This is a genomic window from Mucilaginibacter ximonensis, from assembly GCF_042686265.1.
GTDB classification, from domain to species: Bacteria; Bacteroidota; Bacteroidia; order Sphingobacteriales; family Sphingobacteriaceae; genus Mucilaginibacter; species Mucilaginibacter ximonensis.
Genome location: NZ_JBHUPD010000002.1, coordinates 1,326,446 through 1,384,116, shown reverse-complemented (window position 1 = coordinate 1,384,116; position 57,671 = coordinate 1,326,446). Strand labels below are relative to the sequence as shown.

The window sequence follows — 57,671 nt, the reverse complement described above, 5'->3', positions numbered from 1 at the left end:
GTTTCAATAAAGCATCGGCTGTCGCCGGATTTTTGTGCAGGTAGTTGTCTAGCTCCTTCTTGACAAAATCGTTAATGAAACCCCGTACTGACGGCCCGTCAGGACCAATATTTAATGAGCCCAGCTTAGTTTTAGTCTGTGACTCAAACACCGGCTCCTGTACCTTTATTGAAATGGCCGACACAATTGAGGCGCGAATATCCGACGCCTCAAACTCTTTTTTATAAAATTCTCTAATGGTTTTTACCACAGCCTCGCGTAAGGCAGCCTGGTGGGTACCGCCCTGAGTAGTATTTTGTCCGTTTACGAAAGAATAATACTCCTCGCCATATTGCTGACCGTGAGTCATGGCTATTTCTATATCCTCACCTTTCAGGTGGATAATGGGATAGCGAATGGTCTCAGCATCTGTATTTTTGGTAAGCAGATCATAGAGGCCGCGCTCTGAAAAATATTTCTGATTATTGAAGTTAATGGTTAGCCCGGAGTTCAGATAGACATAATTCCAGACCATGCTTTCCACAAACTCCGGTATAAAACGGTAATGCCTGAAAATGCTGTCATCCGGCGTAAAGTTTATAGCAGTACCGTTACGCTGTGTGGTATCCTTTTCAGGTTCCTCACGTACCAGTTCGCCTTTGGTAAACTCGGCTATTTTAGTACGCCCGTCGCGATACGATTGCACGATGAATGCCGTCGATAAGGCATTAACGGCTTTGGTACCAACACCGTTCAAACCCACTGATTTCTGGAAGGCTTTGCTGTCATATTTACCACCGGTGTTTATTTTGGATACACAATCAATTACTTTCCCTAATGGTATACCACGACCATAGTCACGAACCGCTACTTTATGGTCGCTTATGTTTATCTCAATGGTTTTGCCTGAACCCATGACAAACTCATCGATGGAGTTATCAACAATCTCTTTCAGTAAAACATAAATACCATCATCATACGCCGAGCCGTCACCCAGCTTGCCGATATACATACCAGGGCGCAGGCGTATGTGCTCCTTCCAGTCTAACGACCGTATACTGTCTTCACTATAATTTACCGGTTCTGCCATTTTTGAATTAAAATAATATGGATCGGGCACTATTAATGCCCTAATTGCAAAAATAAAGGATGATGGGCAAGTTTTATGGAAAAACTGTCAACATGTTAACACTGGTATTTTTAGAGCCAAGAATCAAGAGACAAGAAATAAGATGGTTTTTTCAGGTTAATCTTAAGACTAACCTTTTCAAATCTTGATTCTTGGCTCTTGTCTCTTGGTTCTTCCAATCACTATCCCTTAAACTTAAGGCAAGTACTGGCCAGTTGCATGTTTTTGAAAAATTCAGGCCCCTTATCATTGGTGAAAGCAATTGCTAAAACGGTACCACTACCATTTTTTTGAAGTACGGTAACAAAGGCATATTTGTAATGCTTGGTTACCGGGCTGTCATCAATACTTACCAGGTAAATACACCCTTCGTCGGCATTATATCGGTCGAGAATATATTGCGGCAGTTTTCGTTTTGAAAATATTTTTTCTGAGGTGAGTGTGCCTATCTGATCTTGTGCTACGCTTAAAAAAAGAGAATCGGGATTACCTGTTTTGATATTTTTATCGGCCAGTAGTTTTTCGTTCTCTTTCTGTGTATTTACCCTAAACCAGATCTCAAAATCGGCATCGGGCAAAATCATGGCATAATCAAACTGATAGCTATCAGTATTGGGGGCCTTTATTTCTTTAAACCCCTCAGGAAAATTAAAAGAAACGTCAATCTGCGCCAATGAAGCGGTAAAGTTTTTTAATTGCGATGTATAGCCCGTAGCCGTTCGGTTAGTTTGTGCCGATGCCGGCGCCGCAAAAAGCAGCGTTAAAACAATCCAAAAACAATTAATCTTAAAACCGGTAGCGTTCATAGGTAAAAAACTCAAAAACGACGTTTTTTAGCTCCATATTATTCCTTTTTTAAAAATATTAAAAAATTTAATATGAATCTAATATCTAAATAGTTAGATGCGATATTTATTATAATAATATTATTATTTATTATCTAACTGATATTCAATTATTTTTTTCTGCGGATCAAACGGCGCGAGCTCATTTAAACCCATTGCCTGAATGGCGGCGTCAATCAATTTAAATTCGTCAGTAACATAGGTAATTCCCTGCTTCAGCAAAAAATAGCGACCGGCATCGATCATAGCTTTCAAGGGGATCATGCCAATCAATTCGCTGCCTGTAACTTCACACCCATGTTCTGTCGCTTTGGCACAAACTTCGTCAAACACCTCATGGATAGGCGTAGCCGAAATATTGGTCAAATTCATAGATACCTGGGCTTTCCCATACTCCGGGATATACCAACCAATCGCTTTTACGTATTTCAGGCTTCCGGGGATACGTTCTTTTCCGTTTTTTTCAATAATTATTTTTCCCGTTTCGCGTACGTCCTGAGCTATCTCATTCGCTATGTGAGCAGATGCGGTGTTTAGGTTAATGTTATAAGCAATTAAAAAATCGCGCGCGCCAATAACTGTTGCTCCGCGTTTGGCGTCCATCTCAGCAGGGCCAAAATCAGGTTTCCAATTTGGCAGCTTTATTTTCTTAAAAAAGCCTTCATACTCGCCCGCCCGGATGGCTGCCAGATTGCTGCGCTTTTTATCAGGTTGCGAATTTTCATATAAATAAACAGGTATTTGTAACTCCTCGCCCACACGTTGCGCCAGCCTGTTGGCGTATACGGTTACTTCATCAAGCGTAATATTACTTACAGGTATAAGCGGGCAAACGTCAGTAGCTCCCATTCGGGGATGTGTGCCGTTTTGAGCGCTCATATCAATGAGCTCGCCGGCGGTTTTGATGGCAAGAAAGGCAGCCTCAATTACAGCCTCAGGCTGGCCGGCAAAGGTTACTACCGTACGGTTGGCATCGCGACCGGGATCAACGTTTAGTAATTTAACTCCTTCTACCGAACCTATGGCGCCGGTAATGCTTTGAATAATTTCCTGGTTGGTACCCTCGCTAAAATTAGGTACACACTCTATAATCTGATCCATGATGCAAAGCGGCAATTTAAATATTATTTGTAGCCGGCAAGAAGGGTGTTTGTAACTTCTTTATTGGAATTAAGCCCTGAAATTTTCTTCGACTTACAGCTATATGAAATATTTTTTTCAGAAAAATTTTGAAATCCGGTTTATTGATCTACATTTGTAGTGTACTATTTAACTAATACACCTAAACATGATTGAAATCACTCACTTATCATTCGGTTACGGCAAGCATAAATTGTTTGACAACTTGAATCTTTCGTTAAAGCCCGGGCGTATTTACGGGCTGTTGGGCATGAATGGCGCCGGCAAATCTTCCCTCTTAAAAAACATAGCAGGGTTGGCTGCACCATGGTCAGGCACCTGTATTGTAAATAACGAAGTGGCGTCAAAGCGTAATCCTTCATTTTTGCAGGATTTGTTTTTTGTTCCGGAGGATATTTACCTGCCCCCAATCACCGCTAAACAATTTGCGAGAAGCACCGGGCATTTTTACCCTAAGTTTGACAACCTGCAGTTCGAAAAGCTATTAACAGATTTTGATATCCCTTGCGACAGGGAGTTAACAAAATTATCACTGGGCCAGCAAAAAAAGGCTTACATAGCTTTTGCCTTAGCAACTAATACGGCTTTAATGATTATGGACGAGCCTACCAACGGTTTGGACATCCCCTCAAAAGCACAATTCAGAAAACTGGTAGCGTCGGCATTAACCGACGAGCGGTGCCTTATAATCTCGACTCATCAGGTGCGCGATCTGGATAACCTGATCGATACGGTTTTGGTATTACACAACAACCACATCATACTTGACCAGACACTTGATCAGATCAGCGAGAAGCTAAACTTTGGCATTATCCCGGCCGACAGTACCGGGTACATTTATGCCGAACAAAACATCAGCGGCCTTAATGCCATCACTCAAAACACAGATAGCAGTTACACCAAAGTAGATATGGAGCTGCTGTTTAATGCTATAATCAATAACAACCCAAACCTTATCACTTTATTAAACCAAACCGGCCATGAACAACACATTTAATCTAACCCGCTTTGGCTGGTACTTTAAAAAGCACACTATCGACCACGGCCGCACATACCTGATATCATTGGCAGTAGCCATAGGTATTGTTTTTGTAGGCCTGGGCCTAACTGGGCTTATAGGTACTGGATGGCTGAGCCAGGGCTACCAATACGGCATGTATTTGTTTCTGATATGGCTGGGCGGCAGCATATTTACAAGTACCATTTTTTCTGATCTGGGCGACAGGAAAAAAGCCACCTTGCCTTTAACCTTGCCGGTTTCGGCATTGGAGCGTTTTTTGGTAGCCTGGTTATATACCTGCCCAATTTTTCTGCTAGTTGCCACTTGCTGCTTTTTTGGTGTAGACGCCCTGGTACTGAGCATGAGCCACTCAAGAATCATCCAGAACCCCAATAAAATGCTTGATCTGCTAAGCATCGAAACGCCCGGAGCTTTCGCGCTTGTTATGTTTGCTGTATTTCAAATTGTTTGCTTTTGGGGGGCTATTTACTTTAATAGCCTGCACTTTATAAAAACAGCTTTTGTTTTCTTTATTGTTTTTCTGGGAGCCAGCCTCATCAATAAAATTGTCATGTGGTTAATAAGTGGCGGTAGTTTTTCATCAAATTCTTTGTTTTTTCAAAGTGATATTTATGTAAACGGCAATAGCTACGGTTTAACATTAGGCTCTGGCCCTTACATCGTCAACTGGGCAATTTTTGGATTAATCATCGTTTTATTACTAACGAGTACTTTTTATAAGCTCAAAGAAAAACAGGTTTAGCCATGAATTTTAAAGATAAAGAGGCGATATACCTGCAAATAGCCGACTACGTGAGTGAGCATATCACCCTGGGTAAGTGGCTGCCCGAAGCCAAGATACCCTCGGTGCGCGAACTGGCGACTGAGCTGCAGGTAAACCCTAACACCGTAATGCGCACCTATGAATATCTGCAGCAAAAAGAGATTGTATTTAACAAGCGCGGACTGGGTTTATTTGTAGCTGCCGATGCCATACCGCACATAAAAGCTATAAGACGCGAGCGCTTTTTGCAGCAGGAACTACCCGGCTTTTTAAACAGCCTGTACCTGCTGGACATTGAGCCGGAGCAGATATTGAAATACTACGAAAACTTCAAAAAAACTAAAGACGTTCAAAATGAAAACAAGCAATAAATTTCTCGTAGCCATATTAGTACTGGCCATTATATCAATGGTATCGTTTGATATGGCACTGCGCGCAGAATACAAAAAAGGCGATTATAAAAGTCCGCATTATGGCGATGTACTTATACCTGTAGAAGATTTTGATGTTATTGAAGACTACACATCATATAAAACTTTTACAGACATTACCTCAGGCAGCAAGTTCGAAATATGGGTTGACAAATCGGCACAAAACGACTTGATTTTTACCGTTAAAAACCACATTTTAAAAATCAATTTCAAAAAAAGCAACAGCGATGACAGGAATCAAGCCTACGGAATCCACATCAGATGCCCACGATTAAATGAGCTCACAAGGGCGATTAGTCCGGGCGATAAAGTTATCTATGAATCCGGGTCTTTAACGATGGGCATTTTCAATCAGGATTCTGTGCGTTTAGAAAACAGCGCGCCGGGTATTATTAACCTTACGCCTGTTGATGTTAAAAAGATTAAGATGATTATGTGGGACGGCTTGTTAAACATTGGAGGTAACGGCAATGCAGACACCGCTGATTTTGACATTCGTAATGGCAGCCGCCTGGATATTGGAAAAATAAAAATGCGTAAAGTTAACTACAAACTTGATGATAGTTCTCAGGTAACACTATCTGGCGCTGTTTGGCATCAAATACGCTAGCTTAACCCATAACTTCAATCCTAAACCTTCACCTCAATGCCTCCTCAGCACGAGGAGGCATTTTTTTCTAAAATCCGTAACGAAGGCAGAAATATTACGTCTTATATGCGTTTTTCGATGAATTGTTAAAATTCGTTAAGAAATGTTAAAACGCTTGTCCTACTAAAAACCTAGTTATACCTTAGATCTACTTTTAAAAACCTTATCCCTGATGAAAATCACTATCTGGCTGATGGCATTTTTTACGTTCATTAGCTTTATCAGCCGCGCACAAAGCACTTACAGCGTTAAAGGGTACGCCGTTGATACGGCCGAAAAACAACCGCTTCACAACGCCACTGTAATGGTACTCAACGCTAAAGATTCAACCTTGCAAAAATTTACCCGCGCTAAAGCAGACGGTTCATTTAATCTGGACAACCTTAATGCCGGTAAGTTCATCCTGCTGATGTCCTATCCCGGTTATGCAGATTATTCTGAAGGCTTTACACTGGATGAGAAAAACCCGCAGCATGATTTTGACCGGGTAAGCATGACCCTGGCATCGCGACTATTGCATGACGTAATTATTAAAGGCGAGGTAAGAGCAATTAAAATAAAAGGCGACACCACCGAATTTAACGCCAGGGCCTATGTTATACAGCCTAATGACAAGGTAGAAGACCTGATTAAACAATTTCCGGGCATACAGGTGGATAAGGATGGCAAGATCACCGCTCAGGGACAAAAAGTTGGCAAAGTATTACTGGACGGCGAAGAGTTTTTTGGCGACGACCCTACGCTGGTTACCAAAAACATTCGTGCTGATATGGTTGACAAAGTACAGTTGTACGACAAAAAAAGCGATCAGGCTACCTTTACCGGCGTAGACGATGACAAGGCTGTAAAAACCCTGAACATTAAATTAAAAGACGGCAAAAAGGCGGGCTACTTTGGTAAAGCAATAGCGGGCCAGGGTACGGATAAATATTACTCGGGCCAGCTGATGTATAATAAATTTCAGAATAAGGAAAAGATTTCTGTTTACGGCATTGGTTCAAACAACGGCACTACCGGCCTTAACTGGGACGACGCACAGAAGTATGGTGATGACAACAATATAGAAATGATGGACGGCGGCGGCTTTTATTTTTCTTACGGTGGCGACGACCTTTATTATAGCGGGCGCGGTTTACCTAAAGCTACCACGGGCGGTGTGCATTATGATAACAAATGGGACAAAGACAAATACTCGGTAAATACCAATTACAAAGTCGGCGAGCTGGCTATTGACGGAAACCAAAGCACCATTACGCAAAACAACTTGCCCGACAGGGTGATCAATAGCAAAAGCAGTCAGACAGATCACAGATCTAACTTTCGTGAAAAGCTGGATGCTAAACTTGAAATTGCGCTGGACACAACAGCCAATTTAAAGATTAACGCCACCGGAACTTACAAAAACAACAAAAGTAGCCTACTTAGTGCCGATACCAGCCGGCGCGGAGATAATACGCTGCTTAACTTAAACAACACAAGCAACATTGGCAGTAACGATGACCATAAGCTTGAGGCTAATATTTTCTTCACCAAAAAATTAAAGAAAAAAGGACGTACGCTATCTGTGTATGCCGGCGGTTCATCAGAGGATATTGAGGGCTCAAGCTTCCTGAAATCAAACCTGGAATATTTTAATGACGCCGGTGTTTTAAGCAATACCCAGTTAACTGATCAGCACAAAACATCATCCAATAAAAACAACCTGTTTAACTCAAACTTTACCTATACCGAGCCCATTATAAAAGGGCTGACCATTGTAGTTAATTATGGCTTTGATGTAAACCGTTCAAGCTCAGACCAACGGGCCTATAGTAAGGCCACGCCCGGCGGGCCGTATAACGTCCTGGTTGATTCATTGAGTAACTTTTTCAAACTAAACCAGATTTCACATCAGGCCGGCGCCATATTTAACTACAACAAAGGCAAAACTATGGTTAACATTGGCACAAAGGCTGCAGACGTATCTTTTGACCAGCTAAATATCTATACCGGTAATGACCTGAAACGTCAGTTTATTAACTGGATGCCACAGGCTAGCTTTGTATATAAATTTTCGCAGCAGCGCTCGTTAAGAGCAGGCTACAATGGTAATACTACGCAGCCCAGCATCAGCCAGATACAACCGGTAAAAGATAATACAAATCCGCTGTATGTTATTTTGGGTAATACCGGTTTGACACCCTCGTTTAGTAACAATTTTAACCTGTCATACAACACCTACCAGATAATAGGGGGCGAAGAATTTTACATCTCGGGCAGATATAGCTTCACTACAAACCCCATAGTAAACAATACCTCGACCGATGCCGTCGGTAAAACCACCGTGCAATACTTTAATCTGGGCGGGAAATCGCCACATAATTTTAGCACCTATTTAAATTATAGCCGTAAGGTGAAAAACTTTAATGTAGGTATATACGGCGACATATACGGCAGTACCAGTTACAACATGGTTACCAACGCCGTTACCGCGGTGACCCAGTTAAACACTACCCAAAACAATAACTACAGCGGGGGCTTACGTATAAGCAGGTATAAAGAGAATAAATACGACTTCTATATATCTGCCGGGCCAAGCTACAGTATTAATCAAAGCTCACTGCAAAACGCTTTTAACAGTAACGGCCGCGGCTTCACTGCACAGAGCTGGGGCTCTGTATACCTGCCGCACAACTTCCAGATCGGAGAAGATGGTCAATATGATTATACAGCCAAAACCGCCGCCCTGCCACAAGGGTTTAGCCGGGTTTTATTGAATGCTTATGTAACCAAAGCCTTTTTTAAAGAAAAAAGTTTAAAAATAACTGGCCGTGTTAACGACATCCTTAACCAGAACCAAAACTTTAACCGTAATGCCAACGGCGGCATTATTACTGAGGAAAGATATACCGCTATCAAAAGATATTTCATGTTAACCGTATCGTACGATTTTTCAAAAATGAGTGCCGGTACTGCCAAATAACCAACCTTATGAAAAACTTTATCATAACCATTTGCTGTTTTTTTATGCTGACAGGCATGTGCCTGGCGCAAACTCACTTCACCTCATCAGGTATTATCGAGTATGAAAAAAAATGTAATATGTATGCTTTGATACGCAAGGAGATCAATAAAGACAATGAAGACTGGCTGGCCAAGCCTTTTGAAGATTTCCAAAAATCAAATTCGCAATTTAAAGTTTTGAAGAGCACACTTAAATTCGGCAATAACAAAACGCTTTTTACACCGGTAGTTGACGAAGACGAAAAGCGTAACGGCTGGTTTGATTTGCAGATGGCGACACAGTTTAATACCATCTATTCAGATTTTAATACCGGCATGAGCACTGCGCAAAAAGTGGTTTTTGAGCAAACCTTTCTGCTTAAAGACACCACCCGTAAGATCAACTGGAAAATAACCGACGAAACCCGCGAGATTGCCGGCTACACTTGCCGCCGTGCAAATGCAATAATGATGGACTCAATTTACGTTGTTGCGTTTTATACCGACAAAATACTGGTTACCGGCGGACCCGAATCATTTACCGGCCTGCCGGGTATGATACTCGAGGTGGCGCTGCCGCACGAAAACGTGTCATGGATAGCCACCAAAGTTACAGATACCACCATCCCTGAAACGGAGATAGTGCCGCCTAAAAAAGGTAAGCCCGTAAACAAGCAATCGTTCAAAGAAACACTGAACAAAACCGTGGCCGATTGGGGCACCTGGGGACACGCCTACCTTAAGGCCTTTACTTTGTGACGGTTTAGTTAAGCAGGTATTTGCAAAAAAACTGGTAAGTTAAATCCATATCTTTTGCATTAAACACATGCCCCAGGTTAGGTTGTACTTCAATATCCAGCTTATCAGCGGCATTGGCTTTTTCATAAGCTTCGGTGATTGATTCAAAGCCAATCTGTGCACCCGGATACGGGTTGTTCTGGTCTTTGTCTTTACTCAAAATTAAAACCGGGCGGGGCGCCAGCAGGCGCAACATCGACGGGCAATCAAACTCTCCGGTGATACCGGGCAGTATCTTATTCCAAACCGCTTTTACATTATGCTGGTTTATGGCCAAGTCGCCCAGATCGTGCGCGGCTTTTGTATGGGCTTCGCCGATGGTACCTGCCCTGCCCTGCCATTGATCATTTTCGAGCGACCATTTGAAGCTTTGTACCGATATACCCAATACCGAAGCATAAATACGGGTATCTACAGCTGCGGCCATCCAGGTTTCAATACCGCCCATTGAGATACCGCCCATGCCAATACGATCGGCTTTTACATCGGCGCGGCTAACCAGGTAGTCAACCAATCGCCACAGGTCATAGGATGTATCGTACAGAAATGGATAAGCGTGATGAGTTGCATCGTTAGTTTTAAAGGCCTGATAGGCAGCCTCAGCATATTCTTTTGATCCATGCGCACCGCCCGCAATGCGCTGACCGTGATAACGTGCATCAATAGCTACGCCCATAATACCTGCTTTAGCAAGGCGAGTAAACAAGCCTTTAGTCTCTCCACCGTCTTTGTTGCCACCCGTGCCGTGCAGAAATATCGCTATCGGCAATTTAGTTTGCTCTGCTCGTACTGGTTTGTAGATCAGTATGGGCATGCGCTCATTAGCCTCGGTATAAATAAAACCACGATCTACCTGTATCGAATCTTTACGTACGGTAGTGAACTCGGGTTTGGGGGCAACCTTCGGGCGATCAAGCAGCGCTTTAAAATCTTTGCGTACCTGTTGAACGGGTAAGTACTGCGGCACTTGAGCAAGTACCTGCGCAACCGGTATCGACAGCAAAAGAAAAAACACAAGGGCTTTAAAGTTAATTTGAGACATGGCTATTTAATTGGTTGATAAATATACCATTAAAGCTTTGGGCTATGATTTTGTATGCCGATTGTTACAACGCAGTTTCAATACTTTGCTCAGGATGACAAGTGGCAAATAAAAAAAGGGGCTGTCACACTGCGCCCCTTTAATTTATATTCGTTAAAATCTTAATTCGCGTGCCTGCTTTTTACCATCATTTTCATACGTCGGCGTTTTAGCGAAATCTTTACGTGTGCATATTCGTTTTTTTCAATGTGTTGGGTATACGCGTTAATGATGTCTTTGTACGATAATACACCGCTCACCACATTGTGCGTAAGCACCGGTAATACCTCGACACCATTTTTTGACATGCGCTCTATGGCCTTGCTTAATGCGTCTTCGCCGCTTACTGAGGCATTTATTTTTTCGGGCAGAATATTTTTTACGGGTTGATTTGTTGCAACCACACCATAAATATCCGCCAGGCGGATAATGCCTGCATACTCCCCCTTTTCATTTACCACAACAAACTGGCTTTCGTCACGGTGATTGCTGCTGATCCAGGTTTGAATATCGGCTATACTGGTTTCAGTACTGATGAGGCTTTCTTTACCTTTTACAACTTCTGCAACGGTTATTTTTTGCAGCAGGTCGGGGCTGAATGAATCAGGTACTGACAGGCCGCGCCGAACGATCTTTTCTGTCATGATGGTGTTCTCCATCAAAAAGAAGGAAACAATATAAGCACCCGTACAAGCGCCCAGCAAAGGCAACAAAGCGTTTGACTGCATGGTAGCCTCCAAAGCAAAAACAATGCTGGTTAAATAAGCTCTTGATGCGCCCGCAAACATAGCCGACATCCCGATTAACGCCGATAACGGGATGTTGATACCGGCATCCGGATAGATCTTTAAGATAACCATGCCGATAACCGCGCCTGCCGCACCGCCCATAGTCATTAACGGCGCCAGCGTACCGCCCGAGGTGCCGCTGCCCAAGGCAATGGCCCACGACAAAAATTTAAAAATACACAGCGTAAGCACCAATGTTAAAGGCCAGCTTCCAGACAGTATGCCGGTGATATTATCGTAACCTACACCTAAAGTATGCGGAAAGAAATAACCTATAACACCAACAGCTAAACCGCCAATTGCGGGCCATAATGCCCAATGTACAGGCAGATGCTCAAAATTATCTTCAACCCAATAAACAATTTTAGTAATGCCTAACGACAGGAAACCGACAAAAATACCCATGATGCTGTAAATAAGCAGCGCCTGGTTTGAAGGCATGGCCACATCAGGCATGGGGAATACCGGCCCGGATTCAAACAGAAAATGATGGCCGGCCGCACCCGTAATACAAGCCAGCGCCACCGGCAATATCGCCCGCGGCGAAAATTCAAACAACAATAATTCAATCGCCAGAAAAATAGCGGCGATAGGCGTGCCAAATATGGCTGACATACCGGCTGTCGCGCCGGCTGCCAGTATGATCTTGCGCTCGTTTGAAGTTACTTTAAATATTTGCCCGATGGTTGAACCTAATGCACCGCCAGTTGCAATGATGGGGCCCTCTGCGCCAAACGGCCCCCCGGTACCAATAGCAATAGCCGACGAAACAGGTTTTAATATGGTGATAGCAGGTTTAATGTTACTCTCATTCACCAGTATCTGCTCCATAGCCTCAGGGATACCATGGCCCCTGATGGCCTTTGATCCATACAGCGCCATTAAACCCACAACCAGGCCGCCTATAACCGGTACCACCATTACCCAAATGCCTAAATGATTATTAGCCGGACTGTTAAAGCCTATGCTAAATGAGCCGAAAAAAGCAATATTAGTTACCAGGTTTATAAGCGATACCAAAAACTTAGCAATAAAGCTTACCGCTATAGCTACTGCAAGGCAGTAACCGCAAATGGTTAATAAGCGGCCTTTTACAATTAAGGGCTTTTTGGTATCACCCCCGGCTGATTCTAAACTGTTCAATAATGGCGAAACAGGAAGTCCATTAGATGCGTCTGCGTTTTTCATGTTTAAAAGAGCGAAATGCGTGTAACGATCGGAGAGATCGATTTGCGCTTTTGGAATTTTCTGCAAAAGTATTGCTTATATAATATATAAAACAATTAAATACGCTATTTATTACAATTTAGAATGATTAAAATCATATAAACTAATACCAGAGAAGTAGTTTAAAAACAGCACTAAAAGTCAGTAGCATTATTTGAGGCAGCGTAAAAAAAAATCTAATTTTAAACTATCATTACTAGTTAATGCCACGTTCACTGAACCGAATTCCTAAAAAACCTGATACGCCTTATGAGATCATTGATTTTTGGTGGCCTGATATTTCTTAATTTAATACTGACCGTAACGTTTGTACGCGCCCAGGCCAACTATGTTATTGGCGGTAAGGTGACTGACGAGAGCCAAAAGCCCCTTCCAGGTGCTACCGTGTTTGTCGACGGCAGCCAGATAGCTACTGCTACAAACGACGATGGTGTTTTCAGGCTTGTGATGCCCGGCCCTGGTTCATATCATGTGTCCGTACAAATGATCGGTTATAATACCGAAAGAAAAGACCTGATGCTGCAGGATGAGTCGGTAAACCTGGAGTTTATTTTAAAGATTAAACCGGTTGCGTTAAAGCAGGTGAATATTGGCGGCGAAAAAAACCGGAACGCAAATCTGGAGATATTTAAAAAGCACTTTCTGGGGGTTACACCCAACGGGTTAGCGTGCAAAATCATCAACCCGGAAGTGCTTAACTTCAGCACGCAAAAAAATTTATTAGTGGCCGGTGCCGATGATTTCCTGATCATTGAAAACCCTAACCTGGGTTATCGTATTAAATATCTGCTTAAAACTTTCCAGTATAACAAGCAAGCCCAGGTTACTGCTTACGACGGCGAGGTAGTATTTGAAGAGATGCAAGGCAGCAAGAGCCAGAAAGAACACTGGGCGAAGAACAGGCTGCATGTTTATAACGGATCAGTGATGCATTATCTGCGGTCGGTTTTTGCCAATACCACACAACAGGAAGGCTTTATTACACGGCAGCTTTATAAACAAGGCGACAAAGTCCTGGTTAACATTAGCCCTATTAAAGTAGATTCGCTGGTTACCAAAGCAGGCCTCAATTTTGTTTCGTTAAAACTTACCGGGTTACAGATTACTTACAACCTGCAAAAAGCTGCGCAGATATTGAAGCAACCACAAAGTATAAACCAGGGCCTTACGCTTGTGGCTGATTCAGCTTTAATGCAGAGGGCTTGGGAACAGGGAGAGATAGACGATGCTTTAAACGAGGCGGGCCAAACAGGTAGATTAATTTTAACGCATTCGCCAACACAAAGCGAAAACCCTACCTATAGGACTGACCTGCTGCCCTATGTCAAAGCCATTACCATTGATGCGCACGGACGCGTATTTTCGGGCTATTTTCTAAGCTTTCTGTTAAAAGGCGACTGGACCTATTTGCGCGTCGGCGATCAATTGCCTTTTGAATACATACCACCCGCCGCACCATGAAAAGCCCCTGCTTTACCATATTGCTTTTTATTTTATTGCTAACGCGATTTATGGCCTCGGCGCAGGGCGGCCTGTCTATCGCCGGCAAAGTTACTGACGAGAAAGGAAACCCTTTAAGCGGAGCTACAGTGTTTATCAGCAATACCACCAAAATTACCGCTACCAATGCTGATGGTTATTTTAGGTTTGACCACCTTGATGCCGGTAATTACCAGCTCAATGTTACCATGGTGGGCTACCTTCAGTTCAGCCATCATTTCCCGGTACAAACCAATTTCCCTGAACTTAACATCAAGCTAAAAATCAACCAGACACGACTAAAGCAAGTTAACATCGGCGGTAAAGATCGTTCAGCACAGTACCTGGCGCTTTTTACCAAAGAGCTGTTAGGAAGTACTATAAATGCCGATTCGTGCAAAATTATAAACCCCGAAGTGATCAACTTCAGCACAAAAGATAAAAATCTTTATGCCGATGCCGACGAGTTTTTGATCATTGAAAATAAAAGGCTTGGCTATCGCATAAAATATATGCTAAAATCGTTCAGGCATTTGCAAAACACCATAAATACCGCCTATGATGGTGATGCAGTTTTTGAAGAACTGCCCGGCACCGACGCACAAAAGCAACAATGGGCAAAAAACCGACTGGAAACCTACGGGGGCTCTATGATGCAATTTTTTAGAGCGGCCTTTACCAATACTGCTTTACAGGAAGGTTTTATAGTTAATAACATCATCGGCAACGACATGCGTTACACCAGGTATATGGTCAATTTTAATTCGCCTCATAATGGTGATTTTATGCCTTATAATAAAAGCGACTACCGGGCGATCTATGTAGAATACGATCCAAAAAAAGCGATCAGGCAATTAAAAAAATCACAGGATTCGACTTCGATTCAAGCAATAGAAAAACTAGGATTGACCGTCAAACCACCGCATTATGAGTCTAAACTTTACTTATTTCCTAAAGAAGCAACGGTAGATGCCCGCGGCAACGTGCCTACCGGCTATTTTACTACTTTCCTGATTATGGGCGACTGGATTAAAAAACGTGTGGGCGATCAATTACCTTTTGAATATCAACCGCCGGTTGCAGCATTTAAATAACATGAAACCATTCTTTTTTATATTTTCTCTTTTCGTTTTACTGCTCACTGGTTCTGCGGCGTCGGGGCAAGGTAATTACGCAATCTCGGGCAATGTCACCGATGATAAAGGCGCTCCATTAAAAAGCGCTACCGTGTTTATAAGCGGCTCTCAAAAGATCATGATGTGCGATGCCGGGGGCCATTTTAAATTTGAGCATTTAAACGTGGGCAATTACCAGCTTACGGTAACCATGATAGGCTACGTCACTTTTTCGCAAAACGTTGCTATACAGAATAAATCGGCACATGTAGATATTCAGCTTAAAATACAAGATAACCAGTTGGCCGAGGTACGTATTGGCGGAAAGGACAACTTTGAAAAACACTACCAAACATTTAAGGAGCTATTTCTGGGCAAAACCAAAAATGGCAGAGCCTGCACCATTATAAATCCAAGGGTGCTAAACTTTTCTACCAAAAAAAAGATATTATTTGCCGATGCCAGTGATTTCCTGATTATTGAAAACCCAAGGCTGGGCTATCGCATTAAATATCTCTTAAAGCAATTTAGTTATAACTCCAATACCGGCATCACCTTATATACCGGCGAAACTAATTTTGAACCCATGAAAGGTACTCCACAAATGCAGGCCACATGGGACAAGAACCGGTTGGCAGCTTATAAAGGTTCGCTGATGCATTTTTTACGTTCAGTTTACCGCAACCGGGTGTTAAGAGAAGGCTTTATTATAAACCCGATACTTGAACGTGATGACAGTAACCCGCCAATAATAACCTACGATGCAAGGCCGGTAGCTTTTGATACTTTAAGGCGAATAGTGGATTCATCATTCGTTGGCCTTCGTTTTAAGCGCCTGTTATACAGTTACGACCCCAGCCGGGCTAAAACTATTCAAACCAATATTACCACACCGGTATTAAAAGAGAGGCTTGTAGACAATGATATTACTCAGATTACGCTCTTTAACGAAGAAGCTATTATTGACCAAAACGGCGCTCATCGCGACTACCGGGATTTTTTGGTTGAAGGCAGCCTCGGCGCCAACCGGGTTGGCGATCAGCTGCCGTTTGAGTATCAGCCGCCAAACCTAACCCTTGTTACACCATGAAAACCTTGTACTTAACCTTATCACTTTGTCTTTTGTTGCTAACGCGATTGACAGCTTCGGCACAAGATGATTTCTCCATATCGGGAAAAGTCACTGACGAGAATAACACACCGCTAAAAAGCGCTACCGTTTTTATTAGTGGTTCGCAAAAAATTACGATATGTGATGACCAGGGCAGTTTCAGATTTGACCATCTAGATGCCGGCAACTATCAATTAACGGTAACTATGATTGGCTATTTCGCTTATTCGCAGCCCGCTTCTGTTACGGGGAAATCAACCAACATTAATATTAAACTTAAGACAAAGCAAACAGTATTAAAACAGGTTAATATTGGCAAAGACAATTTTGACGCCCGCTTTAAAACATTCAGAGAAGCTTTTTTAGGTAAAACAAAAAATGCGAACGACTGCATTATTGTCAACCCGCATGTAATAAACTTCAGCACAGAAAAGGGCCTGTTGCTGGCCGATGCCGATGACTTTTTGATTATTGAAAACCCCAATTTGGGCTATCGCATTAAATATCTTTTAAAAAATTTTGGTTACAACGCCAAAACCGATGTTACCCTGTATGACGGCGAAACCAGTTTTGAACCGATGAAGGGCACTGCTAAAATGCAGAAGAAATGGGATAAAAACCGTTTAGAAGCTTATCGGGGTTCATTCATGCATTTTTTACGCTCGGTTTATCAGAATACGGTTTTAAAAGAAGGTTTTGTGATCAACTACATTTTTGGCCCACATCCTATAGGGTCTCTATGTATATATGACGACCGCGCTGTGGGATTTGATTCGTTGGTTCGGACTATAGATACCTCTTTTGTAGCTTTTAAATTTGAAAAGCTGCTGTTTACTTACGATCCGCTAAAAGCCCGGTCTGCAGAAGTCGATATTGCCCGCTATCCCAGGTCTGTTGCCACGCCTATTGTTAAAATGCGGACTGTAGGACCTTGGATGACCATTATTTCGCTACATGCAAATGAGGCTATAATAGACAGACGAGGCGCCCACCGCGATTTCCGCGACTTTTTAATTGAAGGCGACCTGGCCAAATACCGCGTAGGCGATCAGCTGCCGTTTGAGTATCAGCCACCGGCAAAAAATTGATATATTTACTTTATGACCTTATCTGTCCCAAAAACCTGGTTATTTACGCTCCTGGCTGTTCTAATGTCGGCCTTTGCATCTGCACAGACATTTATACCGGTTAACGGTACCGTGGTCGACGAAAAAGGCGAATTGGTAAAAGGCGCAACGGTATTCATCAGCGGCTCGCAGTTTAATACCGTTACTGATGAAAAAGGCGAGTTTCATATTAACAGTCTCACTGCCGGCTCTTATCAGCTCATTGTACAATTAATAGGTTACGAGATATTTGACCGCACGGTAATATTACAGGACAAACCGGTTGAGGTTAATGTGCCGCTTATTATTAAACCCATAGCCCTGGCAGAGGTTACCATAGGCCCCGGCGATGCCTGGGACAGTTATTTTAACCTGTTTAGGGGGCAGTTTTTAGGCACATCTCGCTTTGCTGATGGCTGCGAGATATTAAACCCCAGGGTATTGAGTTTTAACTACAACAAGTCAAAAGGTGTTTTAACTGCCCAGGCCAATGATTTTATATTGATAGATAATAAACGCCTGGGCTATCATATACGTTATTTGCTGCGCGATTTCCAGTTTACAGTAAATGGCAATACGGCCATTTTTGACGGCGACGCTTTGTTTGAAGAAATGGAAGGCTCAAAGGGCCGGCGCGAAGACTGGGCCCGCAACCGTTATGACGCTTATAAAGGATCGCTTATGCATTATTTACGCGCGGTATATGCCAATAATACTTTAAAAGAGGGCTTTATTACTAATTCGCTCATTAAAGGTTATTTAAAAGCCGACGGGGATGCAAACGTGCCCTGGGTAACTGTCGATACGCGCCCCATACAGTTTGACACCTTGATACGAAAGATTGATACCGCATTCGTCTCGCTCAGAACAAATCAACTATACGTAACCTATAGCCCTAAAAAGGCGGGGTCATTTAAAACAGATTTAAAATTGGCGGCTTTGAAAGATATCCGGCTGGACAACAACGGTACCGAGTCGACCATGGTGAAGCTTCCGTTTAAACAAGCCATCATTGACCGCCGCGGTAATTATACCAACTACCGCGCGTTTTTTATTCACGGCGACATGGCCAGCCGTCGTATAGGCGATAAACTACCTTTTGACTACGAGCCTCCGGTTAAGTGACCGGACAACTGTAAATTCAATCCAGTATTAAACAGCAATAATGTAAGCTTTTTTAGGACGGGTCAAACCTTCAAAGTGTTTCACCAAAAGGTGTTTCACTCATTTTTTGGCTTATTTTCAAAAATCGCTTAAAACACTTAAATTCAAACATTTACCCATATTAATTTAAAGCTTTACTACTGTTTCAAAGTGTTTCACCCTATTTTGTTAATAAATTAACAATCAGTTACTTAACACTAAAAGGTGTTTCAAAGTGTTTCACATTTTTTGAAACACCCGGGCAACCAAATTTTACGCTTGTATGTCGCTTACTTTAAAACATTAAGAATACTTTTGAGATAATTAAGTGTAACCGAATGCTATCAGAACCAACCTACATACCGGCCCGCATGGTAGCGGCCACTATTGAAGATCATTTTTCTATACACCTGGACAACGCCCGCGACAATGGCGAAAGCAACCTTGCACATAAACCTGAGGCCAGTATTATAGAGTCAGTAATAGATGTAGCATTCTGGGCCAGCCTGCGTAAAGAGGAAGGTCATCCGCCCAAAATCTCAATAGCCATACTCAAGCCGGAGCAAGCCAGCCACCCGCTGATATTTGGCAACCGTATCAGGCTTACACCGCACAACCTTACCAAACTGGCGCCGGCGGTTGAAAGCCCGGGTATTCACCTGGGTGTTTGGTTAGAAAACGACGAGCTTTACGTTTGGGGTACTACACTAACCATACCCGGTATTTGCTTTGTGCTGGAGGTTGTTGAGCCGGGCCTGCTGGTAGTTAAACATAGCCGTACCGATGGTTTTGGCAAGTTTCTGAATATAGCCGTATTGCAAGGCGACGATATTAAAATCATAGATGAAGAAAACACCGGTATGCAGGGCTGCCCGGCGCTGTTTGACTCGCTGCCCGCATTGGCCTCGCCATTTGTAAACGGCTCAGTGAATTTAATGGTTGAGCTGGCTGCGTCCATGCGTAAACACGGCCGCGGTGGCCTGGTAGTAATCGTCCCTGAAAATACGGATACGTGGGCCGAGTCCATTGTTCACCCTATGAACTATCCCGTTACACCCCCTTTTAGGGGCATTGCCAAACTCATGCTTCAAGACCGCTGCGAACGTGCTAAAACAGATTGGCAGGAAGCGCTGCTACGTGCCATAGATATTGTTGGCGGCTATACCGCAGTCGATGGCGCCACCATATTAAACCGCAACTACGAATTATTGGCCTTTGGCGCCAAAATAGCGCGCTCAGGCATGAGCACACCGGTAGACCAGATCATAACCACCGAACCGGTACTGGGCGGATCGCCGGTAACGTTGCATCCCAGCCAAAACGGCGGCACCCGCCACCTGGCGGCAGCACAGTTTGTGTTTGACCAGCGCGATGCCGTCGCTTTAGTAGCCTCGCAGGATGGCCGGTTTACGATCTTTGCCTGGTCTGAAGCGCTGCAAATGGTGCACGCGCACAGGATTGATATATTATTACTATAGAAAATTGTCATCCTGAACGTAGTGAAGGTCTTATACGCTTTGCGTTTACAACGTATAAGATTCTTCGCATTGCTCAGAATGACAAATTGGGTAAACCTACTTCTCCAAAAACCCCTTCAAGCTTGTACCTGTAATATAGGTCCAGCCCTTGGCAAAGCTTTCCCGGGCAAATGATGGATTGTCTTGCGGGAAAGTATGTAAGCCAGTGTGTGTTAAGCGCAGGCGGGTTTTGCCATCACCTTCATCAAATAATTCTATAGCAACCAGCGAGTCGCCCGGGTATTCTTCATAACGCCAGGTGTACGATAGTTTTTTTAATGGTACAACTTCCTGAATGACACATTGGTGCCAAAATGTTACCCCCTTATCCGTCCCGCTAAAGCGGAATTTAAAACCAACCTCGGGTTTAAAGTCCTCCAACTGAAAATACCATTGTTTCAGTTTTTCATTATCGGTCAATGCCTCCCAAACCTTATTTACCGGCGAGTTGTAGGTTTGTTCAATTACAAAAGGTTCTTTGCTCATAATCTATATTTTTAAGGGATTATCTATTTGTCCAGAAACTCGGCAAGCTTACCGGTAAGGTACGTCCAGCCACCCAAAAATTTATGACGGCCATACATAGGGCTGCCTTTGGCTATTTCTTCCAGTTCGCTATGGGTCAATACCAATTTGGTTTTATCTCCATCAGGAAACAATGCAAAGCTTACATACGATTTCTGCGGATAGCCCTGGTAAATGAACGAGTAAGTCAATTTTTGCATGGGCACTACTTCGGTAACTACACATTCGTGCACTACCTTCACGCCGTTATCATTGCCCGAAAAGCTAAAGGCAAATCCGGGGGTAGCTTTGAAATCCTCAAGCTTAAAAAACCATTGGTTCAGTTTGTCAATATCCGTAAGCGCATCCCACACCCGCTCGACGGGGGCATCGTATGTGCGCTCTATAACAATTACTGCAGTATCCATAATTAAAGTTTTAAAGTGATTATTTTGGTGATTGTTTCTTTTCTTGTTCAAGGAAAGTGCCCAAAGCATCCAGCTTTTCGGTCCAGAATTTCTGGTAGCGTGCGGTCCAGTCGGCCACTTGCTTTAGCTTGCCAAAGTCGGCGTGGCAATACCGCTCGCGGCCCTGCTGGGTAATAGTAACGAGGCCGCATTCGGTCAATATTTTGATATGCTTTGAAATAGCCGGGCGACTGATCGAAAACTGATCGGCTACGTTATTTAAATTTAATGAACGCTGGGCCAGCATGCCAATGATCTCTCTGCGGGTTGGGTCGGCAATTGCCTGGAAAACATCTCGTCTCATAAAACAATCGGCATAAATAGTAACCGAATGGTTACAAATATATAAGTAACCATTCGGTTACGCAAATTTATTTAGTTTTTTTTCGAAATGATGTATTTCAAACAAAGACAGTAATATTTAAGTAAAGATGCCAGGCCAGAACGCCTTGAGAAGGTATAATTTTGCTAATAGTTCATCCTGGGCTTGCCGAGAGATAGTTAAAGTGCGGTTAACAACCCCCGCCCACATATTCTCCCCCGACAAGCTCAGCATGAAAAGGCGATGCGAATTTAAACACTCAGGTTGTAAAATCCACCTTTTTTAGTATAAAATTTATATTGAAAATCATTGGCTGATTTTGAGACCTTTACACCTGGTATACCAGGATGTAAGGCGTTGGGAGTTCTTAGCCTGCATTCTCCGCCGGCCAATGATTTAACTGTCAGTTTAACAAGCTTACCATTTTTCCATTGCATGTCTATAATTTCAAAGTCGCCACGAGCCATGAGGCCCTGCGCGCGGCCACTGGCCCAAGCTTTTGGTAGCGCAGGAAGTATCTGAATTTCGCCGGTTTGGCTTTGGAGCAGCATTTCGGCAACGCCGGCAGTATAGCCAAAATTACCGTCGATCTGGAATGGCGGATGCGCACAAAGCAGATTGGCATAAATACCTCCGCCATTGTTATAATCGATACCATTGCCTCCTACAGGCGTAATAAAATTCTCGATAATGGTATGAGCATGATCGCCATCCTGAAGACGCGCCCAAAAATTGATTTTCCAGGCCATTGACCACCCGGTTGAGGCGTCGCCACGAGCCAGTAAACTCACTTTTGCAGCATTTGCCAGCTCAGGTGTTTTTATAGTACTGATTTGCCTGCCAGGATGCAAACCAAACAGGTGCGACACATGCCTATGATTATCTTTAGGGTCGTCGCGGTCAGTCTCCCATTCTTGCAACTGCCCCCATTTGCCAATTTTGGGTTTTAGCAGATGCTCTTTCAAATCGGCAATATGGTTGCGATAATCTTTATCGATACCCAAAACATCTGCCGACTCAATATAATTGGTAAACAGATCGTACACGATCATCTGGTCATAAGTCACCCCATCCTCGGTAGGCCCGTGCTCAGGCGACCAGCCCATCGGCGATACCAGCGTACCGTCAGGACGATGTTTTAAATGATCATCCCAAAACTCTGAGATCTCTTTCAATATTGGGTAGGCAAAGTTTTTCAGGTAAGCTTTGTCCTTGGTAAAGGCATAATGTTCCCAAATGGCCTGCGCGTACCAGGCGCTGGCCGGTGGGTTCCATAAATAGCTTTCGCCGCCCATGGGGTTGCTTTCTGTACGCAGGGTCCAGCCGCGCACACCGGGATATTCTTTTTGCGTGTTGATCTTCCTGATCTCGCGAATGGCATTGATATGATCGAGGTATGGAATGGCACATTCGGATAAGTTAGTCGGCTCGGCCGGCCAGTAGTTCATTTGGATATTAATATTGGTATGATAGTCGCCGCCCCAGGGTGGGTTATTGCTTTCGTTCCACAGGCCCTGCAGGTTTGCCGGCAACCCGCCTTTGCGCGATGCGCTGATCAGCAGATAACGTCCGTATTGAAATATCATAGCTTCCAGATCCGGATCAAGCGTCTTTTTATAATTGATTAGCCGTTGCACGGTTGGCAGGGCCATAGTAGCGGCTGACGTCGTTCCCAAACTCAGATGCACCCGACTATAAAAATGTTGATAATCGGCGATGTGTCTGTGCAATAAAGCAGCGTAAGGTTTGGCAGCGGCAGCTTTCAGGATGCTATCAATTTTAATTGATGGTGCTTCCCCTCTCCAATGTGTGGCCCGGCTATTTTTAAAATCGGTAGCGGCCGTAAATAAAATAGTTATAGCATCGGCATTGCTGATCTGTATCTGATCGCTGACATTGTTGCCGATATTCTGCATTCCCATATATTTGCCACCTTCCAGCTTTATCAAAGCCGTAGCCTGATATTGCATACCGTTGGATAATTTACCGCTAAAAGTAAGCCGGCCACCCCGCAATTCTGTTCTATTGGTACGTGTATCTGCTAAACGCAATACACCTGATAATTCGCCTTTCTTACTTGCAGTATAGCGTAGTACCATTACTTTATCGGGGAAACTGCAAAAGTATTCGCGCTTAAACTTTACACCGTCTTTAGTAAAACTAGTGGTATGTACTGATCGACTCATATCCAGTTCTCTGCGGTAATCAGCCGGGACATTATCATCCGCAGCTTTATCAAAATCGAAATATAAATTACCAAAAGCCTGGTAAGCACCACGGTCATGCTCATCACCCACCCAAAGTGTATTGTCATTAAACTGGATCTGCTCGTGGTTGATACCGCTAAATATCATCCCGCCTATGCGGCCATTGCCTATAGGGTAAGCGTCCGTCATCCAGGTTTTGGCCGGGTGGTTATCCCACATTTTCTGAGCGTCGGCGTGGTCAATAATCGTTAATAATAAAATACCGCACAGGCATAATTTAAGGCTATTTAGCTTCATGATGGCTATTTATAAAGGGCTTTGGTCAAAGCTAATTAAATATAAAGGCCGCTTATTAAGGCTTTTATTCATTTCATTACTTGATTTTGCCCTGCGCTGCGTCAGGGTTTTGTTTCAGGTAAATACGGTACAGTTCAAAGAAGTCCGGTGCCTGAAGCAATTCGATATTAGGGTCGAGCTTTTTCAATTCAGCGATAACCTGCACATACCAGCTTGGGCTTTTCAAAATATTTCTAAACCAGTGGAAGGGCACGTTGCGCGCATGCACCCTGTCATAAATCATCCTGGCAGCGGCTTTTGGGTCGCCATCATTCACATCAGCGTCCGACCGCAGCACCGGCATATTGCCGTGCAATAAGGTTAAAGGTACCTTTTGCGGCACAATACCATTCGGGCTAAAAGCTGCGTAAGCGTCCAGCCCTTTTTGATTGAGGCCGGGTGCTTGTCCATCAATAATAAAGCCGGTAATGGTTAATCCCCATTTTTGATAGTAAGGTTTATTATGGGCCGCCCAGGCATCCAATCCATCGGGCAAACCTGATAGCGAACGTGGCGCCTGTAGCATGCCCGGCATTAAATAACCGGCTCCATTATCGGCAGCAGCGAAATAGTCATTAGCAGTTGCCGTCTCGCGGCGATAGTCCAATGCCATCGGAACACGCTCTGCCAACACGGGGCTTATGCACCACATCATGGGTACTTTGCCTCGATTAGGGTCGTCCCACAAAGTAGGTGTAGTTTGCGACACCCATGACGAAGCATCATAATCGCCCACATAAAATATCACGAAGTTACGCCCTTTGTAATCGATCTTGCCGCCGGCAGTCAGGTATCCTTTTTGTTGCAGTTTGGCAGGGGTAGTCCAGTTTTGTCTGTATTCTTTTTTAAGCGGATAATGCTGCCAGAACGAAGCATTTGCCAACGCGCCGTAGCCAATAGCATCGGCATCTTTAAAAGCGTTGTATGCGCTGATAATGCGCGAGTACTCCCACTCGGTGGCAACGTCCTCATGTTTGCCTTGCGCATGTTTGGTATACTTAAAGGCCCAGGGCGGGAAGCCACCCAGATAGGCATAATCTTTTCCATTATTTTGTCGGTAAGCGGTTAGAAGTATTTCTTTCAGCGTTTTCACATCGGTACCAATTTCCTGACCGGGGTCATCGGTCGCCGACTCATCTCCCCAGGGACTCAAATCAAAAAAGAAACCGCGCCTGCTAATGAAGAAATCGTGATTGGAGAGCGTATGATGATTAGGATTAGCCAGGAAAGGATTTTTTAACCACTGCTGGTCGATATAGTAAGCTCCATATTTGGTGTTCATTTTACCCGGCTTCATGTATTTTTCCAAAAACCACAGGTAAGCATCATCTTTAGCAGAACCGCTTGATGCCCGAGCCGTGCCCGGAATAATACCTTTGCCGGTAAACAGTGACGAACCGTCTTTATTAATCAAGCTAATGCGAACAGGAATTTTCGGTCCACCGGTAATAATTTTAGAATAGAGGCTTTGCGGGTCGGTATCATAGCGTACTACAATCAAATCCTCAACTCCGGCTATTGATGAAGCCACATTGCTGGTAGCCGGCACATTAGGGTCATAAACTACAGCACCTCTGATCTTATTTTTATAGGCCCATATCAGGTCGACGGCATTTTTGTACAATATGGTATCGCGCCGGTTCAGCCACTTGCCGGGCGCGCGATATTTGTTCCACCAATAACGATCGATATCGGCGTTGCCATTTTTGATGAGGAAGATGTAAAGCTGTGGTGTTGTACGGTTAACTATACCTTGCAGGGAGGCTACGGCATGCACATAATCCCAGGCGTCGTTTATAGAGCGTTGGTTTCCGCGCTGAAATTGCAGCGTCCATTGCAGATCGATCATAGCAACAGGCGGCAACTTTTTTAGCTGGCCAAAAACGGCATTTAAGCTCAGGGCAAGCAATAGCAGCGCAAACAGATTTTTTTTCATCAGGCAAAATATAACTGGCGTAGCAAATGTAAGCTTTGCGGTAATTATTTAATGTGGCTATTATTATGATTTGATGAATAAAATTTGTTTTTTTGGCTATAAAATAAAACAATCGCTCAACCCGGCGATCGTCAAAACCAATTAAGCTATTAAACAATTTATTCATAACTAATTAATGCATCAGGTTGCAATGAACATTTTTGCGGCCCGATGACTAACCAACTAAACAAATGAGCCAAAAAGCAGCATTTACCGAGAAAAAATTCGTTGTCACGTTTATTTTCGTTACGTCGTTGTTCCTGATGTGGGGTGTATTGCACGCCATGAGCGACGTGTTGAATAAACACTTTCAAACTGTATTAAACATCTCTATTGCCGATTCAGGATTAATCCAGTTCTCGGTATTCGGGGCTTATTTTATTATGAGTTTCCCGGCAGGTTTATTCATGAAAAAGTTCGGTTACAAGCCGGGGGTAATTTTAGGGCTACTGCTATTTGCCGGTGGTTTGTTTCTGTTTGTTCCGGCTGCAAATGCACAATCATTTACCTTTTTCAGGATAGCCTTGTTTATAGTTGGTTGCGGTATGGCGACATTGGAAACCGTTGCACACCCGTTCGCCGCTTCATTGGGCGACCAGCGCTCAAGCGATTTACGTGTAAACTTTGCGCAAACCTTTAACGCAGTTGGTACCATTATCGGCCCAACCATAGGCGGTTTCTTTCTATTAAGTGGCGATACTGTAAAAAACACCGACCTTACCTCAGTAAAAACTTTATACGTAAGTATAGGTGTAGTGGTCTTACTAATTGCACTGGCCTTCGTATTCTTAAAAATACCGGCATTAACTGATCCGCATGATGCTACACATGCTGACGACGAAGGCGCATTGAATGTTGATTCAGAACCGGCAAAACCCTTGAGTTCGCACCGTCATTTTGTTTGGGCCTGCGCGGCACAGTTCTTTAACGTGGCGGCACAGGGCGGTACCTGGGCTTTCTTTATTAACTACGGCACCAATGTTATGCACTTTAGCGATACCAAAGCGGCGTACTTTATGAGTTTGTTTATGGGGATGATGTTGCTGGGCCGTATTGTGGGTACTTCATTGATGACCGTTATTGCACCTAATAAATTACTGGCAACTTTTGCCGCAGGTAACATACTAATGTGTATTATAGTTGCACAACATTTAGGCTGGCCGTCATACATTGCTTTATTGATGATCAACTTCTTCTTCAGTATCATGTTCCCAACCATATTTAGTTTGGGACTGAAAAACCTGGGCAAACACACCCAACAAGCCTCATCATTTATTGCGATGGGTGTTGTGGGCGGAGCTTTCTTCCCATACATTATGGGTCAGATTGCTAACCATGACGTAGCTACTGCTTACTATCTGCCAATTATTTGCTACGTAGTGATATTTTTATTCGGCTTTAAATTTTATAAAGTTAAACACGCTTAAACGCAGTTTTAAGTATAAAATACGAAGCCGCCCGTTGAAAAATGGGCGGCTTTTTTTGTCGCTAAAAAAAATATTAAAAAAAACAACCTACCTATTGTATCGTACGAAATTTTTCCTAGCTTTGGTTTATGGAACATCGTAAAGAAGACGAAAACAAAAAAGCAGAGCCGACCAAAGCCGAGTTGGAAATATTGCAGGTGCTTTGGCAGCACGGCCCATCAACCGTACGTTTTGTAAACGAAAAGCTGAATGAGCAGCGCGACGTCAATTATACCTCGACCCTAAAACTCATGCAGATCATGGCCGAGAAGGGCAGCCTGAAAAGAGACGAGAGTCAGATGAAACACATCTACCACGTAGCCGAGGAAAAAGAGAAAACTCAACACCAGTTATTAGACCGCTTTGTGGACTCGGTTTATCAGGGATCGGCGGGTAAACTGGTGATGCAACTGCTTGGTAACAAAAAAGCAAGTAAAGAAGAACTGGACAGCATCCGCAAAATGCTGGACGACATTGAAAAAAACAACCTATAAACCTTTAAAACCTGAGAAGATCATGGCATTTTTAACCATCACATCGCCCGCAACCGAGCGCTTTGTTAGCGCACTTTGCAACACTTTAGTACATTCATTGTGGCAAGGCCTCATACTGGCTGCCCTAACCGGATTGATAATACTGTTTACGCGCAAGCAAAGCGCGGCTATGCGTTATAACTTGCTTATTGCTGCACTGACCCTGTTTGCCGTTGGTGTGGGTGTGACCTTTGCGTTGCAGATGCATGAAACACAACCATTGCTTACCGGCACCATTATACACAGTAACGCTGTGGCTGGCGGCGCCATACAGCTCAATTTCGCAGCTCCCAACCAAAGTATTGCTGACATCTTATATAATTATCTGACCGAAAACCACAATACCATCGTTACGATATGGTTCCTGATCATCTGTGCTAAAAGTATTCAGCTGGGGGTAGGATTGATAGGGGTGCGACGCTTGAAAAACACCGAAGTTAACCAGGTGAGTGCTGAATGGTATAACCGCCTGCAACAGTTGGCTGAGGGCCTGGAAATCAAAAAGAGCGTTGCCTTTTTAGAGTCGGGATTGGTCAGGGTACCTATGGTGATAGGCGCTTTTAAGCCGGTAATATTAATCCCCATCGGCTTGTTAACCGCTTTAAGTGCCGAGGAAGTAGAGGCCATCTTAGTGCACGAACTGGCCCACATTAAACGCTGCGATTATTTGGTAAACCTGCTGCAAAGTTTAATGGAGATTTTGTTCTTCTTTAATCCGGCTGTTTTATGGATATCACAGCTTATCAAGGCTGAGAGAGAAAACTGCTGTGATGATATGGCCCTTTCACAAAGTAGTAATAAGGTGAGCTATATCCGTGCGCTGGTTTCGTGCGAGGAATATCAAGCATCGGTACCGGCTTACGCCATGGCTTTTGCCGGCGATAAAAATACTTTGGTTAGCAGGGTGAAGCGCATGGTAAGCAATCGTAACAGTTCGCTTAATATTTTCGAGAAAACTGCTTTGGCAGTTTGCCTTGTGGTATCAGGGCTATGCTTATCAGCTTTTGGTCAAAAAGCTAACCGGGAGTTTATTACCAAAACTGTATCGGAGGTGATTAGCCATATTCAAAACGAAAATATAGCTAAATCTGAGAAGCGGGATTTAGATAAGTATCTTAAAAAGCCGGAAGCTCAAAGGCAACGATTAGATCCGGAGGCGAAGCAAATCAATTCGGCTGTTGCCGAGGTTACTAATGAAACCGACGCGGGCGCTCCTGATACCGGCAAGAAACATGTAAATGTTAATATTAATCTGGATTCGATGCACCTGGCGCCTATCAAACTGGACTCTATGAAAATACATATGGCACCTATCAAGGTAAATACCAAAGTTAAATTAGATTCGATGAAGATGCATATGGCACCTATTAAGGTAAATTTGAATAAAATGACTGTCTATCAAAAGACAAATTTGAATGTTGATACCGACATCGTTTCAACTAAATCAGTCCTTGATATGAATTTACCTTCAGGCAGTCATTACAATCCGCCAAAGGCTTACGCACCAAATACTCAATTGTCTGCCAGACATAATTCAACCTTTTCTGCTAGGGTGATAAATTCACGGCCAACTTCTTCACCATCGCCCGATACAATTAAAGGAGCCAGGATCAAAGTCCAGCCTAAATTCGACATCGCCGATGCGTTATATAACGCTCATGTAATTAAAGACAAAAAGAACTATCAACTTATTTTAAATAATAAGGAAATGACAGTGAACGGCGTGAAGCAGCCCGAAAATATTCATCAAACTTTTCTTAAGTACTATCTTAAAAAACCGGGTGATCACGTTGATCTGACCGTCGGCATAAGTAATTGAAATAAGCTCGTCTTAACTAACTGACCTATAATCATGAAAATTATTAAAACGGCTTTATCAACCGCCTGGGCTTGCCTTACGCTAAATTTCGCCATGGCACAATCTACCGGGTATCAAATTACCGGCAAAATAACCAACCACAACAAGCCCATTGACGGCGCGACAGTAAATCTAGTGGCCGCTAAAGATTCATCTCTTATTAAAACCTTAGTATGCAGCGCAAATGGCAGTTTCGCTTTTGATAACATTAAAAACGGATCATATTTCATCCGCATTACAGCTATAGGTTTTGGCAATTATAGCGGAGCGTTGTTTAACATTGAAGATAAATCAATCAATTTGCCGGTTATTCAATTACAGACAACCAGTACCGAACTTAAAGAAGTATCGGTTGCAGGTCAAAAAGATTTTGTGGAGCAGAAGATAGACCGTACCATAGTGAACGTAAACGCCCTAATATCAAATACCGGGGCCAATGCGTTAGAGGTATTGCAAAAAGCGCCCGGTGTAGTGGTGGACCAGGATGGCAACATCACTTTCAAAGGCAAAAGCGGCGTAATGGTGATGATTGATGATAAACCAACGTACTTGTCAGCTGCTAATCTGGCTACTTATTTGCGCTCATTACCATCATCGGCTCTGGATAAAATTGAGCTGATGGATAATCCGCCGGCAAAATATGATGCGGCAGGTACGGCGGGCGTCATTAATATCAAAACTAAAAAGAACACTATCAGAGGTTTTAATGCTTCATTTAACAGTACTTACGGCATCGGCTTTTATGGTCGCTGGCGCGAAAGCCTGAACATGAATTACCGCGTAGATAAGGTGAATATCTTTGCCAATATCTCCTACAATTACAACCAAACTTACCGTAAACTGGAGATTGACCGCGATTATTTCCATCCGGATGGTTCTCCCGATTACAGTTTCAAGGACATCTCTATTTTTCGCCCTACAAATACGGCCTATAATGCTAAGGTCGGCGCCGATTTTTTTGTGTCGCCTAATACAACCTGGGGCATAGTTTTTACCGGCGGATTGTTCCACGGCCGCGACAACAGCCCGGTTTACAGTTCATTTTATAACACTGCCAGCATGTTAGATTCTGCTATCAATACCCAGAATATATCACGCAATAAATTTGATAACGGCGGCATTAATCTTAATTACAGCCATAAGTTTGATACCACCGGTACGGCGTTAACTTTTGACCTGGATTACATTCGCGATATTTCGGGCAGTAACCAGACTTTTATAAATAACACACTGTACCCTGGCGGCACCCTTATAAACTCGCAAACCATTGCGAATGATCTGCCGGCGTTTATCAATATCTACGCCGCCAAAGCTGATTTTTCTAAACCCTTAAAAAACGACGGCAAATTTGAGGCGGGTATCAAAAGCAGTTATGTAAATACCGATAATACGGCTAACTATTTTAACGTAGCCGACGGTGTAAGCACCATTAATTACGATAATACTAACCGTTTTCTTTATAAAGAAAATATCAATGCAGCCTACCTAAATTACAACAAAAACTTTAAGCGCTTTGGTATACAAACCGGACTGCGTGTAGAGAATACCAACGGCAAAGGCCATCAACTGGGTAATGCGCAAAAGCCCGATTCATCATTTGTGAACCATTACACCAACTTATTCCCGACCATTTATTTGTCTTATAAACTGGATACCGCCGGGCATAATACGCTGGCGGGCTCATACGGACGGCGCATTGGGCGGGCAAGTTACGGACAGTTAAATCCGTTTACTGATATTGTAGATAAGTTCACTCAGTTTAGAGGAAATCCTTTTCTGCGACCGGAGTTTACTGATCAATACAAGCTCTCCTACAGTTATAAAAGCCTGCTCAATATATCATTGCTATACAATTACGTGAGCGATGTACAAAACGAAACCATTTTCCAGGACGGTAATATTTTTGTAAGTACGCCCGGCAATATCGGCTACCAAAAAAACATCGACCTTTCTGTAAATCTAAACCTGCAACCTACTAAGTGGTGGACATCCAATGTCTATGCCGAGGTATACCGTAACCGTTATAAAGGCATGCTGTATTCCGGAGAGGTTGACCAGGCTAGCAATAGTTTTTCGGGCAATGCCAATAACCAGTTTACGTTGGGCAAGGGCTGGAGCGCAGAGTTGAGCGGTTTCTTCAGAACTGGTGGCGTGTCCGGGCAGTTTGTCTCCATTCCTACGGGAATGGTCAACTCAGGCTTGCAGAAAAAAATACTGAAAGACAAAGGTGCATTGAAATTAAGCATTAATGATATGTTCAAAACCTTCACGCCAAGCGGGCGGATAAATAATATTGCCAACACCAATGCAAGTTACCACAACTATCTGGATGTCCGCGTAACCACACTTTCGTTCACTTACAGCTTTGGCAAAACCTTAAATACCCCACCCAAGCGTAAGGTTGGCAGCGCAGATGATGAGCAGGGACGGGCGCATTAAACTTGGTTAAAAAGCGAAGGCCGGAAGATATCTTCCGGCCTTCGCTTTTAATTTTATCGGTTCACTTACGATTTCGGGAAAGTAGCAGCATATGCTGTCCACAATTCATCCAGTGTTTTGCCGGTTTGCTGCTTCCAGATATCATCGGTATAGGTATGTTCGCGCATAGCGTTATTAAGATTCACTACCAGGTCTTTCTTATAGTTCTTCTCAATCCATAACAGGAAGCGGGCGGTTACACGGTAGCTGGCCGTGTAATCCTGAACCTTACCGTCTTTGTCGGTCCTTAATTTTTCAGGTAAATACCATTTGGCACCTGCGTTATCCACCCCATAAACTGCACGCACATAATCGGCAATACCTTCGGTTAGCCAGCCGGGGCCGGCGCCGTCGTGATAATCCTGCACAATATGCATTACCTCATGTGTTACTACATCAATATCGGTTGGCTTTTTTAACATCCAGGCCGGGTTAAAGTGCACAATCATATTGGCCGTAGCAGCCACGCCGTTATAATTACGATCAACAAAGAAAACTACACGCTTTGCAGTGTTTTTGTTGTATGTATTAGCTTCTTCAGGGTAAACCTTAAAAAAAGTTTCAATCATGCGTTTTTTAACGTCGGCGCCTTCTTTTTCAAAGGTGGTATCGTTGTTAGCGAAAACCAGTTTATAGCCGTCACGAGTTGTTGAGTCTATGGATAAAGATGTAATGTCGTCCCACCTGGCACGTTGACGACGCGGGCGTTGCTGCTGTTGCGATTGCTGCTGCGCGTTAACTTGCGCGTACGCAGCAAGAGCGAATGCTAATACTAATAACTTTTTCATTGATGATTTTTATTTGATAAGACTTTTTCCTAAACCCAAATATAAATCAAGTATTCCCTCAACGATGTAACAATTTACAGCATATTTAAAATGTTTTGTATTGCTGATCGTCTGTATGCGTATGGCACAACTGGTTAATTTCATCGCGGGCTTTTTACTGATGCTGGTAACTGGTGTGTTTTTTGGGCCCTGGTTTGCGCTGACACGATCATTGGCCGGGTTTGAGCCTGCCGAATTTATCAAAATCACCCGCACCTTATCCAAAAACCTGGGGCCAACTATGCGCTTTTTATTACCGGGGAGTATTTTAATGATGACACTGGCGACTTTTGTGTATGAGCATGCAACGCAATTTTATTTGAGCCTGCCGGCCATCGCTTTACTTCTTATCTCGCTTATCATCACTGTAGTTGTTGAAGTCCCGATAGTAAAAAGCATTGAACATTGCACCGTAGCTACCCTACCTGCCGACTGGCAAACACGCCGCGACCGCTGGATACGTTTCCACGTTTTCCGTACGCTGGCTGCCTTGTTGAGTTTTGGCTTGTGGCTGGCGATCTATATATAAAAAAAAACCGCCGGATACTTCGCAGCAGCCGGCGGTTTTACATTTTTGAAATTATTAATCTTTAGATATAACGGTTAATCAGGTTCTCTAAGTACTCCTGTTTACCACTAATTGCTTTTGGTTCGCCATGTTCAACCGCGTAAGTCCGCAGGTCTTCCAGCGAAAGTTTGCCTTCTTCAAACTCTTTACCTTTACCACTGTCGTAAGAAGCATATCTCTCCTGGCGCAGTTTTTTGTATGCTGATTTTTGCAGGACATTATCGGCAGTGATCAAAGCCCGGGCAAAAGTATCCATACCGCCAATGTGCGCATAGAAAAGGTCGGCCGGGTCAGTGGAGTTGCGCCGTATCTTGGCATCAAAGTTAATACCACCACCCTGAAAGCCGCCGGCTTCTAAAATAATCAGCATCGCTTCGGTCAGCTCGTTAACATCATTCGGAAACTGATCGGTATCCCACCCGTTTTGCATATCGCCACGGTTGGCATCGATCGAGCCCAGCAAACCGGTATCGGCAGCAACCTGTAGTTCGTGCTGAAAAGTGTGGCCGGCCAATGTGGCGTGGTTAACTTCTATGTTCAGTTTAAAATCATTTAACAGGTCATATTTCTGCAGGAAACCGAACACGGTAGCTGCATCGTAATCGTACTGGTGCTTGGTAGGTTCGCAAGGTTTTGGTTCGATAAAGAAAGTGCCTTTAAAACCTTGTTTGCGGGCATAATCTTTAGCGGCATGTAAAAATTTGGCCAAATGCTCCTGCTCACGCTTCATATCAGTATTCAGCAAAGACATATAGCCTTCTCTGCCACCCCAAAAAACATAGTTTTGGCCACCTAAGGCAATGGTTGCATCCAGCGCCGCCTTAACCTGCGCTGCGCCATGTGTCAATACGTGAAAATCAGGATTGGTAGCTGCACCGTTCATGTAACGGCGGTGCGAAAATAGGTTGGCTGTACCCCAAAGCAGCTTTACACCGCTTTCGGCTTGTTTCTGCTTGGCATATTCAACCAGGGCAGCCAGGCGGCGCTCATTTTCAACAATATCGTTGCCGTATTCAACCACATCCACGTCATGGAAGCAATAAAACGGCAAATTCATTTTGGTCAGAAATTCAAACGCAGCGTCCATTTTGTCTTTAGCACGCTCAACCGGGTCGGGTTTTTTATCCCAGGCAAATAAGTGCGTCGGCTCGCCAAACGGATCGGCGCCGCTCCCGACGAAAGAGTGCCAGTAAGCGCCTGCAAAACGCAGATGATCTTTCATAGGCTTACCGGCCACCACCCTATCAGCCTCATACCAGCGAAATGCCAGCGGATTATCTGATTCTAAACCTTCATATTTAATTTGGCTTATGCCTTTAAAAAATTCTGTTTCGCCTTGTATTACTTTCATAATTTAAGTTTTGGTTATACTGTTTTCCGGGTCGGTCAAACCGACTGACGGGAGCCGTAGATATTATCAGGTTTATTCGTTCAGGTCGCTCTAAGATAAAGCGATTGGCCGAAAATAGATTTATTTTTTGATTTGCGCAATCGATTGCCAAATAAAATTTTATTTTTTTTAAGTATCATTACTTTTAAATGGACCTGAAGAAGAAAAGAGTAACGATTTACGATATTGCCCGGGCATTGAATTTAACCGCGTCGACCGTATCACGCTCCCTGAATAATAATTCGCGCATTAACGAAGAAACCCGTAAACTGGTAATTGCCAAAGCGCGCGAAATGAATTACCGAGCCAACAGCCTGGCCTCAAACCTGCGTAAAGGCAAATCGCAAACCATAGGCATCGTGGTGCCCAGAATAAATCAAAGTTTTTTCGCCAACGTAATTTCAGGCATTGAGAGCATTACCAACGAAAGGAATTATAACCTCATCATCAGTCAATCTACTGAGTCGCATAAAAAAGAGGTTAAAGGCGTGAATACGCTGATCAATCAGCATGTAGATTGTATCATAATTTCAGTGTCTGCCGAAGGCGATGATTATACTCATCTGCAAAATGTAATTGACCATCAGATACCCCTGATTCAATTTGACCGGGTGGTTGAGGAAATTGAATCGGTAAAAGTGATTAACAATAACGAGCAAGCGTCGCGAGAAGCTGTCGAACATTTAATTGCTTCAGGTTATAAACGTATTGCACTGCTTGCCGGCCCGCAAAACCTGGATATTTTTCGCGATCGTAAAGCGGGATATATTAAAGCCTTACGTGCCCATAAAATGCCGGTATCAGACCATTTAATTATTGACACCGGCAGTAATAATGGGCACGACGCCGACTTCATCCGCAAATTGCTTACCTTACCAGAGCCGCCAGACGCCATATTCGCTTCGCGCGATGACTTTTTAGCTTTGGGTGTGCTGGAAGTTGCAAATGACCTGAATATCAAAGTGCCGGAGCAATTAGGCATCTGTGGCTATTCAAACGAAAATTTCACACGCATTACCACGCCATCTTTAACCACTATTGACCAACATGGCGTTGACATGGGTAAAACCATAGCTCAAACTTATTTTGATGAGATAGACGATAAAAATGATGGAACCGCTGTTGAAATCAAAACCATCAGCATTAAGCCTGAATTGATTGCAAGAGCGTCGACACAGCGCAGATAGATTTTATCACGGTTTGTTATCGCGTTTCCCTCTTGTCGTCACTTTATTTCCCGCTTTTCATCAAAGCGAAGTTAGTCTTTACAACTCCACCATCGCCTTGATCACGCCATTAGCCGGGTCTATCCATTTGTGAAACTCCTTTGCTACCTCATCAAACTCTACCCGGTGGGTAATGTAATTAGCAGGATCAACCAGTTTGTTTTTCATCGCCCACAAAACATGATCAAAATCTCCACGGGTAGCATTTCGGCTGCTCATGAGCGTAGCCTCACGTTTATGAAACTCAGGGTGGCTGAAATTGATCTCACCTTTTTGTAAGCCAATAAGCACGTACCTGGCACCGTGGGACATATATTGGAAAGAATTATTGATAGCCTTTTGGTTCCCGGTAGCGTCAATGACAACTGCAGGCATATCGCCATTGGTAATTTCCTGCAATCGGCTTAAAACGTCTTCATTTAAAGCATTAATAGTATAGTCGACATTTAGCTTGCCGGCACAAAACGCCAGGCGCTGGTCATTAATATCCAAAGCGATAACTTTGCCACCCGCTATCCGGGCAAATTCCATGGTTCCTAAACCTATAGGCCCGGCTCCTACTACCAGTACAAATTCATTTTTTTGCACACCAGCTCTTCGTACGCCGTGCGCACCGATAGCCAGTGGTTCAACTAGTGCCAGTTCGTCCATGCTCAAACCATCTGCAGATATTAATAAGCGTGAAGGCACTTCTATATATTCAGCCATTCCGCCATCGGTATGCACGCCCAGCACTTTGATATTTGAACAACAATTGGGTTTGCCGCTACGGCAGGCCAGGCAGGTTTGACAATTAATATAGGGTATAACAGTAACCAGATCGCCAACCTTAAAATCGCTGCCAGATGTTACTACTTCAGCGGCCAGCTCATGCCCTAACACACGCGGATAATTAAAATAAGGCTGCGTACCTTCATAAGCATGCAGATCTGTCCCGCAAATACCTACGCGCCTAATGCGCAAAATCACATTGCTATCTGTGGCCTCGGGCTTCGGCCTATCAGTGTAAACAAGCTTGCCGGGTTCTTCGCAAACCAAAACTCTCATATCGTTATAATGGTTGAATTTGATGACGACAAGTTAGCTGTTTTATGCGCTATGTCAATAGGTAACTGCATTGCGTTTTTAGCCAAATGTTAACGAATATATGCGGCTTAACTAATGCTTCGCAGGTTTCGGGTAAATGCATTAAATTCGCGGCATGTTAACTGTAGAGAAGATTGGCGGCACCTCGATGAGTGCACTGCAAGATGTAATTAAAAATATCGTACTGTTTAATCCAGAACAGGTTTATGGCCGGGTTTATGTAGTTTCTGCATTTTCAGGCGTAACCAATATATTGCTTGAAAATAAAAAAACCAAAGCGCCAGGCGTGTATAAAAAGCTTGCTGATGGCGAAGATTATGCTTCGGCTTTGTTGGAAGTAGCATCGCAACTAAAAACGCTGAATGCGCAATACGCAGAATTAGGCCTTGACCTTAACGCAGCTAACTTGTTTGTCGACGCCGAAATTGAACAGGTTTTGCGCTATCTGGACAGCGCAACTACCATGCTGGCCTCAGGTTATCTGAACGAAGGTATTTTACTGGCTGTACGCGAAATTCTTGCTTCGATCGGCGAAAGTCACTCGGCTTATGTTTTGGCCACTATCTTGCAAAATCAAGGCGTTAACACTCATTTAATTGATCTGGCCGGCTTGCATGATAGCCGGGCTATGACTATTAATGAGCGTATTAAAGATTCATTTAAAGGGATTGATCTGGCCAGCAGTGTTTGTATCGTAACCGGATACGCTAAAGGTAAAGAAGGAATTATGCGCGAGTTTGACCGCGGATATTCTGAAGTAACTTTCAGCAAAATTGCGGAGATATTGAAACCTCAGGAAGCCATCATCCATAAAGAATATCATCTTTCAACAGCCGACCCGGGTTTAGTAGGCGTTGAAAATGTAAAACCTGTAGGTAATACTAATTTTGATATTGCTGACCAGCTTGCTGACGTGGGTATGGAAGCCATCCATCCCAAAGCTTCAAAACCTTTGGAAATGGCAGGCATACACCTGCGTATCAAAAACACTTTTGAACCGGCACACCCCGGTACATTAATTACTAAAGAATATATTTCTGATCTGAATCGTATTGAGGTAATCACCGGTACCGACAAGCAGTTAATCATTGATATATACGACCCGCTGATGACCGGCAATGTAGGTTCTGATCTGGATATTATGCAATGCTTTGCCGACCATGATGTGAGCTATACGTTTAAAACTACCAGTGCCAATAGTATCAGTATAGTTATATGGGAAAACGATTTACAGGAAGCGTTAATAAATACACTAAAATCAAAATTTGAGCGCGTTACTTACAAACCTATCGCCATGGTTTGCTTGTTGGGTACTAACATGGGGCAATCGTCTCTTTTAGCTAACGCGACTACCGCTCTAGCGAAAGCTGAAATACCGATCCTGGCCACCGGTATGGCCAGCGGGCGCGTAAATATTCAGTTTGTGATTGACCGTGAACAATTCAAACCTGCCATTATTGCCCTCAATAAAGCGGTAGGATAATCGCGATAATAAAATCTTATTGTAAAGCTTACAGTAGGGTACACTTGTACAGCACCTGTAAGCTTTATTTGTTTTAGCGGAAAAGTATAGTTAAAAAACCTTATTTTTAAGACCAACGCTACTTATTATGCTACAGCGACTGATCTTTTTATTGCTCCTATTTCTTGGCTTACGGGCTTTTCCGCAGGTTACACCTAATATCGGGTTCGACGACGGAAGTTTTACCAACTGGCAATGCTGGACAGGATCAGTAAAAACCGGCACCCCGGTATTAAATGCGGGATACCCTGTTCCCGGCAGACATACCATTATTGACAGCCAGCACCCACCGGGATCGTTTGATGCCTATGGGCAATTTCCTATGTATTCGCCAAATGGAAGCAGATATTCTTTACTATTGGGCAACGAAGAAGGCGGATCTCAGGCAGAACGCGTCAGTTACACTTTTCAGGTTCCGCAGACCGGTGAGTACACCGTTATTTTTGACTATGCAGTTGTTCTCGAAAATCCTGACCACTCGCCCGAGCAACAACCCAGATTTACAGCCCGGGTATACAATGTAAGCGATAATACATACCTCGATTGCCCCTCGTTTGATTTTGCCGCCGGTTCTGGCCTGCCCGGTTTTGTTTTATCAACTCAATTTACAGGCGATGGCGAGGTTTATTATAAACCTTGGTCTAAGGCAACTATTGATCTTAAAGGATACCCCGGTAAAATAATGCGTATAGAGTTTACCACTAACGACTGCATACCTGGAAAGCATTTTGGCTATGCTTACCTTGATGTTGAAAACACTGATATTATAACTGCAATCACGGGAAATGCTTATTGCAACAGTCAGCCAACGGTTACGTTATCAGGGCCAATAGGTTTTGCCAGCTACACATGGTATAACGACGATAAAAGCAAAGTGCTGGGTAATAACAGAATAATAACTATGCCTGCACCCAAGGATAACACGCCATATATTTTACATATTGAGCCCTTTAATGGCGTAGGCTGCCCGGATGATTTGCATACAGTAGTAAACAAGATCAATGCCGACTTTGACCTCGCCTTACATGACCAGCAAACCTGTCCCGGAGTAACCGTCGATCTTACTATGCCGGTAATAACGGCCGGTAGCATCAATGTTAAATATCTAGATTACTTTACAGACGCGGGTGGAATTAATGAACTAGCAAACCCAAAAGCCGTCGGACCCGGAGTTTACTATATAAGGGGAATGAACGCTGATGGCTGTGCAGAAATAAAACCGGTAAATGTAACACTATATGACGTTGAAACATTTACAACTACTAACCCTGCGCCCGTTACTTTCCCAACGCCAATTGATTTGTCGGCCACTTTTACTCCCAAAGCGGGTTATAAATATATTTATTTATCTAATCCCAAATCAGCTTCGCCGATAACAGACTACACGCATATCACAAGAGCCGGCACTTATTATATTAAAGCCATAAGTATTGATGGTTGCGAAACTGTAAGCCCGGTAAAAGTAACGGTAAACCCACCACCAGCCATTGTAACTAATGCTCCTAACGCCTTTACTCCAAATGGCGATGGTATAAATGACCTTTTTAAATTTTCAGCAACAGGTTATTACACTTTCTTAGATTTGAAAATATATAATCGTAACGGCACTTTGGTATTTAACTCCAAATCGGCAGATATACCCTGGAATGGCACATACAATGGCCAAAACCTTCCGGCGGGTGTTTATTATTGGGTTTTTGAAGGCCGGGATGATTACAGCCTTACCAAGATCAATCGTGGCGGGTCTGTAACCATTATCCGGTAATTACTAAAATACATTATTGATTAAGGTGTGCGTTGAACTTTATAACCTAACCCGATGTTGAAATTGACAAATACCGCACTTTGTTTATTATTGGGTCCGTTATTTAGTTTATAGTTATTATCTACCCTCCAATTGCTATTAGAAGCCTGCAGGTAATAACCAATTCTTACGCCTACGGGTATAGATCGATGTATAGTATAATTGTCAACTTGTTTTTCTTTAACACCGATCAGGTAATCGAAACCGGCACCAAATTCAAAACCAACCCTGGGATTCCACAACGTTTTGCTGGAAGTGGAATTAAGCAATTCAGACGAAAACTCCGATGTGCTTTGCATCCGTTGGTCATCACGAACGCGCAACATAGTCTGTGATAGATTCAGGCCTACAAAAGGGAAAAAACGCATATTTTCATGTGCAGAAAGATCGTAGCCAGCTCTTCCATAAACTTGAAATTGGTTGTATTTAGCTTTGATGCCATTTGCGGTATTTGCGGCAGAAGTAGATGTAAAACTAGCCCCTATACCATCTTCCATCACAAATTTTTTATGGACATGGTTCATTGAAAGATTAAGCCAATAATTATTGTCGGGCAATGAAGGAATGCCATTTGCATTGAGCATACCGTTTAGTTGGCCTAAATTGCTTTTGCGAAACATCCCCTGAACCTGCATAGTACCTGCAATGTCTTTAAACGTTTGAGCTTGGGCAGGTGCAACAAGCGCCAACATACCTGCTGAGGCTAACAGCATCTTTATCGATTTTTTCATGGCAGTTTTATATGGTTTATCTATAAACTACAAGAAAGCCCTTAATTTTGTTTGGCACCTTACTAAATAGTTCACTAACAATAAAAATCATCTGTAATTAATGTTTTAACCACTCTTTAAAAGGTAACCACGCTGTATATATCTTAAATGTCAGGTTCGAAATACTTCTTAAACGCTTTAAACTGGTTTACGAAAACTCATTCCCAGCGAATATTTAGGTGATTATATTCTTACCCTTTTTTTGGGATAGAGGTAATTTAAGTTGAACCCCGGAGGAACTATATTAAACCAATTTAAAGGCGCAATTACTGTTTTATTTTTGTGTGCATTAAGCCAGGCAGCCCACCCATAGATAGCGATGTTTCGGGCAATGAGGGGTTTGACCACATCATAACCCTTATAAGTATACGGATAACCGGGACCATTTAATTTATCCAAGATGGCATCAGTCACATTAAAATCGCCACATCCTATTTCTATGATTTCATGATTGTCATTTTGGTTGATAAAGTTGCTAGCTACATGGGCATAATCATAAATATAGGCATTGTGAGAACCAGCACCTGAATAGAACTCGCCTTTTTTCCCGCCCCAGGCATTTTTTTTAGATGTTGCTGAAAATTATTGAATTATAATGTTCCTGGAAATTTTTCCTTTTACTTACTGTTTTCATGTTGTGATTAGGTTATTTATTAACAGAGGTGGATTTGACAAAGCCATAATAAAATTTCTGCAACAGCCTGATGTCTTTTGTAATAACTAAGGCCTGTGCCCTCAAACCGCTCCTGTATGGCAATTTCCTTCTGTTACTGGTGACAAGGCCGTTTCCAAGTTTGATTTCAGCCTTAAAACTGTTCAGCGGTTTCGCTAATTCCCAACATTGAAACGCCAGTGCGATTAAAACCAGTTTTTGAACATAAGATTGTTGCAGTAGTGCTTGCCATAGTATTTAGCGATCATTTGCAGACAGGTTGGTCCGCAATCCATTGCATTTAACTGCTTGTAAAAAGAGAATCGCATGACAAAGTATCAGGTTAGGTTAGTTTGGTATTTGTAAAGTAAATGAAAAAATAAAATACCCGCGCAACTTTTGGCAAGATTTTTTTGAAATCCACTTGCTTTTTACAAAACTGGCATTAACTTTACTTAAAATAACCACCAAACCTTAACACAACACCTTAGTACCCCATACTAGGTATGTGTTTTAACATACCTAAACATGAAAAGGACATCGGACAAAATCCAACCGGCTATCACTGATATTTCAGATTCTATACCAACATATGTTATTAACCTAAAAAAAAGAACCGATCGCAAAGAGTATGTTATTGAACAATTTGCTGGTAAGGATGAATTTAGGTTACAAATTGTTCAGGCTTTTGAGCATTCATTTGGAGCACTCGGTTTGTGGGCTACTATTCGGTACATATTAATGGATTTGGCCCCGCCCGGTGCTGAATATATTATTATATGCGAGGATGATATCGAGTTTACCGAGCATTATTCAAAAGAAAACCTTATCGAATTTATCAGCCAGGCTCAAAAACTCGATGCCGATATTTTGCTTGGTGGCGTAAGTTGGGCTGATGATGCAGTGCAAATATCTGAAAGTATATTCTGGACAAATAATTTCTCAGGTTTACAGTTTACCATCATTTTTAAAGACTTTATTTCTACTCTTAAACAAACCAGGCTTATAAATTATGATGCTGCGGATTACTTCATAGCTCGCCTGTCTGATAATATTTTTGTGAGACACCCTTTCTTGGCTATTCAGAAAGATTTCGGCTACTCTGATGCAACTGCAAAAAACAATACAGAAGGAAAGGTTCACTCACTTTTTAGATATTCTGATTCCAGCTTCTTTCGTCTTTCAAGGATTAAAAACCTTTATAAAGAACTCCCAAAAGATGAACGTGAAGATTTAGATAATTTGGCTTATAATACCATTACAATACCAACATATGTGATCAATCTGACTGAGCGTACGGAACGTTTGGCGCACATTAAAGCCGAGTTTGAAGGAAAACCGGAGTTTGATGTACAGATAGTTGAGGCCTGCAAGCATGAGGTTGGCGCGCTGGGTTTGTGGATGAGCATCCGGAAAATAATTAAAATGGCTATTGCCAATGAGGATGATGTTATTGTAATCTGCGAAGATGATCATCAATTCACTAAAGATTATACCAAAGAATTTCTGATCAGAAACATTATCGAAGCCAATGAGGAAGGAGCTTATTTGCTATCAGGCGGAACGGGTAAATTCAATCAGGCCATACCCATCACCCTTAACCGTTATTGGGTTGGACATTTATTATCGACACAATTCGTCGTGATTTACAAAGATTTCTTTCAATATATACTGGACGAGCCTTTTGACGAAAAAATAGTAGCCGACCTGGCCTACTCGCGAATGACACCACATAAAATGCTGCTTTATCCATTTATATCTACCCAGAAAGATTTTGGTTATTCAGACATTACCAATATACATAACGAGCAAAAGAGCCTGGTTACTGATATGTTCCTGCAAAGCAACTACAAGCTTAAACGCATACAACAGGCTTATATCAAATATCATCCTGAAACAATTATAACCAAGCAAACAATACAATAAATCCTTATCTAAAATGAGAAAGTTAATCACCAGACTGCTTGAGCCGAAGGACAATGCGCCCGAAGCCGCTTACCTTTTGGCTCAATTAATGGGCGCTAAAATTTCAAGGTCTACTTTAGAAACGGGTATCAAAGGGCATCCTAATTACCCGACATTTTTAAGCGTAAGCGATGTGCTTAATAATCATGGCATTGAAAACCTTACGGCACGGTTTGACAAAGAAAAACTGCCCGAAATACCAACGCCCTTTATTACACAGGTAAATGGTAAAATGCAGGTAAACCAATTTACTGTGGTTAAGGAAATAAACGACAGGCAAGTAAATTATTATAATCCGGAAGTGCAAAGCTGGAACACTGTTACTTTAGACGATTTTACTGAAAGATCATCAGGCAACATCTTACTGGCCGAAATGGAAGAACCTGTAAAGGAAAGGAACTATGAGCAAAAAATAGCTGAAGAAAAACGAATCAGGTTATCGCAAACCTTAATGGTAATTTGTTTGCCTTTATTCCTGCTGGCTGCTGCAATTTTTGCTTTTATTAATGCGGGCTCGCTGGCCGTATTGCCTACACTATATGCGCTACTAACATTGGCCGGTGTTGCGGTAACGGTATTATTGTTGTGGTACGAAGTGGACCAAACCAATGTTGTTTTGCAGGATATCTGTACAAGCGGCAAAAAGGTAAACTGCGGCGCTATCTTACAATCAAAGGATGCGAAAATATGGGGCATTAGCTGGAGCACCATAGGCTTTGTTTACTTTGCCGGTAGCCTTACCCTGTTGTTGCTTTCAGGCCTCACCAATATCAGCATATTGAATATGTTATCGTGGATAACTTTAGCTGCAACACCTTATGTTTTTTATTCGGTTTATTATCAGTGGCAGGTGGCCAAACAGTGGTGCGTGCTTTGCCTGTCAGTACAGTTGATACTGGCATTGCAATGTATTGTAAGCTTCATCGCCGGCTGGCATAACGTAAATTTATTTCAAGACGGCAGCTTAATTGGCCTGTTAATTACAACAGTATCGGCATTTGCTGTGCCTTTTATTGTTGTTACATTGTTAATACCTGCTTTACGTAACGCCAAAGAAAGTAGCCAGTTGATGCAGGAGCTGCAACGGTTAAAACACAGCCCTGAAATATTTACCGCTGTGCTCGAAAAACAAAAGGCTATTGAACATAGCACTGAGGGTTTAGGCATAACCATGGGTAACCCTAATGCCGGCGTTAAAATAGTTAAAGTTTGTAACCCTTATTGCGGCCCCTGCGCCCGGGCACATACACCTATTGAGGAGTTGCTTCACAATAACCCCGACTTGCAAGTACAGATCATATTTAATGCCACCAATGATGACCGTGATATGAAGGCACACCCGGTAAGGCATTTACTGGCGATAGATGAGCAACAGGATACAAGCTTGACACAACAGGCTTTGGACGACTGGTATCTGGCCGAAAAGAAAGATTATGAAGCCTTTGCTCAAAAATACCCTATGAATGGCGAACTGAAAAAACAGGGAGAAAAGATACAAGCCATGCGCGACTGGTGCAACAAAACCGAAATACAATTTACGCCTACCTTTTTTGTGAATGGGTATCAGTTACCTTCCAACTATTCCGTACACGATTTGAAATACTTTTTATCAGTATAGCACGCTCAATCAATCGGATGGTGTACGCATCAAGACATAATCCAAGTTGTGCTAGCCTACTTCAGGATTATATAATTAACCTAAATTTCTAATCATTTAATTCATTAAAAATGAAAAAATTAAGATTGAAAGCGCTTAGCTTAGGCGCAAGAGAAATTTTAAGCAGGGAACAACTGAAAGCGGTAACAGGAGGATGTAGTGCAAATGGCGACTGTCAAGGCGGATGGTGTGATGCTGGAGTATGCCATGCTTATGGAAGTGGCTATGGAGATGGCGGTGGCAGCGGTAGCGGCTCTTGTCGCGAAGGTTTCACGTACTGTAATAGTAGTTGTGGGTGCCAACAAAGTTGCGACGGCATCGGGGCATGCTAATTTAATTAACGGGAGGCTGTCTCAAAAGGCAGCCTCTTTTTAGTATTATGCATTTAAGAATCTATCTAAAAACTATTGCAACCACAATATCTGTATTACTCTATTTTATAGATACCTATAGATCGTCCCAACTGACCCTCCGCATTAACGCCCTCAACTATTAGACGGTAGGTGCCCGGCCCATCGGCGTTAAAGAAATCAAATGTCGTGTTACCTGTAGAGTCTGTTTTTAAATACGGGTTCCAGTAAACGGTAGTACGCAGATCTGGCTGCGAGGAGGCACCGTACACCCGGTCATAACGTGGTAAATAAAACTCACGCACTTTGTTATATCCTTTAGGCGTAATATTGGTCATTGAAGGGTTGTAGATTTTTCTGACTTTTCCGCGATTGGTAAAAATCAGAATAGAAGGGCCGCCTAGCACTGCTTTTTGAGCCAGATTGGCATCTACCACCTCTATTTTAATTATATCCGTGGCTTGTAATGCATTATTATCAAAGATATCTCCTACTTCAATAGAATCACTAATCAATATGCCATCAACTATTACATTTACCGGGACAAGCTTCCCTTGATCCAGATAACGTGGATAATTTGTAAAAGGAACTTTTATATGGTTGTACCCAATAATCTGTGGCACAAATCTTATCCTGGGGAGCGCACCTTGTAAGCAAGTACCTAAATTAGCACACAATTCGGGATGAGGTATCCTGTAAACTTTATCTACAGACTGTTCCGGCACTTGCAAAATTCCTTGCATAGCTACAGGCTCCTTTTGCTCATTTTTCCTTGCTCTGATCTTCACCTCTTTAAGGCGATGTACCCTATCCAGCAGGCCCATTTTCTCATAAGTTTCATCTTCCTTTTTACCTGCTTCTAAAAACTGTTTTAAGCTGCTGTGTACATTTAAACTAACATCGGCCAGGTTAGGATTGGTATTGACCTTGATGTCGGAAATAGAATCAAGGATGAGCGCTACCTTATCGCTGCCCTTAGCAGTGCGCGCCTGCAGCGAAAGCTTGATGCTGTCGGTCAGGAAAAAAGGATCAAAACGGAACCGCCCATCTGTACCGGTAGTGGTCGACTTAACCGCATTGGCCCTTAGAGCTACCATGCTGATATTGGCACCCGCCACCGGCTTAGGATTATTATTTAATGTAACAACCCTGCCTGAAATTACCGTTCCTAAATTTTCGGTAGGGAATTGCGGTTTACTTCCGGAAACATCGGTTAGTGCTTTCCATGCAAAGCGGCGATAGCCCTGCGTCAGCATCAAATTATCTAATGCCTTGTCCACTTCTTCGCTTTGCTGAGCAAAGTAATAATTGGGCTCTTCTACATAACCTTTCAGGTCTGATTTAAGCAGCAGGTTTGAGAAGATAGTACTTTCTTTATTCTCATCAAAAGGTACTTTGCTTTCATCTATCACCGAAACGGAAAAGTTTCCGGCTGATGGGTTGCCTTTACCGTTCTTACAGGATAACCTTACATTCACTTTTTCTTTGCTATTATAATTCGTTTTGTCTGTCTTAATTTCTAAATGCATGATATCACTGCTACGAATAAAAGCAATTCGTTCATTCAGCGGTTCTCCGGATGCACTAAACAATGTGAATTGCGCAATGCCAGTAGGAAAGCTTTTCTTTTGTAGCCAAATTGATGCAATAGGATTATCCATCTTTACGGCAGCAGCAAACATTAATTCACCACTTGTATGGGCAATTAAATTAATGGTAGTTCCCAGCATTTTTTTTGATGCATGCACGCGCAATAAAATACTATCGCGATTTGGCTGATAGATACTCAGTACGTAACCGTTATCAACAGCTATTGGTAGAGGCACCGTTTTAATAGAGCCATCTTCGAAAGTGACCCTGGCATTGTATGTTTTGCCGGCTACCGGTGTCATCAGGAAACTACCCATACCTGCATGCAGAGTGGAAAGTTTTGCTACTTCATTACTTTCGTTATCAACAATATTGCCTTTTATGGCAAGCCCCAGACCATCTATGCCGGTAGCTTTAAACGCTACTCTCGTAGGAATTTCATTCACTAAATTACCGCCTTCTGGAAAGAATTGAATGTCGCTTTGTACTAAGGTGGCTTTGATTGGAAAATCCCTTGAGACAGGATACTTATCGCTTCCCTCGAGAATAGTATGCAGATACGCTCCTTCAGGATGTTGCTTTATATCATCTGGAATAACAATGCGCAAACTTCCCAAGGCATCAGTTTTACCGGTCTGCTTCCATAGTGGTCTATGATTAGCCCATATTTCATATCGGACATCTTTCTCGCCTAAAGCTTTGCCCTGGTCATTTGTATAATTAAGCAACGCCGTAAGCACCTTTTTATCTTTATCATCATGGTAACTAAAATCAACTTTCGCCACAATATCCCCCCCCGCAACGTCGCCCACAGAGAAGGTATGGTCGAAGAAATAGTCCTCACTGGCATTACGCATCCATTGCGTATAGGCACGAATGCGGTAGCTTCCCTGCAAATAGTCGTCCTTTAGAATAAAGTCGCCCATTACCATACCAGTGGTAACTGGTAATTTAAGTCGCTGCAGCAATGAATCCTTTTCATTTATCAGTTCTACATACATTGCTCCACTCAATGCGGAAAGCTGGTGACGTGAACCAACGGTAACGTAACCCTTAAACCATATGGTATCGCCTAAAGCATAATACGGTTTATCCATCTGAAGATATACTTTCTCCTGGGGAATACTGTCGGCCCAGCGTTGAAGATTGTTAACTAATCGGTCGAGAATGGGATCGCCGGATTGGTTTTCAAAAGCAAAAAGAAAAATGCAGGGTAGGAGACAGGCTACAACAGAAAATCTGAATTTGTTCTTCATTCGTAATGTGACTTAGGTTTATCGGGGGGTGTTTCAAATATAATAATTTTTGCATTTATTAAATTTAATAGTTAATTTATCAAACCAACCTTAACCATGATGCTCCAAATAAACGCTTCTATTGCACGATACAACCAGAAGATATGGTGTGCTTATCGTACCCAACATTTATACAAGCGTAATGCCGAATGTATATTAATGGAACTAAGCGATGATTTCGAGCCTGTATCTGATAAATGGCTAACAGCAGAAAACAATAACACGGCTTTTGAAGACATCAGGCTATTTGTTTACCGGGACAAACTACTGGCATTTTATAATTACTTGCCATTAATGGAGAATGGCGAATGGCGCATACAGTATGGAACCGGATTTGGAGAGGTTGATATTGAAAGTGGAATTATCAAAAATCAAACATCGCTAAGGGGCCTTGCAAGACGATGGGAGGAAAAAAACTGGTCACCTTATGTATATGGTGATGACCTGTTCATGGTTACTGATTTTGATCCTTTCTTGAGGGTAATAAAAATTAGCTACAAGAATGATGCAATTGTTGCCGGAGAAATATATATCTCGACAGAAAAGACTGTTGGCTGGAAATATGGCGAATTACGGGGTGGTACTCCACTATTGGCAAAACCTGGAACTACGGACAATTGGCTTTATGGGTTTATCCATTCCTTCTTGCCCGATGAAAAGGGGTTTAAGCGCTTTTATTATTATACCATAGTGCGGTATGATCATTTGACCAAGCAGATTGAATACCATCCTAATCCATTACCTTATCTAGATGAAGAACCTGACGAAGAATATGAATTGCTTTGGAAACTGAGCAATCGGAGGGATTTCAAGGTGATTTTTCCTATAGGAATCATGCATCATGAGGGAGGCGTAATGGTTTCATTTGGCAAGGATGATGTATCCAGTTACACCGAATATTTTTCATGGAAGCGGATAAAAAGTTTTTTCAACGAATAAGAAAATTCAGCACAGATCTGATAAGAGCAGCTGCTTGTATATTCAATTCCTAGAGCACGATATAAAATTTGGCCTCTTTTCCTTACTTCAATTTAAAATGAAAGCTGCCTCCATGCCGCTCAATGAGTCCTTTGTTTTTCAAAAGTGACGTAGTTGTCTGCGAACTAAGCAAAAGGTCTGGTTGCCAAAAACAGTCGTGTTTGTACACCATTTATAATGTTACAGCTTTTATAGGTTCAAATGGCTTATCGAATGCTGACTTAGGTTTGTTCTCCTGTGAATGTAGCCAGATGTGCCGATTAATCTTAGCAGCCGCCAGTAGCATCTCTCCAGAACCGCAAGCCGGGTCGCAAATCCTTTGGCCAGGTGGTGGATCATCAACTAACCATATCGCAAAGATGTTCAGGTGTCCAATATTGATCATTGTGGCCTCTTGAAATCGCTTGTTGATACAACTTCGCGAAAGTCCTCTGAAGCATCTTCAAGGAGTTCAAGAAGCTTGACTAACTGCTTTACTTTAGTGGGATTTACGTGCATCGTACGTGCCCCCCCCTTTATCTGCGTGTTTTGGGGATGCTTGGTTAGGATATCTAAGAAGAAAAACAAAACACAAGTAACTGTATATCAATGACTTTATATTTACTCTTGCTAACTCGCAACTTTTTACTACTTTTGTTCCCTCTCAAACGGGGGATTAGCTCAGCTGGCTAGAGCGCTTGCATGGCATGCAAGAGGTCATCGGTTCGACTCCGATATTCTCCACGCCTGATAATCAAGCATTTGCAAGAATTTGTAGGTGCTTTTTTCCTTTTTATAAACCCCCAGGTAACGCATTTTGATAATACAACCATAACTAAATATGGTTATTTTTAATTTTAATTATTAAAAAACGCTCCCGTAATGGCAATTTTTTATCATGCAATTTTGTATGCAAGAGGTCACAATTGGCTAGCTTACTATTAAATATATTTAATTTCAATCGGAATAGGTTCTCATAATCTGTTGGCTCCTGCTTCGATCATAGGTGGGTGCGCACAAATGGCAGTTTTGCCAAATCGATAACCTTATAAGTCTCTGATTTACAAAGGTATTTATTGCCGATATTTAACCTACCGCCTAAGGCGGTAAGTTAGAAGTAAAGACAAGGCCAGTCTAATCATTCTCTTAGTAATGAATGATTGACGAAGACGACCAATTTTTAACAAATGATTATTCAAAGACCCTTTTAGGGTTTATTTAAGTCCCCACCTCAGGTGGGGGTGTTTACTCGATATGATAGATTGCCCGCCGTTGCCTTCACCAATCACCAGCCGGAATTTGGGTTTAAAGATTGGTGGTTCTTGCGGCTTGGCTTGTTTTGCTGTTTCTTTTTGTAAGAGACCAAGTAAACCAGGTAAACGGAATTATCCATTGTTTTCCCCAAAGCTATCGGCAGCTCCATATTCGGTCGCTGAAACTTTTCGGTCGCTAAAACGCTGCGCATGGCAACCACATCAGCTTGTTCATGCGGGATCTCGATGCCCATCGTACCTTTTCCCGGTATGAGACCGATCACTTTCACATGAGCAGCTAAATATAAACCCAAGTCAGCTTGCAGGCCCTTGATCTTCGCGACCTGCACGCCTGGCGAAGGCGTGATCTCATACAGCGTCAATGTTGTCCCGATGGTTGCCTTGATCTTCTCCAGCTCCACCTCATTGTGCGCCAAAATATCGACGATCTTCTGCTTAGTTGCCTCTGATATTTCAGCAGTAAAGTCAAGTCATGAAACCGGAGCCGAAAGCAGATCCAGCGTCGGATAATGATAGTTGGCGAGATCAAACTTAGGTTCATAGTGATTATTTTCCATCTCGTGATTCACGTATAGCGTTAAGTGTTTCTTCGATATGCTCGGGGTACTTACCGTCAAAGTATTCCAATATTAGTGGATTGTGAGCGAAAAACTGGCTTGTTAATTCCAACAAATATCCAAAGGGATATGATCATCTATCTTAAAAAGTTTGACCGAAGGTGCCTTAATTTGTTCTGCATGTTTATAGTTGTAGTCCAGGTCTTTTTCCCGCATCACCCGATAATTCGACGGTTGGTAAAAATGGATCGCGCCATCTATGTGTACGAATTTTTGCAGCTCCAGATCATATTGGCTGTGAATATATCGGACCGGATGCCATAGGTCTCCTTCCCATTCGAATAGGATCTCATCTTGTAAGTAGGCCTCCGCTTGAAAAGTTTTGAGCTTACCCTTAGTCGACCACTTGGTATTTAGACTATACGCCGAACCAAAAAGAAAATCAAGATGAAATGGCTCGATGTCAGCAGGAGGACGCAATTGACTGATGCCGTCCTTAATTGACACAATGTCTTGACTGAATTTAGCACCGTGCCAGGTATCTAGTTCTATTAGGCTATAAGCCCTTAGGTTTAGCCGCACACGGTCTGGGTCGAGCGCCACATTTATCCGAGCATCGGAGATCTTTGTATTCCAAAATAACTCTATAAAACGTGATTCCCAATTACTAAGCTGGTGCATCCCCCGCCGGAAGAAAGGGTGCGCCATGAGCATAAAATCATTGGCCACCATGAGCCCGGTTCCGGGAAACGGCGCCGATTTAAAAACCGAGCGTAACTGCGCAAGATCATAAAGACCGTCGTCGTCGATCACCAGGTCAGGATTTAAGTTCATTAACAAACCTGGAGCCTGGGCGATAATACCTATAGTTTCCACATAATCGATCTGCAGATCATGCGCTGGAGTTTCCAACGTACTGCAACGATCCATAAACGCGGCGATAATATCGGCATGTTCATTAAGTTGCTTTTCTCGTTCTTCTTGCTGCATTTCAAGACGCTTGCGGCGCATTTCTTCCATAGCGTTCATGCTCAAATATAAACTTGATTTTGCATCTTTACTTATCAGACAAGCACTTATGATCACGTCTGAACGTGCGGGTGATATGGTATTTACGTTCGCGCACAATCTTACCGACGTTATTGAAAATCAAATTTATAAGCATGATGCTTATATCGTCGAACTTCAGCGTTTTTTCTATACCCTGCTACACAAGCTAAGGAACGCGCTGGACAAGGTGAGTTTTCACGTTAAAAATCTGGATGGTAAGCCTCATTATCATAATTCCGTTTATTTACAACTCCGAACGTATTTATTTGATGCGGTAAGTCTTTATTATGTAATGGATGCTGATGGCGATAAGACCAGACTTTTTTTGCCAGTTAAAAAAAAGAGCATTTCAAACATTACCAAAAGCTTTTTTTTCCAATCCAAACTAATATTGATAATAAATAGTCATCTGTTGTTGTGAAGCTAACTAATTTGCTTTATTGACTAAACTCATGTTAATTGGAAGGTTTAAATCCTTGGGTAAAAGACTGACTTCTTTAATCAGAACTATATATTTTCTTATGGAAGAATAATGCAAGCCGTTTTGTTCTTCTAGGGGGTTCAGCATGCGATTGAACAACATCAATAGCTGGATAATTGGTCTAGTTTTAGTTAGGAAGGTGCAGCGCAAGGCTGGGCTTTTATTCTGGCGGGAGTATACTTTGGAGCAACTTTAAGCGATTATTCATTATTAACAGAGAGATCATGGGAAAATATGAAAAATTAAAAGCGCTGCTAGCCTTGACAGAGTAGATGCAGATGCATTCTTGAAAAAGGTAACAAAGCTGCCGTACGCGCGTGCGTAATGCCATGCATCAATTGAAAGTGCTTGCCCAGGAGATCTGTACAGAAGTAACGCGAAAGAACCAGGCAGCAAAGTAAGGTAATCAACGTTTTGGGAGAAAGTGGTGCAATGATGCTCCGTCTTTTTTATATGGTGCCTTTCGCTGGGTTCCGGTAAACGAAGTAAACCATTTCTTTTCTTTAGCTTTAGAGTTGAAAACTATGGATGATGCAGCAGACGCATTTCAAGGCTTACCGTTAATGATTCGGCCGGATGGTGATGCGCCGAACGTTAACGAAAGGGTTGTCATTTATGAAGGCCGGTTTGAGCTTCAACTGGCAACGGAAGTGTTGTCTGTGGACGGGAGGATTTTTTATGCCTGGCGTCCCAGGCCATGTGTCCGTTTTCGCGGAACAATTGATCGCTATACGCTCGATTTTACTATAGCGCGTCTCGCCATACCGGGAAGGAAATTGGAGCATGGAAGCGGACATATCACCCACATCGGCGGTTCCGATGGGTCGGTGACCGGAATTTTCAATAATCCTTTTATTATTCATGAAGGGCCGAATGCTGACCGCTTAACCTTTCAACTACCAAATTTCCGAGAGGTTCTGGGAATGCCCGTACGGACAGCAGACCGCCTACATGCCAATCGCATCGAACTGGAGGACGCGGAGTGGATCATCCGACTCGACCGCCAGCCTGACGCCGGGGAGAAGGTCAAAGCATTGAAGGATGATGGCGGCTACGGTCTGACCGTTTGCGGCGAAGCCATATTCAAGAATACCTCCTTTATATATGCTGACTCCACCCGCCTCATCAACAAGCTGGGACTGTTTCTTACCTTCCTGAATGGCCGCCGATGCTTTCCCTGCCTTATCCGCGGCCGAAAAGCTGACGCCTTGGCTTGGGCTGAATATTCATCCTATTATGCCGACGAATACAAAGAAGAATATAGTTGGCTGCCTCAACAATATGAATTGACCTTAAGTGAACTTTGGCGAAATTTCGGGCGGACAATTGCTGATCCGGAAGCCAACGAATGCCTGGACCTGCTTATTCACTGGTATGTTGAAGCCAATAACAACAGTGGTTTCGCAGAAGGAGCTATCGTGTTTATGCAGAATGCGTTTGAACTGCTTTACAATTGGAAGATCGGGAAGCCGCAGAAAGGACAAAAGATAAATGCTGATGACAAACTGCGGGCTCTTTTAATGCGAGCGAAAATACCGGTTCAAATACCGCCTGCCTATCAACAGATCGATACTGACTTAAGAGCTAAAAACATTATTGTTAAGGACCTTCCGGAATTGTTTACTCGGGTACGTAACGCGATCGTTCATTCTGATAACAATAAACGCAAGACCTTGAGGGCAATACCATCGATGGATCGTTTTCACATACGGCACCTCGGCCTGTATTGCCTGGAGCTATTGATCCTGCACGAACTTCATTATAACGGTAAATTTGCCAACCGCATCTCCTTGAACAAATTTGTCGGCGGCAACGAAGAAATAGTGCCCTGGGTTTGAAGCTTTTTCAAGGGCTAACTGCCTTGAATTGTTTATCTTGGCTCTTAAAAGTATCAGATCGATGGCGAAAATAACTGACAATGAAATTATGCGGGATGCGATTGAGCTCTTTCTGGTAAACTACGCAGGAACGATCGATATGGCCGGCACGGTTAAGTATAGCCTGAAAAAGACTGTCAACTATTTTAGCATCAATCTGGAGGGCTCCGGCTTTGTCGACAAGGTGGACGAACTCAATAAGCAGTTAACCCAATACCTCATAACCTGGATGCAAAAAAATCATGATGGGCTATCTAACTACATGTCGTTATCTCACATTGTCATTGAATATTTACGACCTAATAAAGATGGCATGACGCAGAACCTTGCCAAAAGCATCGCATTGTTACACCTGCCGCCTTATTACTTCCAAAATAATGCAGGTCATGAGGGCGAAATGCGCTCCGCCATCGCCATCTGGGCGCTGGACTTCTGGAATAATGTAATGCTGCGAAACGCGGTGCTGATTACCTTAGTTTACCTGCCGCTTCTTCTCCTGGCTGTGATCAAATTCAACACTTATGCACCCGCCATACAGAAAGCTTTTGACTATACGAATGTCGCCAGCAGCATTATCGGTTCGCTGAGTCTAGCCTATTTGACTACTAAAGCGGTCAACATCCGTCAGGAAAAGCTTGCACGTATAGCCGAGATTAAGACCCTTTCCAACAAGCTGACTTACTTCAGGAAACTTTGCTATAATTTCCAGCATTTCTATGAATACTGGAATAAGGATAATCCCTACAAGAGCAGTTTTGATTATGCAAATGGCATTAAAACCAGAATCAGCTCGGAGGAGTTCTTTTATCCCAATTACAGTGATCGTGAAGAGTACGCAAAGTACCGTGCATTGTCCAATGAGAATTTTTCCGGACCGATTATCAATATGGTTCTACAACTTCATATGTTTGCCGGTGAAGAATTCAGCCGTTCAGGACTAGCCTATACGGCGTACCCGGCCGATTATATTTATTCGTTCTCAGAAATCGATGAGTACATCACCATGCATGACGCCAACCACATTTGGTATTGCTGCGATGAAAAGTATTTTCCAGAACAATTTCCTCCGGGGTATTATCCTAACGAGATCATGAAGGAGATTAAGCATATTGACAAAAATGTTGAAGGAGATACCCTGACCCGGGATCTGTTAAGCACGGTTTCGTTGAATTTTCAATATGATATTATTCCTCGACTCTACCGCCTTACCCGGCTGAACGAGGCCGGGCTCCCTCGCCACATGCAATACTTTTTGCTGCTTTTTATTCTAATTTTGACCTTCGGTATCGTCCTGCCGGCAACGCTCTACATTTTTTTACCCACAAGTTCGTATGCTTTGCTTTGTGAATTTATCGTATTAGGTTTGATCACCCATGTATTGGTGTCCCTGCCGATTTTACTTCAAAATGAAAGTACACTTGACCGAAAAAATGATTATTAAGGGTAACGGAATTTTTTCTTAGCTTTTCTAAGGCGGCTACTAAGGCTGAATAGTTTCCGATTTCCGATAAGTTCGTTTGGACCATAGGGGCGCTGGTCCGCTTTATACATTGGATTTAAAGAAGAACGTGTCGAGTTCCTTCTGTAACTTTTTGTTCTTCATTTCTTTAGCCCGGGCCATGATCTCTTTTGGACCGAGAAAGGTGAGGGTGTTCCGCTTATATTCGTGGTTCAGCTCTTCAATTTTGAGCATGGCATCTTCGGTATAGCCGGCGGACGACCAGTATTCAAACTCAATGGGCTTGTTTTTGTGCGTCTCATTCCTTTCCAGCCAGGAACGGAAGGCCGGCACCTTCACCCGGACAAATTTATTGATGTCTTCTATGGGCGTTGGCGATATCCTCCCTTTGCATTCCGCGATGATCACCCGGTCACCAAAGGTCGCGCGCACGTCCATTTCGTGTTCTGCGCCGTTCTCTACGATCTCCCAGCCCATGTCTATGGAGCCGTTCTTGAAAAGGTAATAGTGGCCCGCAACGTATTCAAATAAAGCCCCTTTAATGTTCTTTAGCAAGCCGTCATTATATTTACGCAGTTCGTTGATCAATTGAAGGTATTGGTTCGGATTCTTTGCGAGGCTCGCCGCAGCGTTTGTCAGGATGGTGATCAGGTCATTGAGCGTCTTGGCATATTTTTCGCCAAATAACTCCTTAATAACCCCGATGATCACGCCTTTCTCTTTTAGGTATTGAAACGCTTCTTTGTCAACATTGTCGACTAACAACACGGGCATAATCCGGGAAGCGCCTTTATAGGATTGTACGGTTTCTATCTTGCGGATGAAGAACTCCACATCCTTTTTATACGTTGGCCGACCCAGCAA

45 protein-coding genes and 1 tRNA gene (2 of these 46 running past the window's edge) are annotated in these 57,671 nt (G+C 43.0%); 27 read left to right on the top strand and 19 right to left on the bottom strand.

Annotated features, from left to right (window positions below):
- The 3 genes from ACFS5N_RS13690 to ftcD form a co-directional block, all read right to left on the bottom strand.
- Window positions 1-1,069, bottom strand: partial view of a DNA topoisomerase IV subunit B gene (locus ACFS5N_RS13690; RefSeq protein WP_377186448.1) — the 5' portion only. 815 nt of this gene lie to the left of the window's left edge; 1,069 of the gene's 1,884 nt are visible here — the first part of the coding sequence; its start codon is at window positions 1,067-1,069; its stop codon lies off the left edge, out of view.
- A 221-nt stretch (window positions 1,070-1,290) separates the two neighbouring features.
- Window positions 1,291-1,914, bottom strand: coding sequence for a hypothetical protein (locus ACFS5N_RS13685; protein WP_377186445.1), 624 nt, complete (start codon window positions 1,912-1,914; stop codon window positions 1,291-1,293).
- A 123-nt stretch (window positions 1,915-2,037) separates the two neighbouring features.
- Entirely contained in the window at window positions 2,038-3,054 is a 1,017-nt protein-coding gene (ftcD, locus tag ACFS5N_RS13680) for a glutamate formimidoyltransferase (RefSeq protein ID WP_377186442.1), read from the bottom strand.
- Between the two features lie 187 nt (window positions 3,055-3,241).
- Here ftcD and ACFS5N_RS13675 point away from each other — a divergent pair, with 187 nt between their 5' ends.
- The 6 genes from ACFS5N_RS13675 (at window position 3,242) to ACFS5N_RS13650 (ending at window position 9,698) form a co-directional block, all read left to right on the top strand.
- Window positions 3,242-4,090, top strand: coding sequence for an ABC transporter ATP-binding protein (locus tag ACFS5N_RS13675; protein ID WP_377186439.1), 849 nt, complete (start codon window positions 3,242-3,244; stop codon window positions 4,088-4,090).
- Complete coding sequence (locus ACFS5N_RS13670) at window positions 4,074-4,856, top strand: hypothetical protein (protein WP_377186437.1); 783 nt, start codon at window positions 4,074-4,076, stop codon at window positions 4,854-4,856. Before ACFS5N_RS13675 ends, ACFS5N_RS13670 begins: the two co-directional genes overlap by 17 nt.
- 2 nt (window positions 4,857-4,858) lie before the next feature.
- The gene (locus ACFS5N_RS13665; RefSeq protein WP_377186434.1) at window positions 4,859-5,248 is read left to right on the top strand and encodes a GntR family transcriptional regulator; all 390 of its coding nucleotides are present in this window, start codon (window positions 4,859-4,861) and stop codon (window positions 5,246-5,248) included.
- Entirely contained in the window at window positions 5,232-5,918 is a 687-nt protein-coding gene (locus ACFS5N_RS13660) for a GIN domain-containing protein (protein WP_377186431.1), read from the top strand. The genes ACFS5N_RS13665 and ACFS5N_RS13660 overlap by 17 nt, the downstream gene beginning before the upstream one ends.
- Window positions 5,919-6,129: 211 nt before the next feature.
- Window positions 6,130-8,919, top strand: a complete 2,790-nt coding sequence (locus ACFS5N_RS13655; protein WP_377186428.1) for an outer membrane beta-barrel protein — start codon at window positions 6,130-6,132, stop codon at window positions 8,917-8,919.
- An 8-nt stretch (window positions 8,920-8,927) separates the two neighbouring features.
- The gene (locus ACFS5N_RS13650) at window positions 8,928-9,698 is read left to right on the top strand and encodes a GLPGLI family protein (RefSeq protein ID WP_377186425.1); all 771 of its coding nucleotides are present in this window, start codon (window positions 8,928-8,930) and stop codon (window positions 9,696-9,698) included.
- A gap of 4 nt (window positions 9,699-9,702) precedes the next feature.
- Here the strand turns inward: ACFS5N_RS13650 and ACFS5N_RS13645 are convergent, their stop codons facing one another.
- Both ACFS5N_RS13645 and ACFS5N_RS13640 read right to left on the bottom strand, forming a co-directional pair.
- Window positions 9,703-10,779, bottom strand: coding sequence for an alpha/beta hydrolase family protein (locus ACFS5N_RS13645; RefSeq protein ID WP_377186422.1), 1,077 nt, complete (start codon window positions 10,777-10,779; stop codon window positions 9,703-9,705).
- A gap of 161 nt (window positions 10,780-10,940) precedes the next feature.
- A complete protein-coding gene (locus ACFS5N_RS13640; RefSeq protein ID WP_377186419.1) occupies window positions 10,941-12,794 on the bottom strand; it encodes a chloride channel protein in 1,854 nt (617 codons plus the stop codon).
- A gap of 288 nt (window positions 12,795-13,082) precedes the next feature.
- On the opposite strand from ACFS5N_RS13640, the gene ACFS5N_RS13635 reads away from it, so the two are divergent.
- The 6 genes from ACFS5N_RS13635 to ACFS5N_RS13610 all read left to right on the top strand — a co-directional run bounded on the left by ACFS5N_RS13635 (window position 13,083) and on the right by ACFS5N_RS13610 (window position 20,265).
- Window positions 13,083-14,294, top strand: coding sequence for a carboxypeptidase-like regulatory domain-containing protein (locus tag ACFS5N_RS13635; protein ID WP_377186416.1), 1,212 nt, complete (start codon window positions 13,083-13,085; stop codon window positions 14,292-14,294).
- A complete protein-coding gene (locus ACFS5N_RS13630; RefSeq protein WP_377186413.1) occupies window positions 14,291-15,406 on the top strand; it encodes a carboxypeptidase-like regulatory domain-containing protein in 1,116 nt (371 codons plus the stop codon). The genes ACFS5N_RS13635 and ACFS5N_RS13630 overlap by 4 nt, the downstream gene beginning before the upstream one ends.
- A 1-nt stretch (window position 15,407) precedes the next feature.
- A complete protein-coding gene (locus ACFS5N_RS13625; protein ID WP_377186410.1) occupies window positions 15,408-16,517 on the top strand; it encodes a carboxypeptidase-like regulatory domain-containing protein in 1,110 nt (369 codons plus the stop codon).
- Entirely contained in the window at window positions 16,514-17,626 is a 1,113-nt protein-coding gene (locus tag ACFS5N_RS13620; protein WP_377186407.1) for a carboxypeptidase-like regulatory domain-containing protein, read from the top strand. The genes ACFS5N_RS13625 and ACFS5N_RS13620 overlap by 4 nt, the downstream gene beginning before the upstream one ends.
- A 12-nt stretch (window positions 17,627-17,638) precedes the next feature.
- The gene (locus ACFS5N_RS13615) at window positions 17,639-18,769 is read left to right on the top strand and encodes a carboxypeptidase-like regulatory domain-containing protein (protein ID WP_377186404.1); all 1,131 of its coding nucleotides are present in this window, start codon (window positions 17,639-17,641) and stop codon (window positions 18,767-18,769) included.
- 356 nt (window positions 18,770-19,125) lie between these two features.
- Entirely contained in the window at window positions 19,126-20,265 is a 1,140-nt protein-coding gene (locus ACFS5N_RS13610; RefSeq protein WP_377186401.1) for a putative sensor domain DACNV-containing protein, read from the top strand.
- Window positions 20,266-20,361: 96 nt separating this feature from the next.
- Here ACFS5N_RS13610 and ACFS5N_RS13605 read toward each other — a convergent pair whose 3' ends face one another.
- The 5 genes from ACFS5N_RS13605 to ACFS5N_RS13585 form a co-directional block, all read right to left on the bottom strand.
- Entirely contained in the window at window positions 20,362-20,790 is a 429-nt protein-coding gene (locus ACFS5N_RS13605; protein WP_377186398.1) for an SRPBCC family protein, read from the bottom strand.
- 23 nt (window positions 20,791-20,813) lie between these two features.
- On the bottom strand, window positions 20,814-21,236 hold the full coding sequence (locus ACFS5N_RS13600; RefSeq protein WP_377186395.1) for an SRPBCC family protein: 423 nt from the start codon (window positions 21,234-21,236) through the stop codon (window positions 20,814-20,816).
- Between the two features lie 19 nt (window positions 21,237-21,255).
- Window positions 21,256-21,579 (bottom strand): ArsR/SmtB family transcription factor, encoded by a 324-nt coding sequence (locus tag ACFS5N_RS13595; protein ID WP_377186392.1) that lies wholly within the window; start codon window positions 21,577-21,579, stop codon window positions 21,256-21,258.
- Between the two features lie 269 nt (window positions 21,580-21,848).
- Entirely contained in the window at window positions 21,849-24,101 is a 2,253-nt protein-coding gene (locus tag ACFS5N_RS13590; RefSeq protein WP_377186389.1) for a glycosyl hydrolase family 95 catalytic domain-containing protein, read from the bottom strand.
- Window positions 24,102-24,177: 76 nt separating this feature from the next.
- A complete protein-coding gene (locus ACFS5N_RS13585; RefSeq protein ID WP_377186386.1) occupies window positions 24,178-26,076 on the bottom strand; it encodes a GxGYxYP domain-containing protein in 1,899 nt (632 codons plus the stop codon).
- Window positions 26,077-26,306: 230 nt separating this feature from the next.
- Here ACFS5N_RS13585 and ACFS5N_RS13580 point away from each other — a divergent pair, with 230 nt between their 5' ends.
- The 4 genes from ACFS5N_RS13580 to ACFS5N_RS13565 all read left to right on the top strand — a co-directional run bounded on the left by ACFS5N_RS13580 (window position 26,307) and on the right by ACFS5N_RS13565 (window position 32,411).
- Entirely contained in the window at window positions 26,307-27,542 is a 1,236-nt protein-coding gene (locus tag ACFS5N_RS13580) for a sugar MFS transporter (RefSeq protein WP_377186383.1), read from the top strand.
- Between the two features lie 128 nt (window positions 27,543-27,670).
- Window positions 27,671-28,075, top strand: a complete 405-nt coding sequence (locus ACFS5N_RS13575; RefSeq protein WP_377186380.1) for a BlaI/MecI/CopY family transcriptional regulator — start codon at window positions 27,671-27,673, stop codon at window positions 28,073-28,075.
- A 22-nt stretch (window positions 28,076-28,097) separates the two neighbouring features.
- Window positions 28,098-29,933 (top strand): M56 family metallopeptidase, encoded by a 1,836-nt coding sequence (locus ACFS5N_RS13570; RefSeq protein WP_377186377.1) that lies wholly within the window; start codon window positions 28,098-28,100, stop codon window positions 29,931-29,933.
- Between the two features lie 33 nt (window positions 29,934-29,966).
- Window positions 29,967-32,411: a TonB-dependent receptor domain-containing protein gene (locus ACFS5N_RS13565; protein WP_377186374.1), complete on the top strand. Its 2,445-nt coding sequence runs from the start codon at window positions 29,967-29,969 to the stop codon at window positions 32,409-32,411.
- Between the two features lie 65 nt (window positions 32,412-32,476).
- Here ACFS5N_RS13565 and ACFS5N_RS13560 read toward each other — a convergent pair whose 3' ends face one another.
- Window positions 32,477-33,238, bottom strand: coding sequence for a basic secretory protein-like protein (locus tag ACFS5N_RS13560; protein ID WP_377186371.1), 762 nt, complete (start codon window positions 33,236-33,238; stop codon window positions 32,477-32,479).
- Window positions 33,239-33,359: 121 nt separating this feature from the next.
- Here ACFS5N_RS13560 and ACFS5N_RS13555 point away from each other — a divergent pair, with 121 nt between their 5' ends.
- Window positions 33,360-33,806 carry an anthrone oxygenase family protein gene (locus tag ACFS5N_RS13555; RefSeq protein WP_377186368.1) on the top strand — a complete coding sequence of 149 codons (447 nt, stop codon included), beginning with the start codon at window positions 33,360-33,362 and terminating at the stop codon, window positions 33,804-33,806.
- A 61-nt stretch (window positions 33,807-33,867) separates the two neighbouring features.
- Here ACFS5N_RS13555 and xylA read toward each other — a convergent pair whose 3' ends face one another.
- Entirely contained in the window at window positions 33,868-35,196 is a 1,329-nt protein-coding gene (xylA, locus tag ACFS5N_RS13550; protein ID WP_377186365.1) for a xylose isomerase, read from the bottom strand.
- A 188-nt stretch (window positions 35,197-35,384) separates the two neighbouring features.
- Between xylA and ACFS5N_RS13545 the strand changes: the two genes are divergently transcribed.
- On the top strand, window positions 35,385-36,422 hold the full coding sequence (locus ACFS5N_RS13545; protein WP_377186362.1) for a LacI family DNA-binding transcriptional regulator: 1,038 nt from the start codon (window positions 35,385-35,387) through the stop codon (window positions 36,420-36,422).
- Between the two features lie 78 nt (window positions 36,423-36,500).
- On the opposite strand, the gene ACFS5N_RS13540 is transcribed toward ACFS5N_RS13545, so the two are convergent.
- The gene (locus ACFS5N_RS13540) at window positions 36,501-37,508 is read right to left on the bottom strand and encodes a zinc-binding alcohol dehydrogenase family protein (protein WP_377186359.1); all 1,008 of its coding nucleotides are present in this window, start codon (window positions 37,506-37,508) and stop codon (window positions 36,501-36,503) included.
- 154 nt (window positions 37,509-37,662) lie between these two features.
- Between ACFS5N_RS13540 and ACFS5N_RS13535 the strand changes: the two genes are divergently transcribed.
- Together ACFS5N_RS13535 and ACFS5N_RS13530 are read left to right on the top strand one after the other, a co-directional pair.
- Window positions 37,663-39,030, top strand: coding sequence for an aspartate kinase (locus tag ACFS5N_RS13535; protein WP_377186356.1), 1,368 nt, complete (start codon window positions 37,663-37,665; stop codon window positions 39,028-39,030).
- A 127-nt stretch (window positions 39,031-39,157) separates the two neighbouring features.
- Window positions 39,158-40,834 (top strand): gliding motility-associated C-terminal domain-containing protein, encoded by a 1,677-nt coding sequence (locus tag ACFS5N_RS13530; RefSeq protein ID WP_377186353.1) that lies wholly within the window; start codon window positions 39,158-39,160, stop codon window positions 40,832-40,834.
- Between the two features lie 20 nt (window positions 40,835-40,854).
- On the opposite strand, the gene ACFS5N_RS13525 is transcribed toward ACFS5N_RS13530, so the two are convergent.
- The gene (locus ACFS5N_RS13525) at window positions 40,855-41,604 is read right to left on the bottom strand and encodes a hypothetical protein (RefSeq protein WP_377186350.1); all 750 of its coding nucleotides are present in this window, start codon (window positions 41,602-41,604) and stop codon (window positions 40,855-40,857) included.
- A gap of 897 nt (window positions 41,605-42,501) precedes the next feature.
- Window positions 42,502-42,591, bottom strand: a complete 90-nt coding sequence (locus ACFS5N_RS13520) for a cysteine peptidase family C39 domain-containing protein (RefSeq protein ID WP_377186558.1) — start codon at window positions 42,589-42,591, stop codon at window positions 42,502-42,504.
- A gap of 232 nt (window positions 42,592-42,823) precedes the next feature.
- Between ACFS5N_RS13520 and ACFS5N_RS13515 the strand changes: the two genes are divergently transcribed.
- The 3 genes from ACFS5N_RS13515 (at window position 42,824) to ACFS5N_RS13505 (ending at window position 46,292) form a co-directional block, all read left to right on the top strand.
- The gene (locus ACFS5N_RS13515) at window positions 42,824-44,221 is read left to right on the top strand and encodes a hypothetical protein (protein WP_377186347.1); all 1,398 of its coding nucleotides are present in this window, start codon (window positions 42,824-42,826) and stop codon (window positions 44,219-44,221) included.
- Window positions 44,222-44,234: 13 nt separating this feature from the next.
- Window positions 44,235-45,878, top strand: coding sequence for a vitamin K epoxide reductase family protein (locus ACFS5N_RS13510; RefSeq protein ID WP_377186344.1), 1,644 nt, complete (start codon window positions 44,235-44,237; stop codon window positions 45,876-45,878).
- 204 nt (window positions 45,879-46,082) lie between these two features.
- Window positions 46,083-46,292: a hypothetical protein gene (locus ACFS5N_RS13505; protein ID WP_377186341.1), complete on the top strand. Its 210-nt coding sequence runs from the start codon at window positions 46,083-46,085 to the stop codon at window positions 46,290-46,292.
- A 52-nt stretch (window positions 46,293-46,344) separates the two neighbouring features.
- Here ACFS5N_RS13505 and ACFS5N_RS13500 read toward each other — a convergent pair whose 3' ends face one another.
- Entirely contained in the window at window positions 46,345-49,113 is a 2,769-nt protein-coding gene (locus ACFS5N_RS13500) for a carboxypeptidase-like regulatory domain-containing protein (protein WP_377186339.1), read from the bottom strand.
- Window positions 49,114-49,209: 96 nt separating this feature from the next.
- On the opposite strand from ACFS5N_RS13500, the gene ACFS5N_RS13495 reads away from it, so the two are divergent.
- Together ACFS5N_RS13495 and ACFS5N_RS13490 are read left to right on the top strand one after the other, a co-directional pair.
- The gene (locus ACFS5N_RS13495; protein ID WP_377186336.1) at window positions 49,210-50,091 is read left to right on the top strand and encodes a hypothetical protein; all 882 of its coding nucleotides are present in this window, start codon (window positions 49,210-49,212) and stop codon (window positions 50,089-50,091) included.
- 688 nt (window positions 50,092-50,779) lie between these two features.
- Window positions 50,780-50,853: transfer RNA gene (locus ACFS5N_RS13490), tRNA-Ala, on the top strand.
- Between the two features lie 541 nt (window positions 50,854-51,394).
- Here ACFS5N_RS13490 and ACFS5N_RS13485 read toward each other — a convergent pair.
- Complete coding sequence (locus tag ACFS5N_RS13485) at window positions 51,395-51,835, bottom strand: DNA translocase FtsK (RefSeq protein ID WP_377186555.1); 441 nt, start codon at window positions 51,833-51,835, stop codon at window positions 51,395-51,397.
- Between the two features lie 207 nt (window positions 51,836-52,042).
- Window positions 52,043-52,969 carry a hypothetical protein gene (locus tag ACFS5N_RS13480; RefSeq protein WP_377186334.1) on the bottom strand — a complete coding sequence of 309 codons (927 nt, stop codon included), beginning with the start codon at window positions 52,967-52,969 and terminating at the stop codon, window positions 52,043-52,045.
- A gap of 1,026 nt (window positions 52,970-53,995) precedes the next feature.
- Between ACFS5N_RS13480 and ACFS5N_RS13475 the strand changes: the two genes are divergently transcribed.
- Complete coding sequence (locus ACFS5N_RS13475) at window positions 53,996-55,309, top strand: hypothetical protein (protein WP_377186331.1); 1,314 nt, start codon at window positions 53,996-53,998, stop codon at window positions 55,307-55,309.
- Between the two features lie 61 nt (window positions 55,310-55,370).
- Window positions 55,371-56,789 (top strand): hypothetical protein, encoded by a 1,419-nt coding sequence (locus ACFS5N_RS13470; protein WP_377186328.1) that lies wholly within the window; start codon window positions 55,371-55,373, stop codon window positions 56,787-56,789.
- A gap of 102 nt (window positions 56,790-56,891) precedes the next feature.
- Here ACFS5N_RS13470 and ACFS5N_RS13465 read toward each other — a convergent pair whose 3' ends face one another.
- A protein-coding gene (locus ACFS5N_RS13465) for a hypothetical protein (protein ID WP_377186325.1) crosses the window boundary here: on the bottom strand, window positions 56,892-57,671 show its 3' portion. The gene runs 651 nt beyond the window's last position; 780 of the gene's 1,431 nt are visible here — the last part of the coding sequence; its start codon lies beyond the right edge, outside the window; the stop codon is at window positions 56,892-56,894.

Excerpts from the sequence above, each read along its gene's own strand:
- ACFS5N_RS13555 (WP_377186368.1), top strand. The coding sequence starts at position 33,360 with ATGGCACAACTGGTTAATTTCATCGCGGGCTTTTTACTGATGCTGGTA.
- ACFS5N_RS13685 (WP_377186445.1), bottom strand. The coding sequence starts at position 1,914 with ATGAACGCTACCGGTTTTAAGATTAATTGTTTTTGGATTGTTTTAACG.
- ACFS5N_RS13575 (WP_377186380.1), top strand. The coding sequence starts at position 27,671 with ATGGAACATCGTAAAGAAGACGAAAACAAAAAAGCAGAGCCGACCAAA.
- ACFS5N_RS13530 (WP_377186353.1), top strand. The coding sequence starts at position 39,158 with ATGCTACAGCGACTGATCTTTTTATTGCTCCTATTTCTTGGCTTACGG.
- ACFS5N_RS13580 (WP_377186383.1), top strand. The coding sequence starts at position 26,307 with ATGAGCCAAAAAGCAGCATTTACCGAGAAAAAATTCGTTGTCACGTTT.
- ACFS5N_RS13545 (WP_377186362.1), top strand. The coding sequence starts at position 35,385 with ATGGACCTGAAGAAGAAAAGAGTAACGATTTACGATATTGCCCGGGCA.
- ACFS5N_RS13625 (WP_377186410.1), top strand. The coding sequence starts at position 15,408 with ATGAAACCATTCTTTTTTATATTTTCTCTTTTCGTTTTACTGCTCACT.
- ACFS5N_RS13675 (WP_377186439.1), top strand. The coding sequence starts at position 3,242 with ATGATTGAAATCACTCACTTATCATTCGGTTACGGCAAGCATAAATTG.
- ACFS5N_RS13610 (WP_377186401.1), top strand. The coding sequence starts at position 19,126 with ATGCTATCAGAACCAACCTACATACCGGCCCGCATGGTAGCGGCCACT.
- ACFS5N_RS13600 (WP_377186395.1), bottom strand. The coding sequence starts at position 21,236 with ATGGATACTGCAGTAATTGTTATAGAGCGCACATACGATGCCCCCGTC.
- ACFS5N_RS13585 (WP_377186386.1), bottom strand. The coding sequence starts at position 26,076 with ATGAAAAAAAATCTGTTTGCGCTGCTATTGCTTGCCCTGAGCTTAAAT.
- ACFS5N_RS13660 (WP_377186431.1), top strand. The coding sequence starts at position 5,232 with ATGAAAACAAGCAATAAATTTCTCGTAGCCATATTAGTACTGGCCATT.
- xylA (WP_377186365.1), bottom strand. The coding sequence starts at position 35,196 with ATGAAAGTAATACAAGGCGAAACAGAATTTTTTAAAGGCATAAGCCAA.
- ACFS5N_RS13500 (WP_377186339.1), bottom strand. The coding sequence starts at position 49,113 with ATGAAGAACAAATTCAGATTTTCTGTTGTAGCCTGTCTCCTACCCTGC.
- ACFS5N_RS13475 (WP_377186331.1), top strand. The coding sequence starts at position 53,996 with ATGGATGATGCAGCAGACGCATTTCAAGGCTTACCGTTAATGATTCGG.
- ACFS5N_RS13540 (WP_377186359.1), bottom strand. The coding sequence starts at position 37,508 with ATGAGAGTTTTGGTTTGCGAAGAACCCGGCAAGCTTGTTTACACTGAT.
- ACFS5N_RS13560 (WP_377186371.1), bottom strand. The coding sequence starts at position 33,238 with ATGAAAAAGTTATTAGTATTAGCATTCGCTCTTGCTGCGTACGCGCAA.
- ACFS5N_RS13535 (WP_377186356.1), top strand. The coding sequence starts at position 37,663 with ATGTTAACTGTAGAGAAGATTGGCGGCACCTCGATGAGTGCACTGCAA.
- ACFS5N_RS13515 (WP_377186347.1), top strand. The coding sequence starts at position 42,824 with ATGAAAAGGACATCGGACAAAATCCAACCGGCTATCACTGATATTTCA.
- ACFS5N_RS13590 (WP_377186389.1), bottom strand. The coding sequence starts at position 24,101 with ATGAAGCTAAATAGCCTTAAATTATGCCTGTGCGGTATTTTATTATTA.
- ACFS5N_RS13525 (WP_377186350.1), bottom strand. The coding sequence starts at position 41,604 with ATGAAAAAATCGATAAAGATGCTGTTAGCCTCAGCAGGTATGTTGGCG.
- ACFS5N_RS13510 (WP_377186344.1), top strand. The coding sequence starts at position 44,235 with ATGAGAAAGTTAATCACCAGACTGCTTGAGCCGAAGGACAATGCGCCC.
- ACFS5N_RS13565 (WP_377186374.1), top strand. The coding sequence starts at position 29,967 with ATGAAAATTATTAAAACGGCTTTATCAACCGCCTGGGCTTGCCTTACG.
- ACFS5N_RS13630 (WP_377186413.1), top strand. The coding sequence starts at position 14,291 with ATGAAAAGCCCCTGCTTTACCATATTGCTTTTTATTTTATTGCTAACG.
- ACFS5N_RS13520 (WP_377186558.1), bottom strand. The coding sequence starts at position 42,591 with ATGGATTGCGGACCAACCTGTCTGCAAATGATCGCTAAATACTATGGC.
- ACFS5N_RS13470 (WP_377186328.1), top strand. The coding sequence starts at position 55,371 with ATGGCGAAAATAACTGACAATGAAATTATGCGGGATGCGATTGAGCTC.
- ACFS5N_RS13495 (WP_377186336.1), top strand. The coding sequence starts at position 49,210 with ATGATGCTCCAAATAAACGCTTCTATTGCACGATACAACCAGAAGATA.
- ACFS5N_RS13480 (WP_377186334.1), bottom strand. The coding sequence starts at position 52,969 with ATGAACGCTATGGAAGAAATGCGCCGCAAGCGTCTTGAAATGCAGCAA.
- ACFS5N_RS13655 (WP_377186428.1), top strand. The coding sequence starts at position 6,130 with ATGAAAATCACTATCTGGCTGATGGCATTTTTTACGTTCATTAGCTTT.
- ACFS5N_RS13645 (WP_377186422.1), bottom strand. The coding sequence starts at position 10,779 with ATGTCTCAAATTAACTTTAAAGCCCTTGTGTTTTTTCTTTTGCTGTCG.
- ACFS5N_RS13640 (WP_377186419.1), bottom strand. The coding sequence starts at position 12,794 with ATGAAAAACGCAGACGCATCTAATGGACTTCCTGTTTCGCCATTATTG.
- ACFS5N_RS13570 (WP_377186377.1), top strand. The coding sequence starts at position 28,098 with ATGGCATTTTTAACCATCACATCGCCCGCAACCGAGCGCTTTGTTAGC.
- ACFS5N_RS13605 (WP_377186398.1), bottom strand. The coding sequence starts at position 20,790 with ATGAGCAAAGAACCTTTTGTAATTGAACAAACCTACAACTCGCCGGTA.
- ACFS5N_RS13615 (WP_377186404.1), top strand. The coding sequence starts at position 17,639 with ATGACCTTATCTGTCCCAAAAACCTGGTTATTTACGCTCCTGGCTGTT.
- ACFS5N_RS13635 (WP_377186416.1), top strand. The coding sequence starts at position 13,083 with ATGAGATCATTGATTTTTGGTGGCCTGATATTTCTTAATTTAATACTG.
- ACFS5N_RS13670 (WP_377186437.1), top strand. The coding sequence starts at position 4,074 with ATGAACAACACATTTAATCTAACCCGCTTTGGCTGGTACTTTAAAAAG.
- ACFS5N_RS13505 (WP_377186341.1), top strand. The coding sequence starts at position 46,083 with ATGGCGACTGTCAAGGCGGATGGTGTGATGCTGGAGTATGCCATGCTT.
- ACFS5N_RS13665 (WP_377186434.1), top strand. The coding sequence starts at position 4,859 with ATGAATTTTAAAGATAAAGAGGCGATATACCTGCAAATAGCCGACTAC.
- ACFS5N_RS13595 (WP_377186392.1), bottom strand. The coding sequence starts at position 21,579 with ATGAGACGAGATGTTTTCCAGGCAATTGCCGACCCAACCCGCAGAGAG.
- ftcD (WP_377186442.1), bottom strand. The coding sequence starts at position 3,054 with ATGGATCAGATTATAGAGTGTGTACCTAATTTTAGCGAGGGTACCAAC.
- ACFS5N_RS13650 (WP_377186425.1), top strand. The coding sequence starts at position 8,928 with ATGAAAAACTTTATCATAACCATTTGCTGTTTTTTTATGCTGACAGGC.
- ACFS5N_RS13620 (WP_377186407.1), top strand. The coding sequence starts at position 16,514 with ATGAAAACCTTGTACTTAACCTTATCACTTTGTCTTTTGTTGCTAACG.